The sequence below is a fragment of the Massilia sp. Root335 genome (genome assembly GCF_001425685.1).
In the GTDB taxonomy this organism is placed as follows: Bacteria; Pseudomonadota; Gammaproteobacteria; order Burkholderiales; family Burkholderiaceae_D; genus Telluria; species Telluria luteola.
Window position 1 is genome coordinate 209 of the sequence record NZ_LMCY01000006.1, and the last position, 57,671, is coordinate 57,879.

General features: G+C 67.0%; 44 protein-coding genes and 1 tRNA gene (1 of these 45 cut by a window edge). 25 read left to right on the forward strand and 20 right to left on the reverse strand.

What is annotated here, in order from left to right; translation table 11 throughout:
* Window positions 1-102 precede the first annotated feature (102 nt).
* Entirely contained in the window at window positions 103-879 is a 777-nt protein-coding gene (locus ASC93_RS05085; protein ID WP_056438104.1) for an enoyl-CoA hydratase, read from the reverse strand.
* Window positions 880-997: 118 nt separating this feature from the next.
* On the opposite strand from ASC93_RS05085, the gene ASC93_RS05090 reads away from it, so the two are divergent.
* Complete coding sequence (locus tag ASC93_RS05090) at window positions 998-2,260, forward strand: MFS transporter (protein ID WP_056438107.1); 1,263 nt, start codon at window positions 998-1,000, stop codon at window positions 2,258-2,260.
* Here the strand turns inward: ASC93_RS05090 and ASC93_RS05095 are convergent, their stop codons facing one another.
* Entirely contained in the window at window positions 2,261-3,478 is a 1,218-nt protein-coding gene (locus tag ASC93_RS05095; RefSeq protein WP_056438111.1) for a murein transglycosylase A, read from the reverse strand.
* A gap of 158 nt (window positions 3,479-3,636) precedes the next feature.
* Window positions 3,637-4,011 carry a Co2+/Mg2+ efflux protein ApaG gene (apaG, locus tag ASC93_RS05100; RefSeq protein WP_056438113.1) on the reverse strand — a complete coding sequence of 125 codons (375 nt, stop codon included), beginning with the start codon at window positions 4,009-4,011 and terminating at the stop codon, window positions 3,637-3,639.
* 136 nt (window positions 4,012-4,147) lie between these two features.
* Between apaG and rpe the strand changes: the two genes are divergently transcribed.
* The 10 genes from rpe to ASC93_RS05150 all read left to right on the forward strand — a co-directional run bounded on the left by rpe (window position 4,148) and on the right by ASC93_RS05150 (window position 13,509).
* Complete coding sequence (gene rpe, locus ASC93_RS05105) at window positions 4,148-4,828, forward strand: ribulose-phosphate 3-epimerase (protein ID WP_056438116.1); 681 nt, start codon at window positions 4,148-4,150, stop codon at window positions 4,826-4,828.
* Entirely contained in the window at window positions 4,828-5,538 is a 711-nt protein-coding gene (locus tag ASC93_RS05110; protein WP_056438119.1) for a phosphoglycolate phosphatase, read from the forward strand. The genes rpe and ASC93_RS05110 overlap by 1 nt, the downstream gene beginning before the upstream one ends.
* 205 nt (window positions 5,539-5,743) lie before the next feature.
* On the forward strand, window positions 5,744-7,240 hold the full coding sequence (gene trpE / locus ASC93_RS05115) for an anthranilate synthase component I (RefSeq protein ID WP_056438122.1): 1,497 nt from the start codon (window positions 5,744-5,746) through the stop codon (window positions 7,238-7,240).
* A 1-nt stretch (window position 7,241) separates the two neighbouring features.
* The gene (locus ASC93_RS05120; RefSeq protein ID WP_056438125.1) at window positions 7,242-7,805 is read left to right on the forward strand and encodes an aminodeoxychorismate/anthranilate synthase component II; all 564 of its coding nucleotides are present in this window, start codon (window positions 7,242-7,244) and stop codon (window positions 7,803-7,805) included.
* A gap of 148 nt (window positions 7,806-7,953) precedes the next feature.
* Window positions 7,954-8,988, forward strand: coding sequence for an anthranilate phosphoribosyltransferase (gene trpD, locus ASC93_RS05125; protein ID WP_056438129.1), 1,035 nt, complete (start codon window positions 7,954-7,956; stop codon window positions 8,986-8,988).
* Window position 8,989: 1 nt separating this feature from the next.
* Window positions 8,990-9,652, forward strand: a complete 663-nt coding sequence (locus tag ASC93_RS05130; protein ID WP_307188970.1) for a LysE family translocator — start codon at window positions 8,990-8,992, stop codon at window positions 9,650-9,652.
* A gap of 9 nt (window positions 9,653-9,661) precedes the next feature.
* The gene (trpC, locus tag ASC93_RS05135; RefSeq protein ID WP_056438131.1) at window positions 9,662-10,462 is read left to right on the forward strand and encodes an indole-3-glycerol phosphate synthase TrpC; all 801 of its coding nucleotides are present in this window, start codon (window positions 9,662-9,664) and stop codon (window positions 10,460-10,462) included.
* Window positions 10,463-10,532: 70 nt separating this feature from the next.
* Complete coding sequence (locus ASC93_RS05140) at window positions 10,533-10,964, forward strand: TonB C-terminal domain-containing protein (RefSeq protein WP_162251795.1); 432 nt, start codon at window positions 10,533-10,535, stop codon at window positions 10,962-10,964.
* A gap of 154 nt (window positions 10,965-11,118) precedes the next feature.
* Window positions 11,119-11,925 carry an alpha/beta fold hydrolase gene (locus ASC93_RS05145; RefSeq protein ID WP_056438137.1) on the forward strand — a complete coding sequence of 269 codons (807 nt, stop codon included), beginning with the start codon at window positions 11,119-11,121 and terminating at the stop codon, window positions 11,923-11,925.
* A 6-nt stretch (window positions 11,926-11,931) separates the two neighbouring features.
* Entirely contained in the window at window positions 11,932-13,509 is a 1,578-nt protein-coding gene (locus tag ASC93_RS05150) for an ATP-binding protein (protein WP_056438145.1), read from the forward strand.
* On the opposite strand, the gene ASC93_RS05155 is transcribed toward ASC93_RS05150, so the two are convergent.
* The 6 genes from ASC93_RS05155 to ASC93_RS05180 form a co-directional block, all read right to left on the reverse strand.
* Window positions 13,487-15,307, reverse strand: coding sequence for a M61 family metallopeptidase (locus ASC93_RS05155; protein ID WP_056438149.1), 1,821 nt, complete (start codon window positions 15,305-15,307; stop codon window positions 13,487-13,489). The two genes, ASC93_RS05150 and ASC93_RS05155, sit on opposite strands and share 23 nt — an antisense overlap.
* Window positions 15,308-15,415: 108 nt before the next feature.
* Entirely contained in the window at window positions 15,416-16,027 is a 612-nt protein-coding gene (locus tag ASC93_RS05160; protein ID WP_229412604.1) for an NTP transferase domain-containing protein, read from the reverse strand.
* The gene (locus ASC93_RS05165; RefSeq protein WP_056438152.1) at window positions 16,024-18,243 is read right to left on the reverse strand and encodes a xanthine dehydrogenase family protein molybdopterin-binding subunit; all 2,220 of its coding nucleotides are present in this window, start codon (window positions 18,241-18,243) and stop codon (window positions 16,024-16,026) included. Before ASC93_RS05165 ends, ASC93_RS05160 begins: the two co-directional genes overlap by 4 nt.
* A 10-nt stretch (window positions 18,244-18,253) precedes the next feature.
* Window positions 18,254-18,712, reverse strand: coding sequence for a (2Fe-2S)-binding protein (locus tag ASC93_RS05170; protein WP_056438155.1), 459 nt, complete (start codon window positions 18,710-18,712; stop codon window positions 18,254-18,256).
* Window positions 18,713-18,881: 169 nt separating this feature from the next.
* Window positions 18,882-19,604 (reverse strand): DsbC family protein, encoded by a 723-nt coding sequence (locus ASC93_RS05175; protein WP_056438158.1) that lies wholly within the window; start codon window positions 19,602-19,604, stop codon window positions 18,882-18,884.
* A gap of 29 nt (window positions 19,605-19,633) precedes the next feature.
* Window positions 19,634-20,869: an FAD-dependent monooxygenase gene (locus ASC93_RS05180; protein ID WP_056438161.1), complete on the reverse strand. Its 1,236-nt coding sequence runs from the start codon at window positions 20,867-20,869 to the stop codon at window positions 19,634-19,636.
* Between the two features lie 133 nt (window positions 20,870-21,002).
* Between ASC93_RS05180 and ASC93_RS05185 the strand changes: the two genes are divergently transcribed.
* The 3 genes from ASC93_RS05185 (at window position 21,003) to ASC93_RS05195 (ending at window position 22,561) form a co-directional block, all read left to right on the forward strand.
* Window positions 21,003-21,078, forward strand: a tRNA-Phe gene (locus ASC93_RS05185).
* A 302-nt stretch (window positions 21,079-21,380) separates the two neighbouring features.
* Window positions 21,381-22,151, forward strand: coding sequence for an SDR family oxidoreductase (locus ASC93_RS05190; RefSeq protein WP_056438164.1), 771 nt, complete (start codon window positions 21,381-21,383; stop codon window positions 22,149-22,151).
* Entirely contained in the window at window positions 22,148-22,561 is a 414-nt protein-coding gene (locus ASC93_RS05195; protein ID WP_056438167.1) for a cupin domain-containing protein, read from the forward strand. The genes ASC93_RS05190 and ASC93_RS05195 overlap by 4 nt, the downstream gene beginning before the upstream one ends.
* A 220-nt stretch (window positions 22,562-22,781) precedes the next feature.
* Here the strand turns inward: ASC93_RS05195 and ASC93_RS05200 are convergent, their stop codons facing one another.
* The gene (locus ASC93_RS05200; protein WP_056438171.1) at window positions 22,782-23,729 is read right to left on the reverse strand and encodes an alpha/beta fold hydrolase; all 948 of its coding nucleotides are present in this window, start codon (window positions 23,727-23,729) and stop codon (window positions 22,782-22,784) included.
* A gap of 137 nt (window positions 23,730-23,866) precedes the next feature.
* Between ASC93_RS05200 and ASC93_RS05205 the strand changes: the two genes are divergently transcribed.
* Window positions 23,867-24,718: an AraC family transcriptional regulator gene (locus tag ASC93_RS05205; RefSeq protein WP_056438174.1), complete on the forward strand. Its 852-nt coding sequence runs from the start codon at window positions 23,867-23,869 to the stop codon at window positions 24,716-24,718.
* Between the two features lie 25 nt (window positions 24,719-24,743).
* Here the strand turns inward: ASC93_RS05205 and ASC93_RS05210 are convergent, their stop codons facing one another.
* The 4 genes from ASC93_RS05210 to ASC93_RS05225 all read right to left on the reverse strand — a co-directional run bounded on the left by ASC93_RS05210 (window position 24,744) and on the right by ASC93_RS05225 (window position 35,664).
* Window positions 24,744-29,483 (reverse strand): EAL domain-containing protein, encoded by a 4,740-nt coding sequence (locus ASC93_RS05210; RefSeq protein ID WP_056438177.1) that lies wholly within the window; start codon window positions 29,481-29,483, stop codon window positions 24,744-24,746.
* Between the two features lie 326 nt (window positions 29,484-29,809).
* Window positions 29,810-31,348 carry a polysaccharide lyase family 1 protein gene (locus tag ASC93_RS05215; RefSeq protein WP_200958270.1) on the reverse strand — a complete coding sequence of 513 codons (1,539 nt, stop codon included), beginning with the start codon at window positions 31,346-31,348 and terminating at the stop codon, window positions 29,810-29,812.
* A gap of 284 nt (window positions 31,349-31,632) precedes the next feature.
* On the reverse strand, window positions 31,633-33,957 hold the full coding sequence (locus ASC93_RS05220) for a diguanylate cyclase (RefSeq protein WP_082547783.1): 2,325 nt from the start codon (window positions 33,955-33,957) through the stop codon (window positions 31,633-31,635).
* Between the two features lie 168 nt (window positions 33,958-34,125).
* Complete coding sequence (locus ASC93_RS05225; RefSeq protein ID WP_200958271.1) at window positions 34,126-35,664, reverse strand: carboxylesterase/lipase family protein; 1,539 nt, start codon at window positions 35,662-35,664, stop codon at window positions 34,126-34,128.
* Window positions 35,665-35,873: 209 nt separating this feature from the next.
* Between ASC93_RS05225 and ASC93_RS05230 the strand changes: the two genes are divergently transcribed.
* Both ASC93_RS05230 and ASC93_RS05235 read left to right on the forward strand, forming a co-directional pair.
* Window positions 35,874-36,878, forward strand: coding sequence for an alpha/beta fold hydrolase (locus tag ASC93_RS05230; protein ID WP_200958274.1), 1,005 nt, complete (start codon window positions 35,874-35,876; stop codon window positions 36,876-36,878).
* Window positions 36,879-36,893: 15 nt separating this feature from the next.
* Window positions 36,894-37,310: an organic hydroperoxide resistance protein gene (locus ASC93_RS05235; protein WP_056438192.1), complete on the forward strand. Its 417-nt coding sequence runs from the start codon at window positions 36,894-36,896 to the stop codon at window positions 37,308-37,310.
* 215 nt (window positions 37,311-37,525) lie between these two features.
* On the opposite strand, the gene ASC93_RS05240 is transcribed toward ASC93_RS05235, so the two are convergent.
* On the reverse strand, window positions 37,526-40,801 hold the full coding sequence (locus tag ASC93_RS05240) for a DEAD/DEAH box helicase (RefSeq protein WP_056438195.1): 3,276 nt from the start codon (window positions 40,799-40,801) through the stop codon (window positions 37,526-37,528).
* An 80-nt stretch (window positions 40,802-40,881) separates the two neighbouring features.
* Window positions 40,882-41,397, reverse strand: a complete 516-nt coding sequence (locus ASC93_RS05245; protein ID WP_056438198.1) for a YgjV family protein — start codon at window positions 41,395-41,397, stop codon at window positions 40,882-40,884.
* Window positions 41,398-41,515: 118 nt separating this feature from the next.
* On the opposite strand from ASC93_RS05245, the gene ASC93_RS05250 reads away from it, so the two are divergent.
* The gene (locus ASC93_RS05250; RefSeq protein ID WP_056438201.1) at window positions 41,516-41,899 is read left to right on the forward strand and encodes a hypothetical protein; all 384 of its coding nucleotides are present in this window, start codon (window positions 41,516-41,518) and stop codon (window positions 41,897-41,899) included.
* Between the two features lie 19 nt (window positions 41,900-41,918).
* Here the strand turns inward: ASC93_RS05250 and ASC93_RS05255 are convergent, their stop codons facing one another.
* The 3 genes from ASC93_RS05255 to ASC93_RS05265 all read right to left on the reverse strand — a co-directional run bounded on the left by ASC93_RS05255 (window position 41,919) and on the right by ASC93_RS05265 (window position 46,135).
* Window positions 41,919-43,082 (reverse strand): branched-chain amino acid ABC transporter substrate-binding protein, encoded by a 1,164-nt coding sequence (locus ASC93_RS05255; RefSeq protein WP_056438299.1) that lies wholly within the window; start codon window positions 43,080-43,082, stop codon window positions 41,919-41,921.
* A gap of 70 nt (window positions 43,083-43,152) precedes the next feature.
* Entirely contained in the window at window positions 43,153-44,010 is an 858-nt protein-coding gene (locus tag ASC93_RS05260; RefSeq protein ID WP_056438205.1) for a class I SAM-dependent methyltransferase, read from the reverse strand.
* Window positions 44,011-44,044: 34 nt separating this feature from the next.
* A complete protein-coding gene (locus ASC93_RS05265; protein ID WP_056438209.1) occupies window positions 44,045-46,135 on the reverse strand; it encodes a M13 family metallopeptidase in 2,091 nt (696 codons plus the stop codon).
* Window positions 46,136-46,262: 127 nt separating this feature from the next.
* Here ASC93_RS05265 and ASC93_RS05270 point away from each other — a divergent pair, with 127 nt between their 5' ends.
* The 5 genes from ASC93_RS05270 (at window position 46,263) to ASC93_RS31895 (ending at window position 54,920) form a co-directional block, all read left to right on the forward strand.
* Window positions 46,263-47,111 (forward strand): CAP domain-containing protein, encoded by an 849-nt coding sequence (locus ASC93_RS05270; protein WP_082547785.1) that lies wholly within the window; start codon window positions 46,263-46,265, stop codon window positions 47,109-47,111.
* A gap of 72 nt (window positions 47,112-47,183) precedes the next feature.
* Window positions 47,184-47,636, forward strand: a complete 453-nt coding sequence (locus ASC93_RS05275; RefSeq protein ID WP_056438214.1) for a MarR family winged helix-turn-helix transcriptional regulator — start codon at window positions 47,184-47,186, stop codon at window positions 47,634-47,636.
* A 45-nt stretch (window positions 47,637-47,681) separates the two neighbouring features.
* Entirely contained in the window at window positions 47,682-48,110 is a 429-nt protein-coding gene (locus ASC93_RS05280; RefSeq protein ID WP_056438217.1) for an organic hydroperoxide resistance protein, read from the forward strand.
* Between the two features lie 280 nt (window positions 48,111-48,390).
* Window positions 48,391-49,845: a catalase gene (locus tag ASC93_RS05285; RefSeq protein ID WP_056438220.1), complete on the forward strand. Its 1,455-nt coding sequence runs from the start codon at window positions 48,391-48,393 to the stop codon at window positions 49,843-49,845.
* A 101-nt stretch (window positions 49,846-49,946) separates the two neighbouring features.
* Complete coding sequence (locus ASC93_RS31895; RefSeq protein WP_267874924.1) at window positions 49,947-54,920, forward strand: type I secretion C-terminal target domain-containing protein; 4,974 nt, start codon at window positions 49,947-49,949, stop codon at window positions 54,918-54,920.
* Window positions 54,921-54,929: 9 nt separating this feature from the next.
* Here the strand turns inward: ASC93_RS31895 and ASC93_RS05295 are convergent, their stop codons facing one another.
* On the reverse strand, window positions 54,930-55,625 hold the full coding sequence (locus tag ASC93_RS05295) for an alpha/beta fold hydrolase (protein WP_056438226.1): 696 nt from the start codon (window positions 55,623-55,625) through the stop codon (window positions 54,930-54,932).
* A 162-nt stretch (window positions 55,626-55,787) separates the two neighbouring features.
* Here ASC93_RS05295 and ASC93_RS05300 point away from each other — a divergent pair, with 162 nt between their 5' ends.
* Window positions 55,788-57,533, forward strand: coding sequence for a methyl-accepting chemotaxis protein (locus ASC93_RS05300; protein ID WP_056438229.1), 1,746 nt, complete (start codon window positions 55,788-55,790; stop codon window positions 57,531-57,533).
* Window positions 57,534-57,610: 77 nt separating this feature from the next.
* A protein-coding gene (locus tag ASC93_RS05305) for an acyl-CoA thioesterase (RefSeq protein ID WP_056438232.1) crosses the window boundary here: on the forward strand, window positions 57,611-57,671 show its beginning. It continues 425 nt past the right edge of the window; only the first 61 of its 486 coding nucleotides appear in the window; its start codon is at window positions 57,611-57,613; the stop codon falls past the right edge of the window.

Sequence of the window (57,671 nt, forward strand, 5' to 3'; positions counted from 1 at the left end):
CGCGAACTATAGCAAATCGAAACGGAGGTATGCAAGAGGCATCGAAAGAAACGTGCGTCGCCGGGCCGGGCACCGCCAGCCCTGGCGAAACCGAACTGTCTCTTACATGCCCTCGAAGTTGGGCTTGCGCTTCTCCAGGAACGCGCCCATCCCCTCCTTCTGTGCCGGCGTGCCGAAACCGGCATGGAAGAAGCGGCGCTCATAGCGCACGCCCTCGGTCAGCGTCGTTTCGAACGCACGATTGACGGAATCCTTGATCTGCATCGCCACCGAGACCGGCATCGCCGCGATCGTCTCCGCCACTTCCAGCGCCACCGTCATCACGAGGTCGGCCGGCACCACACGCGACACGAGGCCCGTGCGCTCCGCTTCCGCCGCGTCGATCATGCGCGCCGTCAGCAGCATGTCCATCGCCTTCGATTTGCCGATCGCGCGCGGCAGGCGTTGCGTGCCGCCGGCGCCCGGGGTCACGCCGACCTTGATCTCCGGCTGGCCGAATTTGGCGGTGTCGGCGGCGATCAGGAAGTCGCACATCATCGCCAGTTCGCAGCCGCCGCCCAGCGCATAGCCGGCGACGACGCCGATCACGGGCTTGCGCACGTTCAGGATGTGCTCCCAGTTACGGCCGATGTAATTGCCGGGATAGGTGTCGGCATACGTGTAATTGGCCATCGCGGCGATGTCGGCGCCCGCGGCGAACACCTTGTCGCTGCCGGTCAGGACGATGACGTTGATGGCCGGGTCGGCGTCGAATGCAGATAACGCGTCGCCCAGCTCGTTCATCATGTTGTCGTTGAGGGCGTTCAGCGCCTTCGGACGGTTCAGGCGGATCACGACCACTTTGCCGTGGTGTTCGATCAGCAGGTCAGAATATTCCATGGGACACCCCTTAATAAGATGAACCCGGATTGTAGCGCCTGGACGACGGATGTGACGTATACGGCAATCATGCCTTTGCTATCATCGATAGCCGAACCCATCGCAGACTTCGCCGCCCGTGTCTCCCATCGCCCTCCTCCGCAGCCTCGCCACCGACCGGCAGCTGCGCAACGTCGACTTTCGCCGTTTCTGGTTCAGCAGCGCCCTGACCAATTTCGGTGCCCAGATCACCCTGTTGGCCCTCCCGATCTGCGCGGCCCTGCTGCTGCATGCGACGCCCGGGCAGATGGGGGCCCTGGCCGCCTTCGGCTCGCTGCCCTTCCTGCTGTTCTCGCTGCCGACGGGCGTACTGCTCGACCGCAGCCGGCGCCTGCCCGTCATGCTGGCCAGCGACGCGATGGTCGCGCTGAGCCTCGCCAGCGTGCCGTTCGCGTGGCGGCAGGGGTGGCTCAGCGTGCACTGGCTGTATGCCGTGCAGTTCATGCTGGGGACGGGATTCGTCGTGGGCGGCAGCGCGGAGCAGATCTTCCTGACCTTCCTCGTCGGCCGCGATGGCCTGATCGATGCGCAATCGAAGCTGGGGGCCACGGAATCCGCGTCGCGCCTCCTCGGTCCGGGCATCGCCGGCCTGCTCGTGCAGGCGCTGGGCGCACCGGTCGCGATCCTGTGCAATGTGGCCGGCTTCTCGATCTCGCTGTGGAACCTGCGCCAGGTCCGCACGCGCGAGCCGCAACCGCATCCGGCGCAATCGCATGTGCTGCGCGACGTGGCGGAGGGCCTGCGGTTCGTCTGGAGCCAGCCCGTGCTGCGCCTGCTGGCCTGGACCTCGGCCAGCTGGCACCTGCTGTTCTATGGCTACACGGCGCTGTACGTGCTGTTCGCCACGCGCGTGCTGGGGATGTCGCCCGGCCTGATGGGGACGTCGCAGATGCTGGGCGGCGCCGGCGTCCTATTGAGTTCCCTGCTGTTGAAACCCCTGACGCGGCGCGTCGGCTCCGGCGGCACCATCGCGACGGGCCTGTGCATTTCCTGCCTCGGCTTCATGCTGATGCCGACGATCCCGCGCGACCTGCTGGGCACCCGCGCCGCCACTGCGGCCGCCTACGCCGCCGTCGTGTTCTGCCTCGATTGCGGCGGCACCTTGTTCTTCCTGCCCTATCTCGCGCTGCGCCAGCGCGTCACGCCCGATGCGCTGCTGGGCCGGATGACGTCGACGATGCGTTTCATGACGGTGGCCACGGCCCCCATCGGCGCGGCCGGCGCGGGGGCGCTGGCGGAACGGCTCGGCGTGCGCGGCGGCTTGACCGTCGTGGCGGCGGGCGCCCTGCTGCTGACCCTCACTACTTTGTTCGGCACCCGCCTGCACAGGATACGGCAGTGATCAGCGGGCCGCCACCGCGGCCGGCCGCGGCAGCAGCGCCCAGATCTGGCCCCGCTGCTTCATGCGGCCCGCGTCGTCGGCGGCCTGGGCGCCGAAGCCGAAGAAGAAGTCCGCGCGCACGGCCCCCTTGATCGCGCCGCCCGTGTCCTGCGCCATCACGAGGCGCTGCATCGGCGCGTCGCCGGCCGGCGCCGTCGTCGCGAGGAACAGCGGCGCGCCCAGCGGCAGGAACGACGGGTCGACGGCGACCGAGCGCGCGGGCGTCAGCGGCACGCCCAGCGCACCTTTCGGACCCACGCTCGGATCGGGCAGGCGCTCTTCGCGGAAGAAGACATAGCTCGGATTGACGTCGAGGAGTTCCTGGCGCCGCTCCGGATGCGCGGCGATCCACGCCTTGATGCCCTGCGCCGTCGCTTCGCCCGGCGCCAGTTCGTGCTGGTCGATCAGCCAGCGGCCGATCGCCTTGTACGGATGGCCGTTCTGGTCGGCATAGGCGACGCGCACCGTCTCGCCGTCGTCCAGCTGCACGCGGCCCGAGCCCTGCACTTCGAGGAAGAACGCCTCGACGGGATCGTCGACCCACACCAGTTCCTTGGCGGGGATGCGCGCACGTTCGATCTCGGCGCGCGTGCCGTACGGGACGACGGTCTTGCCGACCAGGCGCCCGCGCAGCCGCATGCCTTTCAGGCTCGGATAGACGCTCGCCAGGTTCACGGTCAGTAAGTCGTCCGGCACTTTATAGAGAGGCGTCTGGTATGCGCCGCCGCGCCGGCGCGCGCCGTGCAGCATCGGTTCGTAGTAACCCGTGATCAGGCCGGCGTCGGCGCCGTCGGGCGCGCGCACGAGGTTCGGCACGAAATACGTCTCGAAATACTGGCGGATGGCCGCGCCGTCGTCCGGGTCGACGAGCTTGCCGGCGGCGCACGGCGCCCGCCAGTCCGCCTTCGACGCCAACGCGCGGCACGATGCCTGGAATGCGGGCCAGGCCTGGCGCAGGTCGTCCTGCTGCCAGCCCGGCAGCGCGTCGAACGTCACGGGAGTGAACAAGGGCGCCGGCGGCGGCGTCACGGTCACGGGTCCGACCGGCGGCGGCAGCTTGATCGGCGGCTGCGGTTGCGGCTGGGGACGCGCCGGCGGTTGCGGCGGCGTCGTGGTACAGGCCGCCAGCAAGGCGACGAGGGTCAATAAAGCGGGTACACTGCGGCGTGTCGAAAACATACTGGAATGCGTGATGTGGATACTGATGTTGGAAGCCGGCGTGGCCTTGTTCCTGCTGGTGTTCATCGTGTGGTGGACGATGTTCTCCGGGCGCAAGCCGGAGCAACCGCCCCCGGCCAGGAAAAACGATACGCCCGACGCTTGATCAGCTCAAGGGATTAATGCAGGGCGTGCGGCAGCGACAGCACGAATTCGGGAATCTTGACCTCGAAGCGGTGCCCATCCTCGGCCACGAAGAAATACTCGCCGACCATCGAGCCCTGCGGCGTTTCCATCTGGGTGCCGCTGGTGTATTCGAACTGTTCGCCCGGCTGCAGCAGCGGCTGGTGGCCGACGACGCCCAGGCCGCGCACTTCCTGCACCTGGTTGTTGGCGTCGGTGATCACCCAGTGGCGCGAGATCAGCTGGGCCGCGACGGTGCCCGTGTTCTTGATCGTGATGGTGTAGGTGAACACATGCTGCGTCCGGTCCGGGTGGGATTGTTCCGGCAGGTACTGGGTCCTGACGGTGATCGCGAAATCGTAGACGGGCATTGGTGTTCCTTGTTGTATTTGCAAAAGACGCGTGGCCAACATGAGCGTGGTCGACATGATACACGCGCCGACCGAAAGCACGGCGTCGGCGTACAATGCTGGCTTTGTCCAAAGCAACCCCGGCAATAGCCCAACCATGACCACCTACCGCATCGCTCCCAGCATCCTGTCCGCAGACTTCGCCCGCCTGGGCGAGGAAGTGCGTAACGTCGTCGCCGCCGGCGCCGACATCATCCACTTCGACGTGATGGACAACCATTATGTTCCCAATCTGACCATCGGCCCGCTGGTCTGCCAGGCCATCCGTCCGCACGTGCAGGTGCCGATCGACGTCCACCTGATGGTCAAGCCGGTCGACCGCATCATTCCCGATTTCGCCAAGGCCGGCGCCGACATCATCACGTTCCACCCGGAAGCGTCGGAGCACATCGACCGCACCCTGCAACTCATCCGCGACAACGGCTGCAAGGCCGGCCTCGTGTTCAACCCGGGCACGCCGCTGCACCACCTGGACCACGTGATGGACAAGATCGACATGATCCTGATCATGTCCGTGAACCCGGGCTTCGGCGGCCAGTCGTTCATTCCGGAAGCGCTCAAGAAGATCGCGCTCGCGCGCCGCATGATCGACGAATCCGGCCGCGACATCCTGCTGGAGGTCGACGGCGGCATCAAGGCCGACAACATCGCCGCCGCGGCGGCAGCCGGCGCCGACACGTTCGTGGCCGGTTCCGCCATCTTCGGCAAGCCGGACTACAAGGCCGTCATCGACGCCATGCGCGCCGAACTGGCCACGGTCGAGAAAAAGGCCGCCTGATGAAGGCCGAAGGGTTAGCAAATGCGGGGGCCATCCGGGCCGTCATCATCGACCTGGACGGCACGATGCTGCACACCGTGCCGGATTTCGAGCTCGCGCTGAACGGCATGCGCGCGGAATACGGCCTGGCGCCGATCACCCAGCAGGTCATCGAACCGATGGTCGGCAAGGGATCGAAAAAGCTGATCCGCGACGTGCTGGCCCTGGACTTCGACACGGCGCGCATCGACGCCGTCGCCGACGCCGCGCTGGAGGCGTACCACCGCCACTACCAGGCGATCGTGGGCGAGCGCGCCGTGCTGTATCCGCACGTGATCGAAGGCCTGCAGGCGCTGAAGGACCTGGGCCTGCGCGTCGCCTGCGTGACGAACAAGCCGGTCGCGCTCACCCAGCCGCTGCTGGCGAAGAAGGGACTCACGCCGTTCTTCGACCTGGTCTACGGCGGCGATTCGTTCCCGCGCCAGAAGCCCGACCCGATGCCGCTGCTGCAGGTGTGCCGCGAGTTCGACCTGGCGCCGGCGCGCGTCGTCGCGATCGGCGACTCCTGCAACGACGCCGAAGCCGCGCGCGCGGCCGGCTGCTTCGTGCTGTCGGTCCCGTATGGCTACAACCACGGAAAACCTGTGCAAAGTATTAATTCCGATGGTATAGTTGGTTCGCTACTTGAAGCGGCTGAACTGATCAGCGCTCATAACAAAGCCAACTCCTAAACCATCGACTCCATGTTTTTCGCCAAAAAACACATCGTCAACCCAACCGGTGCCCATGAGGCCTGGCTGTGGCGACGCTGGCAATCCTGGTCCATCTGACCCAAGCTGATTGCTGCCGGTGCACGCCTCGTGCACATTGATACCGGCAGGTTTTTTGAAGAAATCGCCGCCCGTTCCCCTTCCTGCGGGCGGCCCGGAGAAAAGCATGACCGAACTCGAATTCAAATCGCTCGCCACGCAAGGCTATAACCGTATCCCCCTGATCGCGGAAGCATTTGCCGATCTCGAAACCCCGCTCACGCTGTACCTGAAGCTGGCCCAGAGCCAGGACGCCGGCAAGAATACGTTCCTGCTCGAGTCCGTGGTCGGCGGCGAACGCTTCGGCCGCTATTCCTTCATCGGCCTGCCGGCCAGGACGCTGCTGCGCACGCGCGGCAACGTCACGACGGTCGAGAAGAACGGGGAAGTCATCGAGACGCACGAAGGCAATCCGCTCGACTTCATCGAGGCCTATCAGGCGCGCTTCAAGGTCGCGCTGCGCCCGGGTCTGCCCCGCTTCTGCGGCGGCCTGGCCGGCTACTTCGGCTACGACACCGTGCGCCACATCGAGAAGAAGCTGGCCCATACGGCGCCGCGCGACGAACTCGACCTGCCGGAGATCCAGCTGATGGTGACGGAAGAGCTGGCGGTGATCGACAACCTGTCCGGCAAACTGTACCTGATCGTGTATGCCGACCCGTCCCAGCCCGAAGCCTACAACAAGAGCCGCCAGCGCCTGAAGGACTTGCGCATGATGCTGCGCCGGAGCGTGGACGCGCCGGTGACGTCGAGCTCCGTACGCACCGAGGCCGTGCGCGACTTCAGCAAGGAAGACTACCTGAAGGCGGTCGCCGTCGCGAAGGAATACGTGATGGCGGGCGACCTGATGCAGGTGCAGATCGGCCAGCGCATCCGCAAGCCGTACGTGGATTCGCCGCTGTCGCTGTACCGCTCGCTGCGCTCGCTGAATCCGTCGCCGTACATGTACTACTACAACTTCGGCGACATGCAGATCGTGGGCTCCTCGCCCGAGATCCTGGTGCGCAACGAGACGGACGCCGCCGTCGGCCGCAAGGTCACGCTGCGCCCGATCGCCGGCACCCGCCCGCGCGGCTCGACGCCGGAGCGCGACGCCGAACTGGCGCACGAACTGCTGCACGACCCGAAGGAAGTGGCCGAGCACGTGATGCTGATCGACCTGGCCCGCAACGACATCGGCCGCATCGCCAGGACGGGCAGCGTGAAAGTCACGGACCAGATGGTGATCGAGAAGTACTCGCACGTGCAGCACATCGTCTCCAACGTGGAAGGCACGCTGAAGGAAGGCATGTCGAACCTGGACGTGCTGCGCGCCACCTTCCCGGCCGGCACCTTGACGGGTGCGCCGAAGGTGCGCGCGATGGAAGTCATTGATGAGCTCGAACCCGTGATGCGCGGCATCTACGGCGGCGCCTGCGGCTACCTGTCGTTCGGCGGCGAGATGGACGTGGCGATCGCGATCCGCACGGGCGTCATCAAGGACGGCAACCTGTACGTGCAGGCGTCGGCGGGCATCGTGGCCGATTCCATCCCCGAGATGGAATGGCTGGAAACGGAACACAAGGCGCGCGCCGTGCTGCGCGCGGCCGAGCAAGTGCAAGACGGACTGGATGGGGAGATCTGACATGCTGCTCATGATCGACAACTACGACTCGTTCACCTACAACATCGTGCAGTACTTCGGCGAACTGGGCGAGGATGTGCACACCGTGCGCAACGACGAGATCACCCTCGAGCAGATCGCGGACCTGAACCCGGACCGCATCTGCATCTCGCCGGGGCCGAAGTCGCCGAAGGATGCCGGCGTCTCGGTGGACGTGCTGCGTGAATTCAAGGGCAAGAAGCCGATCCTCGGCGTGTGCCTGGGCCACCAGGCGATCGGCGAAGCGTTCGGCGGCAGGATCGTCCGCGCCAAGCAGGTCATGCACGGCAAGACGTCGAAGATCGCGCACATCGGCGAAGGCGTGTTCAAGGGCCTGCCGAGCCCCTTCACCGTAATCCGCTACCACTCGCTGGCGATCGAGCGCGCGTCGCTGCCGGCGTGCCTGGAGGTGACGGCGTGGACGGACGACGGCGAGATCATGGGCGTGCGCCACAAGGAATTCGACATCGAGGGCGTGCAGTTCCACCCCGAGTCGATCCTGTCGGAGCACGGGCATGCGATGCTGAAGAACTTCCTCGAGCGCTGAACGCAACCGAACGCTTGCCAACGTCGTTCCCGCGGAGGCGGGAATCCAGGTTTATGTGCACGCCGCACAGTAATTGGGCCCCCGCCTGCGCGGGGGCGACGTGCGACGGCCGCGTGGCGACAACCGATTTCCAAGAACTGGACCTGCCATGATCACCCCTCAAGAAGCCCTCCTCCGCTGCATCGAACACCGCGAAATCTTCCACGACGAGATGCTGCATCTCTTCCGGAGAATCATGTCCGGCGAAATCTCGCCGACGATGGTCGCCGCGCTGACCATGGGCCTGCGCGTGAAGAAGGAAACCATCGGCGAGATCACCGCCGCCGCCCAGGTGATGCGCGAATTCTCCACCAAGGTCCCGATGGCCGACACGACGCACCTCGTCGACATCGTCGGCACCGGCGGCGACGGTGCGCACACTTTCAATATCTCGACCGCGTCGATGTTCGTCGCCGCCGCCGCCGGCGCGCGCGTCGCCAAGCACGGCGGACGCAGCGTGTCGTCGTCGTCCGGCAGCGCCGACGTCATCGAATCGCTGGGCGCCCACATCGACCTGAAACCCGAGCAGATCGCCCAGTCGATCGCGCAGACCGGCATCGGCTTCATGTTCGCGCCGAACCACCACGCGGCCATGAAGAACGTCGCGGCGGTCCGGCGCGAGATGGGCGTGCGCAGCATCTTCAACATCCTGGGGCCGCTGACGAATCCGGCCGGCGCGCCGAACATCCTGATGGGCGTGTTCCACCCGGACCTCGTCGGCATCCAGGTGCGCGTGCTGCAGCGCCTCGGCGCCCGGCATGCGCTCGTCGTCTGGGGCCGCGACAACATGGACGAAGTCTCGCTGGGCGCCGGCACGATGGTCGGTGAACTGGTCAACGGCGAGATCCGCGAATACGAGATCCACCCGGAAGACTACGGCCTCGCGATGATCGCCAGCCGCAACCTGAAGGTCGCGGATGCGGCCGAATCGAAGGCCAGGATCATGGAAGCGCTGCGCGGCGAACCGGGTCCGGCGCACGACATCGTCGCGCTGAACGCGGGCACGGCGCTGTACGCGGCCGGCGTGGCAGCATCCATCGAGGACGGCCTGCAGCGCGCGCGCACCGCGATCGCGTCGGGCGCGGCGCTCGCGAAGCTCGACCAGTTCGTGAGCGTCACGCGCCAGCTGGGCGCGGTGAACTGAGATGTTCGGCATCCCGCTGTCAGGTATCCATGACCTGGGGCTGTTCGTCGCCAGCGGCCTGCTGCTGAACATCATGCCGGGCCCGGATTCGCTCCTGGTCATGACGCGCAGCGCGACGCAGGGCTGGCGCGCCGGCAGCGCGGCGGCGCTGGGCATCGGCACGGGCACGTTCGTGCACATCGTCGCCGCGGCCCTCGGCCTGTCGGCGCTCCTCGCGACGTCCGCCGCCGCGTTCACCGTCGTCAAGCTGCTGGGCGCCGCGTACATCCTGTACCTCGCTGTCGGCATGCTGCTCATTAAGCGAGGAAATGAGCGCGGCGCCGGCGTCGCGGCGCCGCTGGCCATCGCGCCGCTGCCCCTGCGCCGCATCTACGCGCAAGGCATCCTGACGAACGTGCTGAATCCGAAGGTGGCGCTGTTCTTCCTCGCCTTCGTCCCGCAATTCATCGATGCGCACGCGCCGCACAAGGCGCTCGCCTTCCTCATCCTCGGCGCCATCTTCAACATCAACGGCATGTTGTGGTGCCATGCGCTGGCGCTGTTCACCGCGCAGGCCAGGGCGCGCATCAAACTGCATCCCGCCGTCACCCAATGGCTCAACCGCGCCACGGGCGGCCTGTTCGTCTGGCTCGGCGTCAAGCTGGCGCTGGCGCAACAACACTGAAGGTCCACCATGTCCGATATCCTGAACAAGATCCTCGACGTCAAAGCGACCGAAGTCGCGCGCGCAAAACAGTACCGTGATTTCAACAGCCTGCGCCGCGACGTCGAAAGCGACGACGCCCTGCGCGCCGACCTGCGCGGCTTCGAAGCGAGCCTGCGCCGCAGCATCGACGCGGGCCGTGCCGGCGTGATCGCCGAAGTGAAAAAGGCGTCGCCGTCGAAGGGCGTGATCCGCGCCGACTTCCGCCCGGCCGAGATCGCCCAAAGCTATGCCGCGGGCGGCGCTTCCTGCCTGTCCGTGCTGACCGACGTACAATTCTTCCAGGGCTCGCCCGAGTACCTGAAGCAGGCGCGCGCCGCGTGCGACCTGCCCGTGATCCGCAAGGATTTCATCGTCGATCCGTACCAGGTCTACGAAGCGCGGGCGATGGGCGCGGACGCGATCCTCTTGATCGTCGCCGCGCTGGATCATGGTTTGATGGCCGACCTGGAAGCCTGTGCCCGGGAACTCGGCATGGATGTGCTGGTCGAAGTCCATGACGGCGACGAACTGGATGCGGCCCTGAAGCTCAAGACGCGCCTCCTGGGCATCAACAACCGCAACCTGCGCACCTTCGAGGTCACGCTCGACACGACCATCAACCTGCTGCCGCGCATTCCGGCGGAGCGCCTGGTCGTCACCGAGTCCGCGATCCTGGCGCCCGCCGACGTCAAGCGCATGCGCGACGCCGACGTGCATGCCTTCCTCGTGGGCGAAGCGTTCATGCGCGCGCCCGACCCCGGCACGGAACTCAAGCGCTTATTCGACTGACATGAACACGATCATCCGCGCAGGCCTCGCTCTCTTCACATTGACCGCAGGCCTGAGCGGATGCTCGAGCGTGCGAACGGCCGCCGATGCCGTCACCTCCTCCGTCGAACACGTCACCGCGCGCATCTTCCATCCCGCCGCACCCACGGCGCCCGCACCTGCGGGGCTGGACGATTACAAGACCCGGGTCGCGCGCCACGTGGTCGAGCGCAATCCCGAGCGCATCTATGCCGGCACGCTGCCGCCGATGCTGCCGGCCATCGTCGTGCTCGAGATCACGGTCGACCGCGACGGCCAGCTGGCCGACGTGGCCGTGCAGCGCTCGCGCAATCCGGATGCCTCCCAGATCGCGCTGGCCTCGGTGCGGCGCAGCTCGCCGCTGCCGCCCCCGCAGCAGCTGGCCCGGGCGACGGGCAGGCTCACCTTTTCCGAGACGTTTTTGTTTGCGGACAGCGAACGGTATCAGCTGCGCAGCCTGGCGGAGCCGCAGGCGAGCGAGTGAACCCCGTCGGCCGCGCTTCGGCCGCCACGACGCGCAGCACGACTGCCGGGCGCAAGCCGAACGGGGCCGCCGCGGGTTTCGGGTGCGACGGGTGCGCGTGCTCAGCGTTAATCGGTCTATAATCCGCCGTTACATTTTTATATATTTCACACACATGTCCAAAGTGCAACTCAGGAATAACGTCCGGCTGGCCGGCAACGGCCCGGCAACGATGGTGTTTGCCCACGGCTTCGGTTGCGACCAGACCATGTGGCGCTTCCTGGCGCCGGCGTACGAAGATCGCTTCCGCACGATCTCGTTCGATCTGGTCGGCAGCGGGGGTTCCGACCTGTCCGCCTACAACCGGACCCGGTACGGCACGTTGCAGGGCTACGCGGACGACCTGCTCGAGCTCATCGACGAATGCGCAACGGGCCCCGTTGTCTTCGTCGGCCATTCCGTCAGCACGATGATCGGCCTGCTGGCCACGATCAAGGCGCCGGAACGATTCGTCGCACAGGTCATGGTCGGCCCGTCCCCCTGCTACATCAACGACGGCGACTACGTCGGCGGGTTCAGCCGGGAAGACATCGACGAACTGCTCGAGACGATGGACGCCAATTACCTTGGCTGGTCGAGCAGCCTGGCGCCCGCGATCATGGGTGTACCCGACCGGCCCGAACTGCGCGCGGAACTGACCGACAGCTTTTGCCGCAACGATCCCGAGATCGCCAAGCATTTCGCCCGCGTCACGTTCCTGTCCGACCATCGCGCGGACGTGCCCCGGTCGACCACGCCGGCCCTGATCCTCCAATGCAGCGACGACATGGTTGCGCCCCGTTCCGTGGGCGATTTCCTGCACCGGAACCTGCCGCACAGCACCTTGCACATCATCGACAATGTCGGCCACTGTCCGCACATGAGCGCCCCGACCGCAAGCTCGCGCGCCATCGATCAGTTCCTCGCGCACGTCCTGCGCTGACGGGCCGTGCCGACACTGCCGACCGGCGACATCCTGTTCGACCACGCGGCGTGCGCCCTGCTGCTGACCGCGGCCGATGGCCTCATCCTGAAAGCCAACCGTACCGCGTGTACATGGCTCGGTTATGCCGAGGATGAACTCGTCGGCAAGCTGCGCATGCGGGACCTGCTGCCGGTGGGCGCCCGGCTGTTCTACCACACGCATTGCCAGCCGATCCTCGAAGCGCAGGGGTCGGTGGCCGAAATCCAGGTCGACCTGCGCAACAAACGCCAGGAGCGCCTGCCCATGCTGATCAACATCAGCCGCCACGGCGAGGCGGACGACATGGTCGACCACTGGGCCCTGTTCATGGCATCCGACCGGCGCGCGTACGAGCGCGAGCTGCTGGCGGCGCGCAAGGCGGCGGAGGCGGCGCTGGAAGCACGCCGCAGCGCCGAGGGCGAGCTGACGAAGCTGAACGCGCAACTGTCGGCGACGGACCGGCGCAAGGACGAATTCCTCGCGACCTTGTCGCACGAGCTGCGCAACCCGCTCGCCCCGATGCGCAGTGCGCTCGACGTCCTCAAGCTCAAGTTCGGCCACGGTACGGACAACCGCCTGCTGCAGGCATTCGACCGCCAGCTGCGCCACCTGACCCGGCTCGTCGACGACCTGATGGAAGTCTCGCGCATCACGCAGGGCCGCATGCAGCTGCGCTGCGCGCCCGTGGAACTGTCGGCGCTCGTGCACGGCGCGGCCCACGATCTCGCCGCCACCATGGACGCGGCAGGCCACACGCTGCGCCTTTCCATCGCCCCGCCGCCCGTGATCGTGGAGGGGGATGCGACGCGGCTGACGCAGGTCGTCATCAACCTGCTGACCAACGCCGCCAAGTACACGCCGGACGGCGGCACGATCGAACTGGGCCTGTCCTGCATGGACGGGATGGCCGAGATCATGGTGCGCGACAACGGCATCGGCCTGCCCGCCGCGGCCCTCTCCACCGTCTTCGACATGTTTTCGCAGCTGGAGCCGGCGCTGGAACGGTCAAAAGGCGGTCTCGGCATCGGCCTCGCGCTCGTGCGCGGCATCGTCGAGCTGCACGATGGCAGCGTCCACGCGGACAGCGCCGGCCCCGGCCTGGGCAGTACATTCACGATCCGCCTGCCGCTCGCGGCGGGCGGCGTGTGCGCACCGTCGCCGGCGGCGCCATCCGCCGGGGCGGCCCGGGCCCAGGTGCGCGTCCTCGTCGTGGACGACAACGAGGACGCCGCCGAGATGCTGGCCATGACGTTGGAACTGCACGGTTGCGAAGTGCGGACGGCGCCGACGGCCACCCGGGCGCTCGAGATGCTGCCCGGCTTTGCCCCCGCCGTGGCGCTGCTCGACATTGGCCTGCCGGACATGAACGGCTATGAACTGGCGCGCAGGCTGCGCCAGCTGCCGGGCGGCGCATCGATGACCTTGATCGCGACGACGGGCTGGGGACAGCAGAAGGACCGCGAACGGGCATTCGAGGCCGGGTTCGACCATCATCTCACCAAACCCATCGACTTCGATTTGTTGCGGTCCTATTTGCCGGTCAGCTCGCGCTCGGCCGCTTGACCAAGGGCCCCTTGCGCGTGCCGGGCGCCACGGTGACCTGGACGCAGGGCACGCGGTCGCCCTGCAAGGTAACGTCGAACGTCATCAGCTCGTCGCGGCGGAAGGCGTGCACGGTCACCGTGTCGTCCACGCGGTAGCGCGCGAACAGCTGGTCGAGGTTGGACGGGTTGGCGTTCACGCGCAGGCCGTCCACGGCGATCAGGACGTCGCCCGCCGACAGGCCCGCCTGGTGCGCGGCGCCGCCCTCGTGCACCTGGGTCAGCTTGACGCCGGCGGCGTCGCGGCCGATGCCGGCGTCCAGCGACGGCTTGGCGTTCTTGCGCTCTTCCGTCACCTTCACGCCGAACGGGGCATACAGCTTGGCCAGCGGGATGTCTTCGGTGCCGCGGATGTAGCGGTCGAAGATCGTTTTCAGGCGCACGCCGCTCACCTCGTCGAACAGGCTTTCCACGTCCTGTTCCGTCACGCCGCGCGCGGCGCCCTTGTAGAAATTGCGGCCGTAGCGGTCCCACAGGGCCAGCATGATGTCGTCCAGCGACTTCGCGCCGCCCGTCCTGGCGCGGATCGTCAGGTCGAGCGCGAGGCCGACGAGCGAACCCTTCGTGTAGTAGCTGATGATCGCGTTCGGCGCGTTCTCGTCCTGGCGGTAGTACTTGCTCCAGGCGTCGAAGCTGGAATCGGCGATGCTCTGCTTGGTGCGGCCCGTGCCGCGCAGGACGCTGGCGGCCGTTTTGCCGAGCAGCTTGAAATACGTCGCCTCGCTGATGATGCCGCTGCGGACGAGCATCAGGTCGTCGTAATAGCTCGTGAAGCCCTCGAACAGCCACAGCAGGGGCGTGTAGTTCTCGACCTGCAGGTCGTACGGCGCGAACACGGCCGGCTTGATGCGCTTGACGTTCCAGGTGTGGAAGTACTCGTGGCTGCACAGGCCCAGGAATTTGATGTAGCCCTCGTTCGGCTCGGCCGTCCTGGGTGCCGCCGTCGTCGGCAGGTCGGTGCGTGCGCAGAGCAGCGCCGTCGACGCGCGGTGTTCCAGGCCGCCGTAGCCGTCGCCCACGACCATCGTCAGGAACACGTAGCGGTCCATCGGCGCCTTTTTCGTCTTCGGCTCGAAGAACGCGATCTGGGTTTCGCAGATGGCTTTCAGGTCTTTTTCCAGGCGCGCCATGTCGAGGTTCGGCACGCGGCCCGTGATCACGATGTCGTGGCGGATGCCGTGCGCCGTGAAGCCGCCCAGCGCGAAGTCGCCCATTTCGACGGGGTGGTCGATCAGTTCATCGTAGTCGGCGGCGGCGTACGTGCCGAAGCCGTAGCGCTTGGCGCCCGCTTCCGGCAGCGACGTGGCGACGCGCCAGCTGCGCGTGCCGGCATCGCCCGGGCGCTGGATGTCGACCAGGTGCGGCCGCGCCTCCTGCCCGACGACGCGCAGGAACACGCTCGTGCCGTTGAAGAAGCCGTGGGTCTGGTCCAGGTGGGCGGCGCGCACGGACAGGTCCCACGCATAGACTTCGTAATGCACCGTCAGCGGCCCGCTGACGGGCGCGGCCTGCCACGAATGCTTGTCCAGCTTCGCGAGCCGCACCGTCGCGCCGCCGGATTCGGCGCGGATGCGCACGATGTTGCGGGCGAATTCGCGGATCATGTAGCTGCCCGGGATCCAGGCCGGCAGCGCGAACACCTGCCCTTCCGGGCTCGGTTCGGCCACGGTGACGGTGACGTTGAACAGGTGCCCGGCCAGGTCCTTGGGGACGATCGTGTACTGGATGGCCGGCGGCTGCTTCTGGGGTGCTTTTTTCATATGGCGTGAACAATCTCTCTCCGATGCGCCGTAGTGTAATCGGATTTTTCAAGAAAGAGCATGTTCACACAACCGGTGTTCACAACATCGCGTGTCCACACGGTTGAGCTACGATCCGGTCAGATCGGCAGGCCTGTCGATATCGCGGAAGATGCCCGGATCATGCACCGGCACCGCCGTCACCGGGCCGGTATGCAGGAGGCGGCGCGCGCCCTCGTCGCCGCGCAGGGCCAGCAGCGCATCCAGGTGAACGGCGCCGAAACCGACCGGATTGCCGCGCCGGCCATCCATGACGGGTGCCGCGATGTCCGCGCCGGCCGCCAGCGCGTCGGCCAACGACCGCAACGTGGCCACCTCGACGTACGGCATGTCGCCCAGCGCCACCAGCCACGCCTGCGGCCTGGGCGCCATGCCCAGCGAATGGCGGATGGCATGCGTGAGCGACGCCGCCATGCCGCTGTCCGCATCCGGGCAAACGGTCACGTCGCAGCCCAGCGCGGCCAGCCGCTCGGCCACGCCGCCGTCATCCGGCGCCACGACGGCGACCACGCGGGGCACGGCGGCCAGCAGCTTGCGCGCGCTGGCCACGACGACGGGGTCGAAATCCGCCAGCGGCTGCAGCAGCTTGTTGCGCCGCCCTTCCGGATCGAACCGGCGCCCCCGGCCGGCCGCCAGCAGAATGCCGACCGGCGCAACCGGCACGGCCGGGGACACGGTCACGCCGTCGCCAGGTCGAACGGCAGCTTGCGCAGGCGCTTGCCGGTCAGCGTGAACACGGCATTGGCCAGCGCGGGCGCCAGCGGCGGCAGGCCCGGTTCGCCGATGCCCGTCGGCGCATCCTGCGACGGGACGATGTGGACGTCGATGTGCGGCATGTCGTTCATGCGCGCCACCGTGTAGTCGTTGAAGTTCTGCTGCTCGACGACGCCATCCTTGAGCGTGATGCGCGCGCCCGGCAACGTCGTGCCGAGGCCCATCAGCGCCGCGCCCTGGATCTGCGCCTCGATGGACATCGGATTGACCGGCAGGTTGCAGTGCACGGCGGCCGTGACCTTGTGCACCCTGGGGCTGCCGTCGACGACGGACGCTTCGACGACGTAGGCGACGACCGTGTTGAACGATTCGTGCAGCGCCACGCCGTAGGCATGCCCTTTCGGCAGCGTCTTCTTGCCGTAGCCGGACTTCGCCACGGCGAGGTCCAGCGCCGCGTGATGGCGCACGTGCTTCGCGTCGATCAGCTTCTTGCGATACGCGACCGGGTCCTGGCCCGCCGCGTGCGCGGCTTCGTCGATCAGCGTCTCCATCACGAACGCCGTGTGCGTGGACCCCACGGAGCGCCACCACAGCACGGGCACGTTGGCCTTGGCCGCATGCGCCGTCAGGTTCAGCGGCACGTCGTAGGGATCGCCCATGCCTTCGACCATCGTGCTGTCGACGCCGTTCTTGACCATGAACGGTTCGAACGTGGTGCCGGTGATGATCGACTGGCCGACGATCGTGTGGTCCCAGGCGACGATGTTGCCGTCGGCATCGAGGCCGATGTCGGCGCGGTGCACGTGCGACGGACGATAGTAGCCGCCGCGGATGTCGTCCTCGCGGCTCCAGATCAGCTTCACCGGACCGGCGTGGCCCGCGGCTTTATAGGCCTTGGCGACGTGGACGGCTTCGACGACGAAGTCCGACGTCGGCGTGGCGCGCCGGCCGAAGCCGCCGCCCGCCATCATCGTGTTGAGCGTGACCTGCCCGGGCTTGAGGCCGGCCACCGCGGCGGCCGCGGCCTGGTCGACACCCTGGAACTGCGAGCCGACCCACAAGGTGCAGGCGTCGTCGCGGAGGTCGACCGTGCAGTTGATCGGTTCCATCGGCGCGTGCGCCAGGTAGGGGAATTCGTAGACGGCCGAGATTTTTTTCGCGGCGCCGGCCAGCTTCGACGTATCGGCCTTGCGCGCGACGGCGCCCGGCGTCCTGGACAGCTCGGCGAACTGCGCCATCTGCTTGCCGCTGTCGACTTTTTCGACGGCGCTCGTGTCCCACTCGATGGCGAGCAGGTCGCGCGCCTGCTTGGCCGGCCAGTAGCCGTCGGCGACGACGGCCACGCCGCTGCCGCCGCGGTCCACCGGCACTTCCAGCACGGCGATCACGCCGCGCAGCGCCCTGGCCTTGGCGGCGTCGAACTTCGCGACCTTCGCGCCGAACACGGGCGGATGCGCGACGACGGCGACCCTGGTGCCGGCCGGTTTGACGTCGAGGCCGAACTGCTGGCGGCCCGTCGACTTGGCGCGGGCGTCCAGGCGCGGCATCGGCTTGCCGATGTAGCGGAACGTCTTCTGGTCTTTCAGCACGATCGTTTCCGGCACCGGCAGCGCCATCGCCGCGTCGGCCAGCGCGCCGTAGGTGGCCTTCTGGCCCGCCGGGCCATAAACGACGCCCTTCGCGGTGCGGCATTGCGCCGGGCTCACGTTCCACTGCCGGGCGGCGGCGCCAATCAGCATCGCGCGGGCGCGGGCGCCCACTTCGCGGTACTGCGTGAACGAGTGGGCGATGGTGCCCGAGCCGCCCGTGATCTGGATGCCGAAGACCGGGTCCTTGTACACGTCGCCGGCGGGCGCCAGTTCGGCGCGCATCTGGCTCCAGTCGGCATCCAGTTCGTCCGCGATCACCATCGGCAGGCCCGTGTGCACGCCCTGGCCGAACTCCAGGCGGTTGACGATCACGGTCACGGTGTTGTCCGGCGCCACGCGCAGGAAGGCGTTCGGGGCGTAGACGGTCGGCTTGGCGGCGTCGGCCGCACGGGCGATGCGCCCGCCGGCCGGCAGCACGAAGCCCAGCACGAGGCCACCGGTGGCGGCGGCGCCGGCTTTCAGGAAGCCGCGGCGGGAGGCCGGGGCAAGGCGGCCGGCCTTGGCCGCCACATTCTTCATCAGGTCGAATCGCATGCGGGTCTCCTTACGCCAGGGTCTTGGCGGCATCCTTGATGGCCGCGCGGATGCGTTGATAGGTGCCGCAGCGGCAGATGTTGCCGCTCATGGCGTTGTCGATGTCGGTGTCCGTCGGCTTTTTGTTCACGCGCAGGAGGGCCGTGGCGCTCATCACCTGGCCGCTCTGGCAATAGCCGCATTGCGGGACGTCGTGCCTGACCCAGGCGTCCTGCACGGCCTTGCCGACCTTGTCGGTTTCCATCGCTTCGATCGTCGTGACCTTGTGGCCGACGGCCGCCGAGATCGGCGTGACGCAGGAACGGATCGCCTGCCCGTCCAGGTGCACGGTGCACGCGCCGCACAGCGCGGCGCCGCAGCCGAACTTGGTGCCGGTCATGTCGAGGTTGTCGCGCAGCGTCCACAGGATGGGCGTGGAGGGATCGGCGTCGACCTGCACGTCGCGCCCGTTGATGTTCAAAGTGATCATGACTTCTCCCTTGTTCTGGTTTGTCGTTGCTTCTTGTATTTGCGTCATGCCTGCGTTTGGTGGGCGGAGGCCGCCCACCCTACGTCTTTTTGGCGTAGGGTGGGCACCCCGTGCCCACCAGGCGTTTGCGTCGTTGCGGCGAAAAAAGCCCGGCGGTGCCGGGCTTGGATTACTGCTTGAGGGAGGCGAGTTTGGCCTCGAGCGTCTTCTGGTCGACGGCGCCCGGAATCCGGCTGCCGTCCGAGAAGAAGATCGCCGGCGTGCCCGTGATATGCAGCTTCTGGCCAAGCGCCAGCACCTTGTCGTTCGGCGACTCGCAGCTCGCTGGCGCGGCCGGCGCCGGCTTGCCGTTGATCATCCAGTCGTCCCAGGCCTTGGCGCGGTCCGGCGCACACCACACGTTCTTCGACTTGTCGAACGAATCCGGCGCCAGGATGTTGTACATGAACGTGTAGATCGTCACGTTGTCCATGTTCTTCAGCGTCGTCTGGCGCAGGCGCTTGCAGTAGCCGCAGTTCGGGTCCTCGAACACGGCGATCACGCGCTTGCCGTCGCCCTTGACCTGCTTGATGGCGTCGCCCAGCGGCAGGTCGGAGAATTTGACCTTGTTGATGTCGTCGATGCGCTCGCGCGTCAGGTCGCGCGTCGACTTGGCATCGTAGACGTGGCCGATGATCAGGTACTCGCCCTTCTTGTCCGTGTACAGGATGTCGCCGGCGACGCGCAATTCATACAGGCCGGCATACGGCGTTTCCTTGATCGATTCGATCTTGGCACCGCCCAGGCGCGGTTCGATCGCCTTCTTGATGTTGGCTTCGACCGAATTCTGCGCGCCGACGCACGACGTCATCAAGCCGGTCGCCAGCAGGACGGCGAGCTTCGTTTTACCCATGAATGATAATTCCTTAAAGATTTGGCACGTTACCTGCCCATTGCATGGGCGATCAGCCGTCGCTTGACCAAGGGCAACTTATCCAGCAAGTTTAATCCCAAATTGCGAACCACGCGCACCGGCTCCAGATTTGCGCCGAACAGACGCTCGAGGCCATCCGTGGCGAGTTGCATCAGCAACACATCTTCCTTACGCGCCCTGGCGTAGCGCGCCAGCACGCGCTCGTCGCCGATCCCTTGATGCGCATCGCGCGCGGCGACCGTGTCGAGCAGGGCAATGATGTCGCCGAAGCCCAGGTTCATGCCGTGTCCGGCCAGCGGATGCACGGCGTGGGCGGCGTCGCCGACGAGCGCCACGCGCGGCGCCGTGACCGCATGCGGGCGCACGAGCGCCAGCGGGATCGCCTTGACGGATTCCGGCTGCAGCGGTTTCAGCAGGCCCAGTTTGCTGTCCGCATACTCGCCCAGGCGGATCGCCAGCTCGCCCAGCGATTCGCCCATGATCGTGTCCGCCAGCGTGTCCGGCGCCGACCATACCAGCGACACCTGGTTGCCCGGCAGCGGCAGCAGCGCGATCACGCCATCCTTGCAGGTGAACCATTGATATGCGACGTTGTGGTGCGGCTTTTCGCACGAGAAATTCGCCACGATGGCGCGCTGGTGGTACGAGCGGTAATCGATGCCGATGTCGCACTGTCCGCGCACCCAGGAATCGCGGCCGTCGGCGCCGACCAGCAGCTGGGCCGCGAGCACCGTGCCGTCTTCCAGCTCGACCTCGACGTCGTCCGCGCTGCTCACGATCCGGCAGGCGCGTCCGGTGACGGTCTCGACGTTCTGGGCGAAGCGCAACGCGGCGTCGAGCGCCTGGTTCAGGTTGCTGTCCTCGACGATCCACGCGAGCGCCCCCGCATGCGCGCCGAACGCATCGAAGCCGAGATGGCCGCCCTGCTCCCCGTCGCCCTGCACGTCCATCGCGTCGACGGGCGCCACGCGCGCCATGTCGAGCGCGCCCCACACCTTGAGCGACGACAACAGCGTATGCGCCGTGTGGTTGAGCGCGTACACGCGCACGTCCCACGGCTTCTCGCCGCCGGACGCCGCCTGCGCATCCGGGCGCGCGGGCGGCACGAGCAGCGTGACGCTGTGCCCGGCCTGCGACAGGCCGAGCGCCGCCGTCTTGGCGATCGCGCCATTGCCGACGATGCAGATGTCGCTGCGGCGGGCGACGTTGCGATGATGTGCGGAGGAAGTGGTTTGTGTGCTCATGACACACATTATAGACGCTTCACCGTGGGCTGCTTCCGGCGAACAGGACGGACATTTCGCCCTCCCGCCGCAGGAAATTTGCTCGACAGGACTTGCGACTTCGCAAACCCGTCGCTATAATCGTGCCTCCTTTGGCCTGGTAGCTCAGTTGGTAGAGCAGAGGATTGAAAATCCTTGTGTCGGTGGTTCGATTCCGCCCCGGGCCACCAAAGAATTCAGCAGCAAACGAAACGCCGACCCATGCAGGTCGGCGTTTTTGTTTCCGAAAACAGAACGTCTCCGTGTCCGGTCCATTGCCGGCCCTTCACCCGCCTCCCCCATCGCGGCACGCCCTGTCCTGACGACTGGTATCGGTTCAACTCCCGGTGCAACTGGCGGGATCCCATCGGCGCGACCTGCGGCCTTCAGGCCGGCTGCACAAAAATATCTGATTGACTGTCACAAATCGCCTGCCTACAACGACTTATAGCCAGGAAGACCGCAAGTGCGTCTTTAACGTGAAGGGTAAATCATGAAAATCGTCGTCATTGGCGGTACCGGGCTGATCGGCTCGAAAACCGTCACCATTCTTCGTCAGGGCGGCCACGAGGTCGTCGCCGCTTCGCCTAAAAGCGGTATCAACAGTGTCACCGGCGAGGGCCTGCAGCAGGCCATGGCCGGCGCGCAAGTCGTGATCGACCTCGCGAATTCGCCCTCATGGGAAGACCAGGCCGTACTGGAATTTTTCCAGACGTCCAGCCGCAATCTCCTTGCGGCGGAAGCCGCAGCCGGCGTTCGCCACCACGTTGCGCTCTCCATCGCCGGGACCGACCGGATGCCTGACAACGGCTATTTCCGCGCCAAGGTCGCACAAGAACAAGCGATCGTGGCTTCCGGCATTCCTTACACCATCGTCCGCGCGACCCAGTTCATGGAATTCCTCGGCGGCATCGCCGATTCAGGCATGGTCGGCAACGTCGTCAAGCTGGCGCCCGGCCAGTTCCAGCCCATCGCATCGGACGACGTCGCGGCGAACGTTGCCGAAGTCGCGCTGGCGGCGCCGCGCATGGGTATTGTCGAGATCGCCGGCCCGGAACGCGCACCGCTCAACGAATTCATCGCCCGCTACCTCAAGGCGGTCGGCGACCCGCGCCAGGTCGTCAGCGATCCCGAGGCCCGCTACTTCGGCGGCAAGGTCGGCGAACACTCGCTGGTGCCTCTGGGCGAAGCGCGCCTCGGCCGCATCGGTCTCGACGAATGGCTGCGCAACGCCAAGTCCGCAAACCAAGTGAGAACGTCATGAAACGCATCATTCTTTCCCTGCTGGTCGCGGGTCTGCCATTTGCCGGTGTCCATGCCGAAGCGCCGAAGGCGAAGAACGCCAAGGTAACGCTGGTCTACCAACACGAACTGCCTAATGTTCCGGGCAAGAGCCTCAAGGGCGTGCTGGTCGAATACGGTCCGGGCGGCTTTTCGCCCGGGCATACCCATCCCAAATCCGCCTTCATCTACGCGACGGTGCTGGAGGGGGCGATCCGCAGCCAGGTCAACAACGGACCCGAGACCATCTACAAAGCGGGGCAGAATTTCTCCGAGATGCCTGGCGACCGGCACGGCGTCAGTGCCAATGCCAGCAAGACGGAGCCGGCCAAGCTGCTCGCGGTGTTCGTCGTGGACACGAACGAGAAAGAACTGACGACGCCACTCGACTGAGATGGAATCGTGCCCTCGTTGCTGAGGTGCACGAGACCTGCGACAGGGGCAGGCAGCAGGCCTGCACAGGCGCAAGGTGCAGGTGCCGCGCGCCCGTCCGCGGCTCGACCTCGCCCAAACTCGAGGTGCGGTTCGCACCGGCGACCTTCCCGTCCATTCCGATGGCGCGTGCAACAACGCCGGCCCATGCAGGTCGGCGTTGTCGTTTTTGGACCGCGGCTCAACCGACGCGCCACAACCGCCTCGCCTCTTCCGCGATCACATCCGGAAACTCCTCCTGAAAAAACAGCTTCCCCTCGGGCACCTGGCGTACCCCCAACGACCGCGCAAACGTCCGGTCCAGATACGCCGCGTCGGCCACGGGAAAGATCCTGTCCGCGGCACCCCACACCATCCGCACCGGCACCGTGCTCCGCTTGAGCGCCGCCTCGATCCCCGCCAGCGAGTTCGGCGCCAGCGCCTTGTGGAATTCGTGGTATTGCCTGCGCCGCAACGGCGTGCTCACCATCGGCGTGACGTAATACTCGATGACGTCGTCCGTGAGAATGGCGGGATCGTGGTACACGGCCGCGCCGAAGGTCGCGCGTGCCAGGTTCTTGTCGGTCAGCCATTTGGCGGTGTCGTTGGCGAGCGTGCCGGCGTTCGCCATGTCGAGTACCGGCTTGATCATCGGCGGCGGGCTGTCGGGTTCGGTGTCGCAGTCGGTCAGGAGCATCGTGCGCACGCGCGCCGGATACCGGACGAGGAACATCTGCGCGACCGCCCCGCCGCTGTCGGACGCGACGATGTCGACCTGGCCGACGTGCAGCGCGTCCAGCAGGGACGCCAGCATCGCCACCTGCGCAGCGGGCGCCACCGACTGGCGTTCCGGGATCTCCGAGTAGCCGAGGCCCATGAAATCCGGGGCGATACAGCGCCGGTAAGGCGCCAGGCGGTCGAGCGCGCCGCGCCATTGAAAGCCGTTCAGCGGGGCGCCGTGCAGGAACAGCGCCGCGCCGCCCGTGCCGCGCTCGACATACGCGATGCGGCCGCACGGCAGGTCGGCGAAGCGCCGCGCCTGGCGATAGGCGTTCACGCCGGTCGGCGCCGGCGGCCGTGCCGCCGCACTCAAGCCGTAGGTCGCGACGGCGGCGGCGCCTGTCAATTGCAAGAAATTCCTGCGTTTCATCTAGCCTCTCCTTGGTTGGGTTGGTGCATGCGAGGATGCTAGCGGCGCCGTCGCGGCCCGGCGAGCATCCTCGGCCGGTCCCGGACACAGGCGGATGATTTCCTGTAAATTAATGCGATGCGTACCCGGAGGATGCGATGATCGACCGACCTTCCTGCTATCCCAGCCCTGCCGGCGGCCCGCTGCCGCTCCTCGACGTGCTGACGTCGCCGGTGCCGCCGGGGCGGTTCGATTCGCCCGTGGATGCGCGCCATGTACTGTGCCTCCACCTGGGTGCGCCGGTGCCCGTGTCCTACCGCGCCGGCAAGGCGGAGCGCCAGGGCGTGCGCTTGCATGGCCAGTTCTGCGTCGTGCCGGGCGGGTCGAGCACGCGCTGGACCATGTCGCAGCCGGCCACCTCGCTGCTGCTGCGGCTGGCCCCCGCGCACGTGCGCGCGACGGCGGAAGACATGGGACTGGGTTCGCGCACCTTCGACCTCGCGCCGGCCATCCACATCCGCGACCCGCAGATCGAACGCATCGGCTGGATGATGCAGGCCGAGGATCATGCCGCCTGTCCGGGCGGCCGGATATTCGCCGACAGCCTGGCCTCGGCACTTGCCGTGCGCCTGATCGCCCTGCAGGCCCCCGCGCGGGCCGCGCCGCCGGCGCGGGCGCTGCCGGCGTGGCGCCTGCGCCGCGTCATCGAGTACGTGGATGCCCATCTGGACCAGGACCTCACCCTCGCCGAACTGGCCGCCGTCGCCGAATTCAGCCCGTCGCATTTCAAGGCCCTGTTCAAGCAGGCGACCGGCACGCCGGTCCACCGGTTCGTGCTCGAGCGGCGCATCGAGCGCGCGCGCCTGCGCCTGCTCGAGGGCCGGCAAAGCATCACGGAGATCGCGCTGGAAGCCGGCTTCGCGCACCCGAGCCACATGGCGCGCTGGATGCGCCGGCTGCTGGGGCTCGGCCCCTCGGAGATTCGCGCCGGTTGCCAGGGCGGCAGGTAGCGCGGGTCGGGCGCCCCGCCCTGGCTTATCCGTTCGCCTCCATCGGCGTCTGTGCAGCGCCGTTGCCATGCATCACCCAGTGGTAACGGAACGCTTCCGCGATACTGTTGCGCAAGACGTCGTCGTCCCAGGGCTTGACGTGGAAGCGGAATACCGCGCCGCTGTTGGTCGCTTCGATGATCGAATCGACCGCCGTATAGCCCGACAACATGATCCGGATCGTGTTCGGGTACATGACCTTCACCCGGGACAGGAACTCGGTGCCGCTCATGCCCGGCATGCGTTCGTCGGACAGCACCACCTGGACGTCGTGCGCGGCCAGCAGCGCCAGTCCCTCGGCGCCCGACTTGCCGCGCAGGATGCGATAACCGTCGCGGCGCAGCAGGCGCGACAGTGACGACGACACCTGCTCCTCGTCATCGATGATCAGGAGGGTCGACTGCCCGGCATCGCCGGGCGCCGGCGCATGCTCGCCGCGGGGTGCCGCCAGCAGGTGCTGGAACTCGCCGGCGGGAAGCGGCCGGCTGAAATAATAGCCCTGGATCTGGTCGCAGCGATGGCGCCGCAGGTAGGCAAACTGCTCCTCGGTTTCCACGCCTTCGGCGATGACCTGCAATTGCAGGCTTTGGCCGAGCGTGATGATCGAGCGCGCGATCACGGCATCGTCGGGATCGGTGGCGAGATTGCGGATGAACGACTTGTCGATCTTGAGCACGTCGATGGGGAAGCGCTTCAGGTACGCCAGGCTGGAATAGCCGGTGCCGAAATCGTCCAGCGACAGCTTCACGCCGAGTGCCTTCAGGCGCTGCATGATGTCCAGCGCCTGCTCGACATCGTCCATCACCTGGCTTTCGGTCAGCTCGATGTCCAGGCACTTGGCATCGAGGCCGCTTTCCCGCAAGGTGCTCTCGACCATGGTCACCAGGTCGGCATGGTAAAGCTGGCCCGCCGCGAGGTTGACGGCCACGCGCAGCGTGCCGCCGCCCAGCCCCTGCCACCGCGCGGCCTGCGCACACGCGGTACGCAGCACCCAGGCGCCGATCGGCACGATCAGCCCGGTCTCCTCGGCGATCCGGATGAAGCGATCCGGCGCCACCAGCCCCAGCTCGGGATGCCGCCAGCGCAGCAGCGCCTCCACGCCGATGATGCGGCAAGTCCGCGCATCGACCTGCGGCTGGTAGTGCAACTCGAGTTCATTGCGCTCCAGCGCGTTGCGCAGGTCGCCCTCGAGGCGCAGCCGGTCGGTCGCGCGGTCGTTCATCGCGCTGGTGAAGAACTCGAGGTGATTGCTGCGCACTTCCCGCGCCCGCCGCATCGCGACATGTGCGTTCTTCATCAGCGTCTCGGGGTTGTCGCCGTCCGCCGGGTAGGCGGCGATGCCGACGCTCGAACTCATGAAGAAGTCGTGGCCGTTGACCGGCATCGAGGCCGCGACCGCGTCCATGATGCGCCGCACCTTGGTCACGACCGTATGCTCGTCGTTGCCCTCGGCGAACGACAACATGATCTCGCTCCCGCCCACCCGGGCCGCCGTGTCGCTGGCGCCGAGGACGCCCTGCACGCGCTGCGCCAGCAGTTGCAACACCATGTCGCCGCCGCGGTGCCCCAGGGTTTCGTTGACGAGTTTGAAGCGGTCGAAGTTGAGGCACGCGATCCAGGTCTGGCGCGCCTGCGCACCCGCGCGGACAATCGCGGCCCCGACGCGGCTGACCAGCAGCTTGCGGCTGGCCAGGCCCGTCACGGCATCGTAATCGGCGCGGTATTCGAGCTCTTCCTGATATTGCCTGGCCGCCGTGATGTCGTACATGCCGTGCAGGAAATGGGTAACGGCGCCACTGTCGTCCCTGACCGGCGAGCAATACGTATCCAGCCACACCAGGCTGCCGTCGCGGCGATAGGCGCGCAGCGCGGCGTGGCCTTCGCGTTGCTGGGCCAGCGCATCGTCGAGCTCGACGAGCGCGTCCTGGGCGACATCCTCGCCGCACAGGAACAACAGCGATCTGCCGACGACTTCGCCGGCCTCGTAGCCGGTGATCCGCTCGAACGCCGGGTTCACGTAGTCGACGGGAAAATCGGGCCCGGTCGCGCTGCGGATGACGATCGGATTGGCGCTCGCTTCGATCGCGCGCTGCAGCAGGCGCACGCGCTCCTCGCTCTGGCGCGCCTTCTGTTCGGCCCGCCCGCGCCCGATCGCGATGCTGATCGTATGCGCACACGAGCCCAGGATCTCGAGCTCGACCTGGGCAGGGTGCGGGTTCGCAGCGGTGTACACGTCGATGGTACCAAATACTTCCCCGTTGCCGGCCTGGATCGGATACGACCAGCAGGCACGGATCGCGGGCGCCGCCGGCTTGCCCACCCGTTCCCACCATGGCTCGGCATCCAGGTCGGCGGCGATCACGGGACGCCGCCCGAACGCGGCGCGGCCGCACGGCAAGGCATCCGGGCCGACCTCGATGCCGTCCAGCGCCGCTTCGAGCGCGGCCGGGAGGCCGACGGCCATGGCATGGCCGAGACGCCGGCCGTCCTCGTCCATCAGCATCACGGCGCAGCCTCCCAGGGGATTGAGTTCCGCGATGATGTGGGTCGCCGCCACCAGGACTTCCCCCAACGGCGCACCTGCCGCGATGTTTTCCAGGATCGCCAGCTGCTCGTCCTTGTACAAACGCAGCCGGCGGCGCTCGGTGATGTCGGCAAAATACACCGTGACCCCGTCGCCCGAGGGGAACACGCGCGTCTCGAACCAGCTGTTCGATGGCGCGTGAAACATCTCGAACGATGCCGGGTCGCCGGTCGCCGCGGCCATGCGGAACTCGCTCTCGGCGATGCCGCCGGCGATTTCCGGATACTCGGCCCACAGGACCTTGCCGATCAGATCGGCGGGCGGCCGTTTGATCAGGCGCTCCGCTTCCTTGTTGACGTAGGTGAAGCGCCATTCGGCATCGAGCGAGTAATACGCATCGGTGATGCTCTCGAGGATGTTCGACAGGCCGCGGGCGAGGCGCCGGATCTCGTCGTTAGCCAGCTTGCTGTCGTGGATGTCGGTCGCCGTGCCATACCATTTGACGATCGCGCCGCTCCCGTCCCGGATCGGCAGGGCCCGTGCCTGGTGCCAGCGGTAGCTGCGGTCGGCGGCCCGGAACAGCCGGTATTCCACCTCCAGCACCCCGCCGGCGTCCACGGCCTGCGTCCAGGCGGCCAGCGTGGGTTCCACGTCGTCCGGGTGCAGGATGGAGGTCCAGCCCTGTCCCGGCCCGAACAGCGCCGCGAAACCCGAATACGCCGTGATGACGTGGTTGGCATAATCGATGCTGCCGTCCGGGTCGGCCGTCCAGACGATCTGCGGCATCGCATCGGCAAGCTGGCGGAAGCGCAGGTCGCTGTGCGCCCGGCTCTCGGCAACCTGGATGTCGCGCACGGCCGCTTCCATCTCCTTGCGTTCGGTAATGTCGGCCAGCGTGCCGATCATGCGCAACGGCCTGCCCTGTCCGTCGACGCTGACGTTGGTGCCGCGGTTGGCGATCCAGCGCCATTCGCCGTCGCCGCCGCGCATCCGGTACTCGACCGCGTAGGCAGCGCAGGCGCCCGTGCGGCAATCGTCCAGCGCCGCCAGCACATGGGCCCTGTCGTCGGGATGGATGCGGCTTTCCCATTCCGCCAGGGTGCGGATCTCGTGCTCGCCATAACCGAGCATCCGCTTGCAGCGGGCGGAAAGAAAGTCGGTGCCGGTGCGGTAGTCGAGGTCCCAGACGTCCTGCCCGGCCCCCTCGACGGCCTGCTTCCAGCGGAACTCGCTCTCTTCCAGCGCCTTGCGCACCGCGGCGCGGTCGCGAATCCCCATGAGCACGATGATGCCGACCCAGACCATGAGCACCGAGAAAATGCCGCAGAAAAAAACCGCCGCGTCCTTCACGTGTTCGTACGACGCCAGCACGTCCTCGATCGAGTGGCCGATCAGGACGGTCAATCCGTATTTTTCGACGGTATGCCAGGCGTACAGGCGATCCACGCCGTCGAGCCGCGCCGCCGCCCGGAGCACGCCGGCGTGCGGCGCGGCTGGATTGACAAATGGAAAATTGCTAAGGGAATATTCCGCGCCGTCGGCAGGCATGGGCGAGCGCGTCAGCACCTGGCCACCCGAGTGCGCCAGTACGACAACCGCTTTCTGACCGAGCATGATATCGTGGGAAAAGCGAACGAAATACTCGGGCGACACCGATAACACGATGATGCCGGCGAAGCGACCGTTCGCATCGAGCAAGGGACGGGCGAACTGGATCGCCTCCCGACCGGAGAGCCGCCCTCGGACCGGACCGTTGATGAACAGCGCGTCCGCCTGGCGTTCGCGCAGCGCAGTGAAGTATTCGCGGTCGCTGTAATCGATGTTTTTTGCGCCGGGCGCAAGGCTGGAAAAGATCAACTTCCCATCAATATCCAGGACGGCGATCCGAAAGCCGGTCATCTGGTTCAGTTGCGAGCGGCGCAGGCGGACCTTGTCGCCAAAGTGCTGCGGTTCCTCCTGCCACCGTTCGCGCAGGTCGACCAGCATGCGGTCGACGGCGAACACCGAGGACTGCGTCTCTTCCGCCAGCACTTTCGCCAGGTTGGCGACGTCCGTGTTGGCGTCCTCCAGGGTATGGTCCCGCACCTGCGCCAGGAACAGCGCGGTGACCAGCCACAACGCCGGAAGCAGGCAAGCGAGAAGCAGGGCCGGCCGGGCGCTCAGGGGCTGACGGAAGCGCAGGCGCGGGCGCGAGCGATCCATCGTGCTGTCGGGGACGTGTACGCCAGGCGCACCCGTGGTTGCGTGAACACGGTGCGTGCCGGGTTGCGTAGCGGTCGTATTCGCGGTGCCTGTGATTTCGGACATTCCTGTCCACCTTCGAAAATATGGCAGCCACGCGGCCACCGCCTGGAAAATTTCCTAGAGCGCTGATGTTACCATAGATCAATATTTGATTCTTATATGCAATAAATATTTGATGGATTGTTGCGCACTTGCGTCAGCCTGCCGCCGCGGGACGGGACGGCCGATCAAGCGAAAACGCCGACCCGTGCCGGTCGGCGTTACTTGTCCGTCGCCGGAGCGGCCTACAGCTTGCCGACGCCCGCGGCGGCCGGCACCGCGGTTGCGAGATTGCTGGTCGCGTCGACCGAGTAGTTATAGTAGCTGGCCGGCGTCGCCGACGGCGTGGCCGCCGGATTGCTCGCCGACGACCACGGCGTGGCAGTGACCGTCACGAGCGAACTGGCGCCGTGGGCGGTCGCGCCCAGGTTCACGGCCGCACCGTTGAGCAGGTTGCCGCTATCGAAGATATACGGCGAGCAGCGCGCCGTGCTCATGCCCGACAGGGCAGCGCACTTGGTCAGCGTGCTGCCGGACGAGACCGAAGCGCCGATCGTGTCGCTGGCCGTCGCGCCGCCGCTGATGTTAAAGACATTGTTCTCGATGTACAGTTTCGAGCCCTGGCCCGAAGTGATCCCCACCAGCCAGTTATACAACGTGACGCTGTTGCTGCCAGTGAAATAGTTGTTGTAAAGGTGGACCATGCCGTAGCGCACACGCGGTTTGCGCTGCACGAGGTTCTGGAAATAATTGTGGTGGAAGGTGGTCTTCAGCACCCCCGGGTTTTCCGCCGTCAGGCTGGCCGTATCGGTGCCGCCCATCAGCATGGACTTGTCGTGGTCGTGCAGGTGGTTGTACGACACGGTGATCAGGTTGGCCGACTTGGTCATGTCGAGCAGGCCGTCGTGGTGCTGGACGTGGTAGAGGTCGCCGTCGTACGGCGCGGCCCACACGGACGGGAACTGGTCGTCGGTACGCGCGCCGTCGGAGAACGTGCAGTGGTCGATCCAGACGTGCGTGGCGTACAGGATCGACACGTTGTCGTAGTTCGAATTCCAGCGCCCGCCGGAATCGGTCGGGTCCCACGCCGTGAAGAAGTCGAACGCATCTTCGAACGCCACGTTGCGGATCACGACATTGTCGACCGGTGCGCTCGAACTCGTACCGCTGATCTTGAGGTTGCCGTGGATGATCTTGGCGGTCGAGCCGTTGCCGATGATCGAGGTGTTCGACGGCACGGTCAGGACGACGTTCTTCTTCATCTGGTTGCTGGCGCAGGCGCGCGCCGCCTCGACCTTGTCGGTCGACGGCGGCACCTTCGCGTACGGCGGCTTGTAGGCGGCCAGGTAGTCGCTCCAGATCTTGTCGAAGGTGGTGTAGCCGTAGCCGGCGCACGTGCTGCTGGCCGCGTTGGCATAGGTCACGTAATTATTGGCCGTCAGCTCGGTGCCGGCCGCGTTCTGGTTCAGGCTGATGGTGCCCGAGATGTAGATGATCTTCTTGCTGTTGTCGAGCGTGCCGCTGAACGACCCATCGGACTTGATGGTCGCGGTGTTGCCGTACAAAGCCTGGATCAGGCCCGCGCGGGTCGAGACGGTGTAGATCTTGGCCGCCGCCGCGCCGTTGCCGCCGGTGGTGCCGGTGCCGCCCAGGTTATTGGTGCCGGTGGCCGCCCAGCCGGTCGCGCCGAGCGAGGAAATTTGCGCATTGACGCTCGCGCTGGCGCCGGCCATCACGACGCCGATGCATAGTGCCTGACATAACTGCTTTTTGGAAATCGTCATTTCTTCTCCGGGAAAATTGGTGAAATTTCTGATGTGCCCAAGAACAGCTGCAGAGCGACCCCATCGCCGGGGCCCGATATTTGGTCAGGCCGGTTTTCACAATTTTGTATGGGAATCGCTGATTTGTTGAAATTTGGTCAGACCAATTCAACTGACGCAGTATGACCACATTTCCAACAAGTAGCAATTTAAATAAACAAAAACGCCAACCCATGCAGGTTGGCGTTTCGGTTGTCCGGCAGCGCGATCGTCACGGCCGGCTCATCGCCGAGCGCGCTCCGTACTCATCCGGTCTTGCCCCCGGCGGCATCGTGTCCGGCTTGCCGGAAGCAGTTCCTGCCGGCGCGCTTGGCATCGTACATCGCCTGGTCGGCCGCCTTGACCAGCTGGTCCGGGGTCATGCCGGCCTCGAAATACGCGACGCCGATACTGGTGCTCACTTGCAGGTGTTCAGATCCGATTTCGAATGCCGGTCCCATGGCCTCGATGAGTTTTTTTGCGATGACGACGGCATCGTGCCTGTCGTTCAACCCTTCCGCAATCAGGACGAATTCGTCGCCGCCGAGCCGCGCCATGAAGTCGGCATCGCGCAGCACCGAGCGGATCCGCTGGGCGAACATGCGGATGACGGCATCGCCCGCGTCGTGCCCGTACGTATCGTTGATGTGCTTGAACCGGTCGATATCGAAGTACATCACCGCCAGGCCGCCGCGACGCTGCGCGCGCCTGACCGCTTCGTCCAGCTGGCTCTGGAAATAGCCCCGGTTCGGCAATCCGGTCAGCGAATCGAAGTTCGCCCGGCGGAACAACGTCTCCTCCATGTACTTGCGTGCCGTGATGTCCTCGGTGACGCCGAGCACGCCCACCACCCTGCCCTGATCGTCCTTCAACGGGATCTTGCTGGTTTCGATCCAGCAGGCCGTGCCGTCCCGGCGTACGTCGGTGGCCTGCATGCGCATGCGTGCCACGCCGGATGTCATGACTTCCAGGTCCACCTTCCGGAACTGCCTGGCCTGGTCCTTCCACCGCAGGTCCACATCCGTTTTGCCGATCAACTCGTCCATGCTTTGCAGGCCGGCCTCCGCCAGCAATGACCGGTTTCCGCCCTCGTACACGCTGTTGATGTCTTTCCAGAATACGTTTTGCGGAATATTGTCGAGTATCAGCTGCAGCATTTGCCGGGACTCGTAAAGCGCGGCCTCGGCCCTTTTCCGGTCGGTGATATTTTCGGCAAAACCCAGCACGTGGGTGACCGTGTCGCCGGCACTCATCGGGATCATCACGATCGAGAGGTCCGAACTGCGTCCGTCGGCGGCGATGATCCGGCTGGTGTAGGCGACCGCGTTCCCGGCCAGGACCTCTTCGAATCGCTGTGCGGCCGCGTCGCGCTGTTCATCCACGATGAACCTGGCGGCCATCATGCCGATCAACGCTTCACGGCTCACCCCGAGCTCCTTGACCATCTGCTGGTTCACCCGGATGAAACGCCGCCGGCGGTCCAATGCATAGACGGCGAATGGATGATTTTCAAAGAAGCCCGGAAAACGTTCATTGAAGTCGAGTATCGCCCGCTTGCGCGACACATAGCGCGGCCAGATCACCGCGGCATAGCTGGCAATCAGGCTCAGCAAAAGTCCGACAGCGAACACCAACGTCGCGGCGTGCGCGGATTTGGGCGCCAGCTCCCCATCTTTCGCATAAAAATAAATCAGCCATTTACGGTTGGCGAACTGCACGTCAGCCCGGTGCGCCAGCAGACCGGCCATCCTCGTCTGCAGGGCGTGGGGCTCGCCGTCGGCGTCGAACACGATATTGTCGGGTGAGACCTGGTCTTCGAATACTTCGAGGTCGAAGCGCCGGGCCAGACGCCCCTCGTCGAAGTCGAGGAACAGGCGGTTCAGGTACAACGTCGAAAAAACGAATCCGCTCAGTTCGCCGCTCCGGTCCGTTGCCTTGCCCGCGGCCCGCTGGAGCTTCCTCACCGGAACGAAAATCTGCACGATGGGACGGTTGCCCGGGTCGCGCAGCGCCGTCTGGTGCCTGGTGGCGACGGGCTCGTCGCGCGCCTGGGCCTCCTGCATCGCAGCCCAGCGGTCGGGGATCGCCGAAAAGTCGAAGCCGCGCAGCTGATCGACACGCTTCGGCTCCGTGCGATGCCGGCCATACAGCAAGGGAAAGTACTCATCGATACCGTCGCGCCGGTTCACGATGCGGCGGCCGGCAAAGCGCCGGCGCGCCTCGGCCTCGAAGCGCCGGACCTGTGCCGCGGGCACTTTGGGCAGATAGCCGAACGAACTGACGCCTGGCAGCTGTTCGAACAGGTGACTGGCTGTCAGGAAGTTGTCGAATTCTTCGGGCTCGATATCGGACGAAGCGCTGAATAAAGCCCCCAGCGACCGGCTTGCGCTCACATACAGATCCAGCCGGTGCCGCAACAGGGATTCGTAGCTCTTGGCGCTCTCATGCAATTCGCCGAGTCGTTCCGCCCTGGTCCGTTTCAAGGCATCCACGCAGGCATAAGCGGAGAGCGCGAGACCGATCGTGAACACCATGGCCGGCACCCCGTACGGGCCGAGTGTTCGTTTCATGCGCTCCACGAGCGACATCATTGATTCACCTGACAGATTTGCTAGACGATTTCCGGCGGCAGGATCTCCCCGCCGAAAATCATCTTAGCAGTCCCCTCCTTGCGCAGTCGCAACGTTGGTGCGAGCTGGCGGTAGTTCAGCGCAAATACAACATGTTGCGTACAACCCGGCCTGACAGCGAGCGCAGCGTCATTGGTTCGTCACAGGCTGCGGAAACAACGAAAAGTCGGGCAGCTTGCCGCGCGCATCCAGGTCGGCCTTGTCGCCGATGCGCAAGATCGACGCGGGCGTCCCGTCGAACGCCGGCCAGGCCGGCAATCCCTTGCCGTTCGGACTGCCCGTGCGCGCGAAGCTGGCCCAGGTATCGGCCAGCCGGGTCGCCAGTTGCCGGTCGTAGGCGGACCACGGCCGCGCGTCCTGGCCGAGATGGTCGAAGACATACTGGATCTCCGCGCCGTGCCCTGCCCCGCAACCGTAGCCGCATGGCGTCACGGGTTCCGCCGGCCGGTGCGCGAAATAATAGACATAGGGCCTGGCCCGGCCGTACCGCGCCTGCAGTCCGGCCCAGTACACGGTGCGCCAGCCCCACCAGTCGTTCGTGAGCCGGTCGATGGAAGCCTTGGCCTGGGCGTCCGTCGCGCCCGGGTACGCCGCCAGCACGGCCGCCGACGGCGCATGGCCCAGCAGCTTCGTCACCAGCGCCCGGTGATGCGCGGCCGTGAACTGGTCGGTGCCGAGGATTTCGGGCGCGAGATCCTTGCCCTCTTCCGCATTCCAGCCGGCGAGCAGCGGCACGTCGTTCTGGCGGTGGTTGCGATAGAGCGTCGTCATGTCTTCGCGCAGCACGTGGCCGTCGACGATCGGGTGCGGCGCCCACGCCAGTTTTTGCAGCGCGTCGACGGGCAGCGCGCGCAAGTCCGCCAGGTGCGCCGCGCCGACGGCCTTGGCGAACGCCAGGCCTTCGTTTTCCGCCGTCCGGCGGTAGAACAGCGCGTTTTCGCTCGCGTCGATGGGAATGGCGTCGTTGCCGCTTTGCGAGATCGCGCGCTGGAACAAGCCTTTCGCCAGCGGCGTCGCGATGAGGAGCGCGACGGATTCGCCGCCCGCGGATTCGCCCATGATGGTGACGCGTCCGGGGTCGCCGCCGAAGGCCGCGATATTCTCCTTCACCCAGCGCAGCGCCGCGATCTGGTCTTCGATGCCCTGGTTCCCCGACGCCTTGTCGGGCGACTCCGCCGTCAGCTCGGGGTGGGCAAAGAAGCCGAAGATGCCGAGGCGGTAATTGATCGTGACGACGACGACGCCGCGCCGCGCCAGCGTGCCGCCGTCGAACATCGGCATGGCGGCCGTGCCGCCGTAGTAACCGCCGCCATGGATCCAGACGATGACCGGCAGCTTCTGCGCCTTGGCGGGCGTCCAGACGTTGAGATAGAGACAGTCTTCACTTTTCCGATTCGGCACCCACGGCGCCGTCTGGGCGCAGGCGGGCGCGAATTCGCGCGCCTGCTTCACGCCCTGCCACGGCGCGACGGCCTGCGGCGCACGCCAGCGCAGCTTGCCCACCGGCGGCGCAGCGAACGGGACGCCGAGATATGCCTTCACGCCGTCGGCGGAGGTGCCGACGATCTGTCCGCCCGTCACTTTCACCGGGTCCGTCACCGGTGCCGCCTGGGCCACGCAGGCCAGCAGGCATCCTGCGACCAGGGCCGTGGTCCGCATAGGTCCCATGGTGTCTCCTCTTTGCTTGTCGAAATGATCATTCTAGCGGCCCCACTTTGCGCCCGGATCGCTGCAGGAAAAATAATTATCGAAATAATGGATTTTGTGCTTGCAAAGCCCGATGTCGTCGGATAAAGTTATCGACATAATGATTATCGCGATAAGCAATTTACAGCAGACCATCTGACCATCACCGGAGAAATCACATGAACCAGCACATGACCCAGCACATGAGCCGCAAGCTTCGCAACGTCCTCGGCGCCGCCGTCCTCGCCGTCACCGCGCTCGGCACGGCCCACGCACAGACGGCCGGCCAGGCCCCGGCCGCGTTCCCGGCCATCAAGCAGATCGATGCCGGCGTGCTGAACGTCGGTTACGTCGACGCCGGTCCGGCCAACGGTCCCGTCGTGATCCTGCTGCACGGCTGGCCCTACGACATCCACAGCTATGACGAGGTCGTGCCGCAGCTGACGAAGGCCGGCTACCGGGTGATCGTGCCCTACCTGCGCGGCTACGGCACGACGCGCTTCCTCGACGCGCACGCCGTGCGCAACGGTGAACCGGCGGCGCTGGCACAGGACGTCATCGACCTGATGGATGCCCTCAAGATCGACAAGGCGACGCTGGCCGGCTACGATTGGGGCGCGCGCAGTGCCGACATCGTCGCCGCGCTGTGGCCCGAGCGGGTCAAGGGCCTGGTGTCCGTCAGCGGTTACCTGATCGGCAGCCAGGAAAGCGGCAAGCAGCCGCTGCCGCCGAAGGCCGAGCTGCAATGGTGGTATCAGTTCTACTTCGCCACCGAGCGCGGCGCGGCCGGCTACGCAAAGAACCACCACGATTTCGCCAAGCTGATCTGGCAAACGGCATCGCCGCAGTGGCATTTCGACGACCGCACCTTCGACCGCAGCGCCGCCGCCCTCGACAATCCGGACCACGCCGCCATCACCGTCTTCAACTACCGCTGGCGCCTCGGCCTGGAAAAAAGCGAAGCGAAATACGAGAAGCTGGAAGCCCGCCTGGCGACGTTCCCGGCCATCACCGTGCCGACGATCACGCTGGAAGGCGACGCCAACGGCGCGCCGCACCCGGAACCGGCCGCGTACGCCAAGCGTTTCACCGGCAAATACAAGCATGAACTCATCAAAGGCGGCGTGGGCCACAACCTGCCGCAGGAAGCGCCGCGCGCCTTTGCCGATGCCGTCATCGCCGTCAACCACCTGTAATCCCAAGGAGATATCATGAGCAAGATCGACAAGGTTCTGTACACCGGTAAAACCCGCACCACCGGCGGTCGCGAAGGCGGCGCGCGCAGTGAAGACGGGCGTCTCGACATCACGTTGTCGCCGCCGGGCAGCGCCGGCACGGGCACCAATCCGGAGCAACTGTTCGCGGCCGGCTGGTCGGCCTGCTTCATCGGCGCCATGGGACTGGCGGCGCGGGAACGGCATGTCGCCCTGCCGGCGGACACGGCGGTCGATGCCGAAGTCGACCTCGGCACCGGCACCGACGGCTATGCGCTGCAGGCCCGCCTGGCCGTGAGCCTGCCCGGCGTGCCGCGCGAGGTCGCCGCGGGGCTGATCGAGGCCGCGCACCAGCGCTGCCCGTATTCGAAAATGTCGCGCGGGAACATCGACGTCGCCATCACGCTGGCCTGATCCCCAAAACGACGACGCCACCGGCTGGTGGCGTCGTGCGTCGTGCTTTGTCGCGAGCTTCCGCGATCAGTGGAAAAACAGGTACAGGATGACCAGCACGATTGCCGGAACGCCCAGGATCCAGGCCAGGAAGTATTTGCCCATGATCGTTCTCCTTTCGTCAGCGAATTGATCATGGGTTCAGGATGCCGGAGGCGGACGCGGGCGTCCGTACGTTAATGCACGGTGTGCGCGAGCAGCACCCGCAAATCGTCCGGTCCGATGGCCGCCGCCAGCCCGCCTTCCGCATCCAGCACGGCATTGGCGAGTTCGCCCTTGCGCCGCTGCATTTCCTGGATTTTTTCCTCGAGCGTGCCGCGCGCGATCAGCTTGTAGACGAACACGGGCTGGTCCTGGCCGATGCGCCAGGCGCGGTCGGTCGCCTGGTTTTCGCTGGCCGGATTCCACCACGGATCGTAGTGGATGACGGTATCGGCCGCGGTCAGGTTCAGGCCGACGCCGCCCGCTTTCAGGCTGATCAGGAATACGTTCACATCGCCCCGCTGGAACGCGGCCACGGGCGCCGCGCGATCGAGCGTGTCGCCGGTCAGCAACGCATAATCGATGGAGCGCGCGCGCAAGGCGTCCTCGATCAATGCGAGCATGCTGGTGAACTGGGAAAACACGAGGACGTTGCGCCCCTCGCTCAGCAAGGTGTCGAGCAGTTCCAGCAGCGCGTCCAGCTTGGCGGAGCCGGCCTTCGCGGCCGCGTCCAGCAGGCGCGGATCGCAACAGACCTGGCGCAGTTTCAGCAAGGCGTCGAGGATCACGATGTGGCTGCGCGCCAGGCCCTTGCTGTCGATCGCGTCGCGGACCTTCTTGTCCATCGCCACGCGCACGGTTTCGTACAGGTCGCGCTGGGCGCCGTCGAGCTCGATGGGCAGCACGATCTCCGTCTTGGGCGGCAGTTCGGTCGCCACCTTGTCCTTCGTACGCCGCAGCATGAAGGGTTTCAGGCGCCGCGCCAGCAAGTCCTTGCGCAGGGCGTCGCCGTCCTTCTCGATCGGCTTGCGGAACACGGCATTGAACTGTTTTTCGTCGCCCAGCAGGCCCGGCATCAGGAAGTGGAACTGCGACCACAATTCGCCGAGGTGGTTCTGCACCGGTGTGCCGGTCAGGCACAGGCGGTGACGCGCGTCGAGCAGGCGCACCGTCTGCGCCGCCTTCGCGCGGCTGTTCTTGATGTACTGCGCTTCGTCGAGAATCAGGAGGTGGTAGCGGTGCTGGCGCAGCGCCGGCTCGTCGCGGCCCAGCAACGCGTAGGTCGTCAGGACGAGATCGGCCTCGCCGACCTGGTCGAATAACGCTTTGCGGTCCTTGCCGTGCAGGAGCAGGACGCGCAAGCCCGGCGCAAAGCGTGCCGCTTCCGCCTGCCAATTGCCCATCAGGCTAGTCGGGGCGACGACGAGCGCCGGCGCGTCGAGCCGGCCCGCCTCCTTTTCGACGAGGATGTGGGCGAGCGTCTGGATTGTCTTGCCGAGGCCCATGTCGTCGGCCAGGATGCCGCCGAAGCCGTATTCGCGCAGGAATTGCATCCAGTCCAGCCCCGTGCGCTGGTAAGGGCGCAGTTGCGCGCACAGGCCGGCCGGCACGTCCACCGGGCGGATGCCGGAGAAATCGTGCAGCTTGCGGCCCAGGTCGCGCAGACGGTCGCCACCGAGCCAGCGCATCCGCGCCGCCCGCTCCAGCTCCGCCAGGCGCGCCGCGTCCAGCGCGGGCAGGCGGATGGTCGCGCCGATGCGGTCGTTGAAATACAGTTCGCCCAGCGTCGCGAGGATGGGTTTCACGCGGCCCCACGGCAGGGCTACGCGCGTCAGGCCGGACAATTCGACCAGGAGTTCGTCGGTATCGGCGCGCGCGGCCAGTGCGGCGGCGTCGAATTTCGTCGGTGCCTCGCGGATCATATCCAGCAGCAGCGGCAGCAGCGGATAGCGCTCGCCGGCCACGATGACGCCGAGTTCGAGGTCGAACCAGCCGCTGCCGTCCTGCCCGCCTTCGTCCAGGTCGGCATACCACGCTTCGACTTCCGCGACGGCGTAGCGGAAGTCGTCATCGATCTCGACCAGCCAGCCGGCCGCGCGCAGGCGCGGCAATTCATCGCGCACGAAGGCCAGCCACGCGGACTCGTCCGGCAATACCAGGGCGTCCCACCAGTCGTCGAGCAAGGGGTCGCCCGGCGGCGGCGAGGCGAAGCCGGACGCGGCCAGCCAGGCGGCAGCGGCGGCTTCGGCCTTCTGATCGCGCACGATCACGTCGATGCCGTCCTCGAGCGCACGACGCACGACGGGTTCGTCGACGCCGTCCGTGGAGAGGCCGTCGTAGTCGAAGGACAGGACGGCCACGTCGCGCCAGACCCAGTCACGGCGCGTCGACATCTGCAGGCTGTCCAGCAGCAGGCACGGCACGGGCGCGACGTCGCGCCGCTCGCGCACCTCGAGCGCTGCCGGTGTGGGCATGAGCCCGTCCAGGCCCAGTTCGACCAGGCGTGCGGCCACCCCGCTGCGCTGTTCCGCCCGCAGCATCGGCGCCTGCGCGACCAGATCCAGCAAGGCCGCCGACGGCATGCCCGCGAATTGCTCGGGCACCGCCAGCACGCCGAGCATGAGATCGTCCAGATAGGTCATCGGATCGGTCGGCAATATCTGCTCGACCGTCCCGCCGTCGTCGAGATGCCAGTCCAGCACGACCGCCTCGCGGTTGGCCGGATGCTGGCGCCACGCGATGTCGATGGCTCGCCGCGGGCCCGGCGCCATCAGCCGCAGGTCGCCCCGCGAGGCCGCATGCTGCGAGCGTGCGCGCCACAGCCGGCCTTCGGCGCTCAGCATGCCCAGCAACCGGGCGCCGAGCACGCCCGTCGGCCTGGGCGCCGCCTGTCCGGTACGCATCGCGGCCAGCAGGAGCAGCGGCTCTTCGTCCTCGAACCGGACGTAGGACGGCCGCATCGTCAGCAGGGACTGTGGGTCGTTCATGATGTCGGCGCCGGCAATGCTGCCGTCCCCGTTCATGCGCGCCACGTACGAATGCAGGCTCAATGCCTTGCCATGACGGTCGGGGACGAGCACGTAGATGATCCGGAAGGCGTTGTCCGCCGATGGTCCCTGGGCTCGGTGCAGGTAGTCCTGCAGCGCCGTCAGCTGCTGCAGCCAGCGCTCGGCCGCCATCGGCACGTCCGGCGCGGCACGGTCCAGCATGGTCAGCAGCACGGCCACGACGTGCTTGCAGTTGAAGTTCATCGGACAGCCGCAGTCGCCCTTGAACTGGATGCCGTGCTTGCCGTTCGTCACGCGGATCTTCTGCTCGTAGACGTTGTTGCCGCTGCCTTCGACTTCGCCGTAGATCTTGTCGCCGTCCAGGTCGATGCCGAGGACCCGGCCTTTCCGCGCATACTCCTCGCCCCGGCCAAACGTGCCGGGATCGAACTGGCGCCTGATGTCGTCGCGGGTGAATTCCATGTGCGGGTGTATCGTAAGCAAATCGAGGCGTTATTATCCCCGATCGCCCCGCCGCCCTCCACGAGCGGCGTTGATGGACCTCAGGCCGGCTGCGCCACCCGCGCCGCGCGGACCATGCGCCAGATGGTCGTCGTGTTCACGACAGCCATCACGATCTCGAGCGCCGTGCCGCCGATCGAACCGGCGATGATGTTGTTCGCGATCCACAGGAACGTCCCGCACAGCATCACGAGACGCATGGGCACGCCGCGCAGCAGGAACAGGGCGAGCGTGCCGATGCAGGATGCGGCCAGCGGCAGCCAGTCCGTCATGCGCGTGGCGAGCGACAAGCCGAGGACGAGGTTCATCGCGACGACGCCGCCCGCCACCCACAGCGAGCGCGTGTACAGCGCCAGCACGGAACGCAGCAGCGACATCGTCGTACTGGCGACAGGGGTCGGGTCGCCGAGCAGGGCGAAGTGGACGATGTAGGCGAGGCATTCGCCGGCCATGAACAGCTTGAAGCGGCGGTCGTCCTTTTGCACGGCGCAGGCAACGCCGAGGACGAACGCGATATAGCCGACGCATTGCGCCGGCGAAAACCAGTCGAGGGACATGGGGAGAATCAGGTTGGGCGGGACGGCCGGAACCGCGCATTATAGCCTGCACTATGGTCTAGAATGGCCGGGCAGTCCTGACAACCGATGTCCGATGTTTTCAACCAGGAGCTTCTCCATGAAAGCCGTGAACCTTGGTATTGCCTGCCTTTCCACCCTGTGCGCCCTGTGCGCCCTGCCCGCCCATGCCGCCGGTCCCGCGCCGGTCAAGAAGGTCGACGGCATCCTTGTCGATGCCCATGGCATGACGGTCTACACCTTCGACAAGGACGTCGCCGGCAGCGGCAAGAGCGCCTGCTCCGGCCCGTGCGAGGAAAACTGGCCCGCCGTGAAAGCGGGCGAATCAGCCCTGCCCGCGCCCTATTCGACCATCGTGCGCGACGACGGCACCAAGCAGCTCGCCTACCACGGCAAGCCGCTGTACACGTTCGTCAAGGACAAGAAGGCGGGCGAGCGCGAAGGCGACAAGAAGATGAACGTCTGGCACGTCGTGACGGATTGAGCGCCCCGGCGGCGGCGCCTCAGCGCGCGCCGGCCGCGCTGCCGCTGCTGTCGCGCACGACCCGCAGCTTCGTCAGCCGGCCACGGCGGTAGGTGTACAGCGTGAGCGCCGCGTCGCGCAGGTCGCCGTTCGCATCGAAGGCGATGGTGCCCGTGATGCCCTGGTACTTGATGTGCGCGAGGGCCGGCAGGAATTTCGCCGGGTCGGACGATCCGGCCGCGCGCATCGCGGCGGCGAACGCCAGCGTGGCGTCGTAAGCGTACGGCGCGTACGTCTGGAACGCCATGCCGTAGCGCTTCTTGTAGCGTGCCGAGAAGGCCGCCATGCCTGCCTCCAGCGGCGCATCGACGCCGCCCGCGACGACGCAGATGACCTTGTCGTCGCCGAGCGCCGTGCCGGCCAGCAGCGGCAGCTTTTCCGAGCACACACCGTCGCCCGACACGAATTTCGCATCGATGCCGAGCGCCTGCATCTGCTTCAGCATGGGGCCGGCCGTGGCGTCCATGCCGCCATAAAAAATCACGTCGGGGCGGCGCGCGCGGATCTGCGTGAGGATGGCGTTGAAATCGGTCGCGCGGTCGTTGGTGAACTGGCGGCTGACGATCTGCGCGCCGCCAATCCTCTTGACGTCCTTCGTGAACTGGTCCGCGAGGCCCTGGCCGAACGCGGTGCGGTCGTCGATGACGGCGATCTTGCTCGCCTTGAGGGTGTTGATCGCGTAATTTGCCAGCACGCGGCCCACGAGGTCGTCGTTGGCGACGACGCGGAACGCCGTCTTGTAGCCCTGGTGCGTGTACAGCGGCGTCGTGGCGGCCGGAGAAATCTGCGGGATGCCCGCGCTCTCATAGATCTTCGAGGCCGGCACCGTCGTGCCGGAATTCAGGTGGCCGACGACGGCCACCACGCCGCCGTCGACGAGCTTTTGCGCGACCGCCGTGCCGAGCTTCGGATCGCTGCCGTCGTCCTCGGCCTGCAGCACCCATTTGACCTTCCTGCCCGCGATGGTCGCGCCCTGCGCGTTCAGGTCGTCGATCGCCAGGCGGGCGCCGTTCTCGATGTCCTTGCCCTGGTGCGCGCTGGGGCCGGACAGCGGCGACGCGCTGCCGATCTTGACTTGCGATTGGGCGTGGGCGGCGGGCACACAGGCCAGCGAGAACAAGGCGGCGAAGCGGATCAGACGCATGGGTAATTCCTTCAGGTTGATGTCCTGATTGTAATCCCCACGGCCGCGCACGCGCTGCGCCACCGAACGGTCACGTCGTCGCGACCAGGAACTCCTCGCCATTGGCGGGCGGGTGGAGGCCGTCGGTCCGGTCCGCGAAATAGCGCCGGGTCAGGTCGACGGCCGACACATGCCGCACGTCCCCGAAGCCGGCCTCGCGCGCGCGCGCGAGGATCTCGGCCGGGGTGAAGAAACTGAGGAAGGGCGTGCCGCTGGCGCGCGCGCCCTCGTCCGCCTGTTGCAGTTCCTTGCGGTCCGCCGGAGCGGGCTTGTCCAGCGGCAGCAGGAACGTCATGGCAAAGGTCGACCCGGGCGCGAGCGCGGCGAGCCGGCGCAGCGTCGCCATGTTGGCATCCCGGGTCAGATACATGCTGACGCCCGTGGACACGACGACGGCCGGCTTGCCCGCGTCGAACCCGGCCGCCGCGAGTCCGTCCCACCACGACGCGCCCCGCTCGAAATCGACCGGCACGAAATGCAGCCAGTCGGGCACGCCGAAACCGAGTTCGACGAGCCGCCGCCGCTTCCACGCCTGCGGGCCCGGCCGGTCGATCTCGAACACCTGGAGGCGCGACGCGATCTCCGGCCGCCGCTGGGCAAAGCTGTCGAGGCCGGCGCCCAGGATCACATACTGGCCGACGCCGCGGCCGGCCTGCTCGACGACCAGGTCCTCGGTAAAACGTGCGCGCGCCACGATGGAGGCACGGAAGGGGCGCGTGAACTGCGGCGCCATGTCGTCACGGCTGCGCCATCCGTCGCCCGGCGCCAGCAGCGCGAGGCCGACGTCGTCCGTGAAGACGTGCGGCGGCGGGTCGGCCTGCACGTGCAGGGCGCGCCACAACGCGACCCGCGCCGCCGTGCTCTCCGGTCCCGATTCTTCGGTGTTCATTCGCTTCCCCTTCCTGAAAAGTGTCGCTCGGCGCTTACCAGAACACGACGCGGTCCCGCGGCGCCAGGTACATCCTGTCGCCCGGCTTGACGCCGAACGCTTCGTAAAAACCCGGGTGGTTGCGCAGGCTGCCGTTGACGCGGAATTCCGCCGGCGAGTGCGGATCGGACTTTACCTGCGCGATGAGCGCCGCGTCGCGCGCCTTGCCGCGCCGCGCCTGCGCGAGGCCCATGAAGATGCGCTGCTCGGCCGTGAAGCCGTCGATCACGGGTGCGGGCTTGCCGTGCAACGAGATCCGGTAGGCGCGGCTGGCCATGACGGCGCCGGCGTTGTCGGCGATGTTCTCGCCCAGCGTCAGCTCGCCGTTCAGGTGATAGCCGTCGACCGGGCTGTAGCCGGCATACTGCGCCACGAGCACCTTGCCCTTCGCGGCGAATTTTGCGCCATCTTCCTTCGTCCACCAGTTGCGCAGGTTGCCGTCGCCGTCGTACTGGGCGCCCTGGTCGTCGAATGCGTGGCTGATCTCGTGGCCGATGGAGATGCCGACGGCGCCGTAGTTGATCGCGGGCTCCGCATCCGGATCGTACAGCGGCGCCTGCAGGCGCGCGGCCGGGAACACGACCTCGTTCATCTCCGGGCTGTAGTAGGCGTTCACGGTCTGCGGCGTCATATGCCATTCGGCGCGGTCGACCGGCTTGCCCAGCTTGGCGACGGCGTAGCGGTGCGCGAATTCGCGCGAGCGCATCACGTTGCCGACGAGGTCGTCGCGCCTGACGGTGAGGCCGGCATAATCGCGCCACTTGTCCGGGTAGCCGACCTTGACGGCGATCTTCGCCAGCTTGGCCTGCGCCTGCTTCTTCGTGGCGGGCGTCATCCAGTCGAGCGTCTCGATACTCTCCTTGTAGGCCAGCAGGAAGTTGTGGACCATCTCCTCGACCTGGCGCTTGCGCTCGGCCGGGAAGTAGTGCTCCACATAGACCTTGCCCACGACCTCGCCCAGGTCGCGGTTGATCTGGGCGATCGCGAGCTTCTCCGTCGGGCGGTTGACCTTCGCGCCGGACAGCACCGTGCCGCGGAACGCGAAACTCTCGTCGACGAACGGCTGCGACAGATACGGCGCGTACGCGCTCAGGACGCGGAACGTGAAGTATGCCTTCCACGTGTCGACCGGCGTGGCGGCGACGATGCCGTCCAGTTGGCGCAGATAGCCCGGCTGGCTGACGTTGACGGCATCCGCCTTGCCGGCGATGTCCTGCGCCTTCATCCACACGCTCCAGTCGAAGCCGGGCGCCAGCGCCTCCAGTTGCGCGACCGTCACCTTGTTGTACGTCTTGACGGGGTCGCGGTTCTCGACGGCGCTCCACTGCGCCTGCGCCAGCGCCGTCTCGAGCGCGACGACGCGCGCGGCCTGGCCGGCGGCGTCCGGCTGCCCGGCCAGCGCCAGCAGCTTTTCCACGTGCGCCCGGTAGCCGGCGCGCGTGTCGGCCAGTTTCGCATCGTCCTGCAGGTAGTAGTCGCGGTCGGGCATGCCGAGGCCGGACTGGGAGATGTCCACGAGGTAGCGCGTCGAATGTCTGCTGTCCTGCTGGACCGACAGCGCGAGCGGACCGCCCGCGCCGATGCGGCTGACGTGGGCGGCCAGCGCGGCCAGTTGCCGCTTGTCCCGCAAGGCCGCGATACGGGCCAGTTCGGGCTTCAGCGGCGCCAGGCCGAGCGCGTCGCGGTGCGCACGGTCGATGAAGCTGGCGTAGTAGTCGCCCATCTTTTGCGCATCCGAGCCGGGCCTGGCGGCCGGGTCCTGCGCGGCCTGTTCGATCAAGGTGCGGATCTGCGTCTCGACCTTTTCTTGCGCCACATTGAACGCGCCCCAGCTGGAACGGTCGGCCGGGATGTCGACGTCGTGCAGCCACTTGCCTTGCGAGTAGCGGAAGAAATCGTCCTGCGGGCGGACGGCCGGATCGACGGCGGCCCGGTCGACGCCGGACGGCGTCGCGGCGGCGGTTGCGGTTGAGGATGCGTTTGCGTTTGCGGTTGCGTTTGCGGATGCGGCGGTGTCGGCCGGGGCCGCGTAGGCCTGGCCTGCGAGCAGGCCCGTGATGAGGGCGCTGCACAGAGTACGCTTCATGGGTGTCTCCACGGTTGGGTGAGCTTGCGATGCTAAAGGAACCATTGCCCGCTGCCAAGCGTCCAGGCCGGCTGGAATTCCGCGCCGCTGCCCCCATCTATGCTCCAGCCTTTCCTGCATCGTTCCCATGCCCGCCTTCGCCCGTCTTGTCCCGTTCGTCGCCATGTTGGCCGCCGCCGCCGCCGTGCCCGCGCGCGCGGACGAACTCGCCGACCTGATCAACGCGTACCGCGCCGCACCCGCCGACTGCGACGGCCGGCCCGCCGCGCCGGCAGGACGCCTGGCCGTCGAGCCGGCCCTGGCGCGCATCCGCATCGGCCCCGGCACCTTCCTCGAACCGGCCCTGCGCGACGCCGGCTACGAGGCCGAGCATGCCGAGGCGATCACGGTCACGGGACCGCCGGATGCGCGCGCGGCGATGGACGTCATCGGACAAAAATATTGCCGCACGCTGCGCGCCGCCGAGTTCGCCGCGGTGGGCACGGCACACGTCGGCGACGACTGGCAGATCGTACTGGCGCAGCCCGTCGTCATTCCGCCGCTGCCGGACTGGTCGAATGCGGGCCAGGACATCCTCGCGCTCGTGAACGCCGCGCGCGCCCGGCCGCGCACGTGCGGGACGCAGGCGTTCGGCCCCGCCGGACCGCTCACGTGGAACCCGCTGCTGGGCCAGGCCGCCCTCGCCCACAGCGCCGACATGGCTCATCAACACTATTTCAACCACAAGCAGCCGGACGGCAGCCTCCCCGCCGACCGCGCGACGAAGGCCGGCTATCGCTGGGTCCGCGTGGGCGAGAACATCGCGTCGGGCCAGCGTACGGTCGACGAAGCCGTCGCGTCCTGGCTGGACAGCCCGGGCCACTGCGCCAACATCATGAACCCGGCCTTCACGGAAATGGGCGCCGCCTACGCGATCGATCCGCGGAACCGCAACCGCACCGCGTACTGGACCCAGGTCTTCGGCGCACCGCGTTAATTGATTCAAGCTATAGCCTGCATAAAAATAAATATATTGTGCGCAATTGAATTGCGCGCTATAGTTCAACCCATGGAAACGAACGACGCAAACGCTGCTCTCCTGCTCGACAACCAGCTGTGCTTCGCACTGCACTCGGCATCGCTGGCGATGACGAAGGTGTACAAGCCGCACCTGGACAGGCTGGGCGTGACGTATCCGCAGTACCTGGTGCTGCTGGTGCTGTGGGAGCGCGACGGCCTGAGCGTGTCGGACATCGGCGAGCGCCTGTACCTGGATTCCGGCACGTTGACCCCGCTGCTGAAGCGGCTCGAGGCCCAGGGCCTGGTCGACCGCTCCCGCGATCCGCAGGACGAGCGCCGCGTCGTGATCCGGCTGACGGCCCAGGCGCGCGCGCTGAAAGATGACGCGGCCGGCATCCCGGCGTGCATCCTGGGCGCCACCGGCTGCGACGTGCAGGAAGTTGTGAGACTCGCCGGCGAGATCAAGGCCATGCGCGACAGGCTCGCCGGCGGTGCGATGTAAAACGATTTATGTGCAGTACGAACCCAACCACTGAAAGGTAATCCGATGACCACCAAACTCGATAAAGTCCTGTACACCGCCAAGGCCCACACCACCGGCGGCCGCGAAGGCCAATCCCGCAGCGACGACGGCCTGCTGGACGTGAAACTGGCTCCGCCGAAAGAAATGGGCGGCAAGGGTGACGCCACCAACCCGGAACAACTGTTCGCCGCCGGCTACTCGGCCTGCTTCATGGGCGCCATCAAGTTCGTCGCCGCACAAAAGAAAGTCGTCGTCCCGGCCGATGCCGCCATCGACGCCAGCGTCTCGATCGGCCCGATCCCCAACGGTTTCGGCCTGGCCGTGGAACTGGCCGTGAGCCTGCCGGGCCTGGACCGCGCCGTCGCGCAGGACCTGGTGGACGCGGCCCACATCGTATGCCCGTACTCGAACGCCACCCGCGGCAACATCGACGTCACGCTGAGCCTGATCTAACACAAACCGGGGTCAGAGCCCCGATTTGGGCAATTGCCCAAAATCGGGCTCTGACCCCGGTCGACTCTGACCCCGGTCGACTGACCCCGGTCGACTGCCCCGGTTCCCGACCGGGTCAATAGCTTTCGCTCACTAAGCAGCTTCATTGGATTAATTTTTCCTATGAGATCCATATAAACAGATAGTTTGCATGGATGCCCGTCGCGCTCTACCATGGTTGCGAATAGATCACAGCTATCGAATAAAAAACATCGATAGCCCAACCATTGAAAGAGCCACCATGACCCAACTCACCACCGCCTCCGGCATCCCCGTCGACGACAACCAGAATTCGATCACGGCCGGCCCGCGCGGCCCCGTGCTGCTGCAGGACTTCCACCTGATCGAAAAACTGCAGCATTTCAACCGCGAGCGCATCCCCGAGCGCGTCGTGCACGCGAAGGGTTCGGGCGCCTACGGCACCTTCACCGTCACGCACGACGTCAGCAAGTACACGAAGGCGGCATTATTCTCAGGCATCGGCAAGCAGACGGAGACGTTCCTGCGCTTCTCGACCGTCGGCGGCGAAAAAGGTTCGGCCGACACGGCACGCGATCCGCGCGGTTTCGCCGTCCGCTTCTACACCGAAGAAGGCAACTGGGACCTGGTGGGCAACAACACGCCGACGTTCTTCCTGAAGGACGGCATCAAGTTCCCCGACTTCATCCACACGCAAAAGCGCGACCCGCTGACGAACCTCAAATCGGCGCAGAACGTGTGGGATTTCTGGAGCCGCGCACCGGAAAGCCTGCACCAGGTGACGATCCTGTTCTCCGACCGCGGCATCCCGGACGGCTACCGCCACATGGACGGCTTCGGCAGCCACACCTATAGCCTCATCAACGACGCGGGCGAACGGGTCTGGGTCAAGTGGCATTTCAAGACGCTGCAGGGCATCAAGAACCTGAGCGCAAGCGAAGCCCAGCGCCTGGCCGGCGTCGACCCGGACTATGCCCAGCGCGACCTGTTCCACGCCATCGCCCAGGGCGACTTCCCGCGCTGGAGCGTGGAGATCCAGGTGATGGACGACGCCCAGCGCGCCGCCTGGGAGGCGAAGACCGGTTGGGACGCATTCGATCTCACCAAGGTGTGGCCGCAGGGCGAGTTCCCGCGCACCCCCGTCGGCATCCTGGAACTGAACCGCAATCCGGACAACTACCACGCCGACGTCGAGCAGGCCGCCCTGTCGCCGTCGAACATCGTGCCGGGCCTGGGCTACAGCCCGGACAAGATGCTGCAGGCACGCCTGTTCGCCTACCACGACGCCCAGCTGTACCGCGTCGGCACGAACCACCAGCACCTGCCGGTGAACCGTCCGCGCTGCCCGTTCCACAACCAGCAACGCGACGGCGCGATGGCGGTCGCCAACGGCGGCGCGGCGGCGAATTACGATCCGGTGCATGCGGACGTCCCGGCGCAAGGGGGCTTCGGCCACGGCGACGCCGGCTGGCCCGTGGAAGGCAACGCGGGGCGCTACGACACCCGCGCCGTCGATGACCATTTCACGCAAGCGGGCGACCTGTTCCGCCTGCTGTCCGACGACGGCAAGCGCAACCTGATCGAGAACATCGCGGGTTCGCTGTCCGGGGCGGATGCCGTCATCCAGGATCGCCAGATCGGCCATTTCCTGAAAGCGGATCCGGCGTATGGGCAGGGGGTGGCGGAGGCGGTTCGCAAGCTGCAGAACCAGGCGTAAATTCTCACAGAAAATCACCCAAGCCCTTCATTTTCAAGGGCTTCTGGACATTATGGACAAGTTCGGTAATAGTTGTTTCTTTAGAATAATAAGATGCAACCATGACCACTTTCATCCTGCGGCAGGGGGCCGTGACCGTTGTTCAGAATGGCGCGATGTCCGGCAGCGCGGCGGAGCCGGACGCCGCCGTCGTCACGATCACCGACTTCCTGACCGGTACGAACGGCGACGTGCTCGACGCGTTCAGTACCGGTAACTGGCAAGGCGTGACGCCGTTCGCCGGCTATTACAAGATCGAGCAGCGCGGCAGCGATGCCGTGCTCGAATTCGATGCCGACGGCACGGGCACCGCCGCGTCGTTCCAGGACGTCGTCATCCTCAAGGACGTCGATGCGGCCAGGCTCGTCGCGGACAACCTGGCCGGCTACCGGCCTGACGGATCGATCACCGGTCAGGCCATCACCGGCACGGCGGCAGCCGAGACGCTCACCGGCACGCCGCTGAACGACACGATCCATGGCGGCGACGGCAACGACGTCATCGATGCCGGCCACGGCGACGACCAGGTCTACGGCGATGGCGGCAACGACGTCATCGGCGCCGGCGACGGCAACGACACGGTGGATGGCGGTACGGGCAACGACACCATCACGATCACCGCCGCGGGCAGCGCGCCGCACACCGTGCTCGTGCGCGGCGGCGACGGCCAGGACGTGCTCGTATTCGGCCACGACAGCAGCGCCAGCGTGAGCGCGAGCGGCGGCGCCGGCGCCGATACTTTCGTGCTGGGCAATGGCCTGACGGGCGGCAGCGTCACCATCACGGACTTTTCCGCCGCGGGCGGCGACAAGCTGGACATCGGCAAGCTGCTGCCGGCCAGCCTGGGCAGCAATCCCTTCGGTGCCGGCTATGTGAAAGCCGAGCAGGACGGCAGCGACGTCAAACTGTACGTCGACCTCGACGGCGCCGCCGGCACCGCCCACGACTGGACACCGCTCGCGACGCTGGCCGGTACGAAGCTGGCGTCCCTGACGGCCTCCGCCTTCGTGGGCGGCTACGATCCTTCCGGCACGGATGCGGGCCACGTGCTCACGGGCACACCGGGCAACGACACGCTGAGCGGCACCGCGCTCGACGACACGATCTCGGGCGGCACCGGCAGCGACAGCATCGCCGGCGGACCCGGCCGGGATGTCATCGACGGCGGCAACGAGCCGGCCGGCGGCGACACTGTCGACGGCGGCTATGGCGACGATGTCGTGCACGGCGGCGCGGGCAACGACGTACTGCGCGGCGACGTGGGCAACGACAGCCTCGACGGCGGCACCGGCAACGACAGCCTGTCCGGCGGCACGGGCAACGACACCCTCGCCGGCGGCGACGGCAACGACACGCTCGTGGACGGCTTCGGCGCCAACGTGCTGGACGGCGGCGCCGGCAACGACACCATCGACGGCTCCAGCGTGCCGACCAATGCGGAGCGCGGCGACTCGACCCTCGATGGCGGCGCCGGCAACGATGTCCTCACGGCCGGCAACGGCAACGACGTCGTGCACGGCGGCACCGGCGACGACACGATCCGAATCGTCCTGAACGACACGACGCCGGGCCGGACGTGGCACTTCACGGTCGACGGTGGCGACGGCAACGACACCATCACCATCGACCGCACCAGCGACGTCGCGCATGCCGTCGTCGACGTCACCGGCGGCGCCGGCATCGACACGTTCGGCTTCACCGTGACCGACACGCCATCCGACACGCTCGTCATCAAGGATTTCCAGGCTGGCAAGGGCGGTGATGTGCTCGATGTCGTCCCGCTGTTTCACGGTTTTGAATTTCTCGGCAATCCGTTTGGCGCGGCTGGCGTGCTGCGCCTCGTCCAGGACGGCAACGATACCCGGCTCGTACAGCTCGCCAACCCATCCGACACGACGGGCAAGACGATGGCCGTGCTGGAAAACGTCGCCGCGGCGTCCCTCACGAGCGACAACTTCCCGATAGGTATCCACCCGGACGGCTCGCCGGCCGGCCTGGACCTGCAGGGCGGCGCCGGCGACGATTCGCTGGTCGGCGACTTCCTCGACGACGTCCTGCACGGCGGCGGCGGCAACGACTATTTGTGGGGCGGGCAAGGCGGCACCGACCTGCTGTACGGCGACGATGGCCAGGACGTGCTGATCGGCAGCGGCAACGACCACCTGTTCGGCGGCAGCGGCAACGACAACCTCGCCGGCATGTACAACGACACGCTGGAAGGCGGCGACGGGAACGACCAGCTGCGAGGAGAACATGGCCACACGACCCTCGACGGCGGTAACGGCGACGACGTGCTCACCGTCTACCATGGCGACGGCGACGTCCTGTTGGGCGGCCTGGGCAACGACACCCTGGACAGCAACAGCTACAACGATACACTCGACGGCGGCAGCGGCGACGACGTGTTGAAGGTAAGTACCGACTTCGGCCTGACGCCGTCGGCAGGCCCGCTCCACCTCGAAGGCGGCGACGGCGACGATACCATGATCCTGGCGCTGGGAGGCTGGGGGGGCCAGGTGATGGCGCACGGCGGCGCCGGCCACGACACCTACGTCATCGAAGTGGCGACGGACACGAGCCTCGTCACCATCACCGATTTCCAGGCCGGCAGCGGCGGCGATCGGATCGACCTGTCGGCGATCGCGCGCGCCACGAACGATTCGGTGTTCGGCCCGCAAGGCAATCTGCGACTCGAACAGCGCGGTGCCGACACCGTGCTGCTGGCCGACCGCGACGGCGGCGGACCGTTGGGCTTCACCGACCTGCTGATCCTGAAGAACGTGGACCACACCGCCCTCGGCGCGGACAATTTCTGGAGCGGTTACGACGTGGTCGGCAGCGGCCACGTGCTGACCGGGACGACCGGCGCGGACTGGCTGATCGGCAGCGCCGGCGACGACACGCTCAGCGGCGGTCTCGGCAACGATACACTCGACGGCGGCATCGGCAACGACACCCTGGACGGCGGCGCCGGTGACGACAACCTGGACGGCGACCGCGTCGGCAACCAGCCCTCGACCATCATGACGGGCAACGACGTGCTGCATGGCGGCGCCGGCAACGACGTGCTGGACAGCTGGTACGGCAGCGACACGCTGGATGGCGGCAGCGGCAACGACGTGCTGGACATCATATTGGCAGGCGGCCACGTGCGCGACGGCGACGTCATCCATGCCAGCGGCGGCGACGGCGACGATACCTTCTACATCGACCTGTTCGGGGACAACGCCGCGGACGTGCAATTGTCGGGCGGCGCCGGCAAGGATACCTACCGCGTCGACCAGAACCGCTTCGATGACCCGATCGCGATCACCATCACCGACTTCCAGGCCGGCGCGGGCGGCGACGTCCTGACGTCCTCCTCGTACTGGACGGGCGCCCCGAGCGGCGCCACCCCGTTCTCGGGCGGCTACTACCGGTTCCTGCAGCGCGGCGCCGACACGGTCCTGCAACTCGACCGGGACGGCGCGAACGGTCCGGACGATTATCACGACATCGTCATCCTGAAGAACGTCGACATGACGAAACTCGTGCCGGAAAACACGGGCGGCTGGCCGACCGACGGTTCGACGAAGGGCTCGCTGCTCGAAGGCACGGCGGGCAAGGACATACTGACCGGCACCAGCGTCGACGACACGATCCACGGCGGCGACGGCAACGACCACATCGACGGCCAGGACGGCAACGACCTCCTCATGGGCGACGCGGGCGACGACATGCTCTTCGGCGGCAACGGCAACGACACGCTCGTCGGCGGCGATGGCGACGACACGCTTCAGACCTCGGGCGGCAACGACCTGCTCCAGGGTGGAGGCGGCAACGACACGCTGTCCGTCAGCGCCAACCGGGAAGCCACGCAGGCCTTTCACGTCGTCCTCGACGGCGGCGCCGGCGACGACACGTTCACCGTCGACCCCGCGTTCGCCGGCGCCAACGAGGCCGTCGCGACGGGCGGCACCGGGCACGATGTGTTCGTGGCCGGCGCGAGCGCCGGGGCGAATTACTTCGTCACCGACTTCCAGGCGGGCAAAGACGGCGACAAGCTCGATCTCTCCACCCTGCTGGAAGCGTACAGCCACGGCGCCAATCCGTTCGGCAGCGGCTACCTGCGCCTCGACCAGAACGGCGCCGACACACTGGTGCAGTTCGACACCGACGGCCCGGGCGGCCCATCCGGCTTCCAGACCGCGCTGACGCTGAAGAACGTGCAGGCATCGACGCTCGTCGCGGACAACATCGTCGGCGGCGTCAATCCGCATCCGGACGTGGCGCCCACGCCCACGCCGCTGCCCTCCCCGGCGCCGACGCCGGAACCCACGCCCACACCCACACCCACGCCACCGGCGCCGACACCCGGCGAAACCCACACCGGCACCACCGGCACCGACCAGCTGGCCGGCACCGCCGGCAACGACACCCTCGACGGCGGCGACGGCGACGACGTCCTGCACGGCGGCGCCGGCAACGACATGCTCGCCGGCGGCACCGGCCGCGATACGGCCAGCTACGACGGCAAGTCAGGCGACTACAAGATCAGCCACGACGCCGCCGGCTGGCATGTGGCCGACCAGAGAACGGGCGGCACCGACGGCACCGACACGCTGCAGGGCGTCGAACGCGTGACCTTCGCCGACGCCACGCTGGCGCTGGACACGGACGGCGGCGCCGGCGCGGCCTACCGCTTCTATCGTGCCGCGTTCGACCGTACGCCGGACCTGCCCGGGTTGGGCTACTGGATCGGTGCGATGGACAAGGGCTCGTCCGTGCAGGACCTGGCGGCCAGCTTTGCGACGTCGAACGAGTTCAAGGACATGTACGGCGGGGCGAGCAATGCCGACCTCGTGAACCGGCTGTATCACAACGTGCTGCACCGGACACCGGAGCAGGCCGGGTACGACTACTGGCTGCACGTCCTCGACGCCAGCCAGGCGAGCCTGCCGGACGTGCTGGCCGCGTTCAGCGAGAGCGGCGAGAACCACGACGCGGTGGCGGACCTGATCGCGAACGGCATCCTGTTCACGCCCTGGCAAGGCTGACGCCGCGCATCAACCGGCCGTGTGCGCCGCCAGCCAGGACACGATCACGTCGAGCAGGCGCCGCGGCGCCTCGATCGGGATCATGTGGCCGGTGTCCTCGATGACGGCGAGCGTGGCGCAGGGGATCGCGGCCGCCATCTCGCGCGCCTCCTCCATGCTGCGCAACTGGTCCTGCGCGGCCGCCACGACGAGCGTCGGGCAGCGGATCTCGCCGGAACGTTCGAGGTCGCCCGGCCGGTCCAGCATCGACTGGCGCCGGAACACCTCGCCGCCGAGACGCGTGCCCATCGCGCGTATCCGTTCGATCAGCGCGTCGTCGTCGCGGCGGTCCGGGTGCAGCGACGTGGCGACGGCCGTGCGGCTCAAGCCGCTGAAGGCGATGGACGGCGCCGCGCTCGCGATCGCGCCCTTGCGCTTCTGCAGCGCGGCCGTGTCGCCGCGGGTGGACGTGGCGATCAGCACGAGCGCGCGCACGCGTGCCGGCGCCTGGCGCGCGATCGCGCGGGCGACGTAGCCGCCCATCGAAAAACCCACGAGCAAAAAGGAAGGTGGTGCCGTCGCGAGGACGCGGCGCGCCATCGCCTCGACCGACGTGTCGTGGCGCAGGTCGGCGTGGACGACGGGGCCGAAGCGCGCCAGCGCCGGCAGCATGTCGTCCCACAGGGTTTCGTCGGCCATGAAGCCGGGGACAAGCAGGAGAGCCATCCCGTCATCCTAGCAGACGGCCGCCGGCCCTGCCGCTCCCGATTTTCACCCGCGCCGGATAGGCGTGCCGACATATAGCGCACTGTCCTGAGTCGCCTCAAGGCGGACCGGCTCCGATGCGACTTTCATTGGTTCTTGTTGTCCGAGAAACCAAGGAGCCCCATGAAACCATCCGCCACCATTCGCATCAGCGTCAGCGTGCGCAACCAGCTCAGGTTCGCGTTCACCATCGTCATCGCCCTGTCGTTCCTCGCGACGGCCATCGCCATCTGGCGCCTGCAAGTCCTGTCGGACGACACCCAGGCCCTCACCCGGCGGCCGCTCGCCAAGGAGCGCCTGATTTCCGGCTGGCTGCTGAACACGTCGGTCGCCGCCAAGCGCACGGGGTCCATCGCGCGCTCCGCCGATCCGGAACTCGCGACGTACTACGCGCCCGAAACGCAAGACTCGACGACGCGCACCACCGCGCTGCAGCAGCAGGTCGGCGCGCTGCTCGACACGCCCGAGGAACATGCCGTGTTCGGGCAGATCGGCACGGCGCGCCAGCGCTACATCGCCACGCGCGACCGCGTCATGGCCCTCAAGGCCGGCGGCAAGGACGCGGAAGCCCGCAAGTACTTCGACGACGAATTCGTGCCCGCCGTGACGGCGTATCTCGGCCGGGTCAAGGCGCTGCTGGAACTGCAGCAGAAAGAGATCGACACGCGCGTCGCCGCGGTGCTCGGCAGCGCGGACCGCAGCAGCAAGGTCCTCTCGGCGCTGTGCCTCGCCACGCTCGCCTTCAGCATCGCGGCCGGCACCGTGTTCGGGCGTGTCCTGTTCCGGCGCCTGGGCGGCGAGCCGGCCGCCGCGGCGCTGGTGGCGGCCGAGATCGCGGACGGCAACCTGTGCGTGGCCGTACCCCTCAGGCCGGGCGACAACGACAGCCTGATGGCCGCCCTCGAACGCATGCGCGCCAGCCTCGCGGGCATCGTCGCCGACGTGCGCGAAGGCACCGGCACGATCGTTGCCGCCGTGGCCGCGATGGCCGGCGAAACGCAGGACCTGTCGCAGCGCACCGAAAGCCAGGCGCAGGCGCTGGAAGAGACGGCGGCGTCGATGGAAGAACTGACGCAGGCGGTCAGCCAGAACTCGACCAACGCCGACGAAGCCAACCGCATGGCGGGCGACGCCGCGCGCGTGGCGCAGCAGGGCGGCGCGATGGTCGGCCAGCTGGTCGACACGATGGGCGCGATCAACGCCTCGTCGGAGCGCATCGTCGACATCATCGCCGTCATCGACGGCATCGCGTTCCAGACCAACATCCTCGCGCTGAACGCCGCCGTGGAAGCGGCGCGCGCCGGCGAACAGGGACGCGGCTTCGCCGTCGTCGCGGCCGAAGTGCGCGCCCTGGCCCAGCGCTCGGCCGCCGCGGCCAGGGAAATCAAGGACCTGATCGACGCGTCGACCCAGCGCGCCGCCGACGGCGCGACCCTGGCCGGCCAGGCCGGGCAGACGATGCACGACATCGTCGACAGCATCAAACGCGTCACCGGCATCATGAACGAGATCGTCGCCTCCAGCCGCGAACAGGCCGGCGGCATCGGCCAGGTCAACCAGGCCATCGTGCAGATGGACGGCGTGACCCAGCAGAACGCGGCCCTCGTCGAGGAATCGGCGGCCGCGACCCAGTCGATGCACGAGCAGGCGCAGGCGCTGGCCGAGCGGGTGGCGCTGTTCCGCGTCGAGGCGAAGGCGCGGCCGGCGCCGACCGCGACGAAGCCCGCGCTGCCGCCGGCCCGCCGCCCCGCGCCGGCGCCCGCGGCGAGGCCCGCGACGGCGAAGCCGGCACGGATGGCGCCCGCCCCGGTGCGCGCGCCCGTCCGCAAGCCGGCCGCCACGGTCGACGCGGACTGGGAAGAGTTCTGAGCAAAAGAAGGGGCGGTTGCCGTCAGTGGGTTTCTCAGGCAACATCGTCCCTATCCTTCCTCTTTACGCACGACGCCATGAACCTGCCCGCCCACCAACTCACCATGACGGTCCTGATGACACCGGATACCGCGAATT

Excerpts from the sequence above, each read along its gene's own strand:
- ASC93_RS05085 (WP_056438104.1), bottom strand. The coding sequence starts at position 879 with ATGGAATATTCTGACCTGCTGATCGAACACCACGGCAAAGTGGTCGTG.
- ASC93_RS05095 (WP_056438111.1), bottom strand. The coding sequence starts at position 3,478 with ATGTTTTCGACACGCCGCAGTGTACCCGCTTTATTGACCCTCGTCGCC.
- apaG (WP_056438113.1), bottom strand. The coding sequence starts at position 4,011 with ATGCCCGTCTACGATTTCGCGATCACCGTCAGGACCCAGTACCTGCCG.
- rpe (WP_056438116.1), top strand. The coding sequence starts at position 4,148 with ATGACCACCTACCGCATCGCTCCCAGCATCCTGTCCGCAGACTTCGCC.
- ASC93_RS05110 (WP_056438119.1), top strand. The coding sequence starts at position 4,828 with ATGAAGGCCGAAGGGTTAGCAAATGCGGGGGCCATCCGGGCCGTCATC.
- trpE (WP_056438122.1), top strand. The coding sequence starts at position 5,744 with ATGACCGAACTCGAATTCAAATCGCTCGCCACGCAAGGCTATAACCGT.
- ASC93_RS05120 (WP_056438125.1), top strand. The coding sequence starts at position 7,242 with ATGCTGCTCATGATCGACAACTACGACTCGTTCACCTACAACATCGTG.
- trpD (WP_056438129.1), top strand. The coding sequence starts at position 7,954 with ATGATCACCCCTCAAGAAGCCCTCCTCCGCTGCATCGAACACCGCGAA.
- ASC93_RS05130 (WP_307188970.1), top strand. The coding sequence starts at position 8,990 with ATGTTCGGCATCCCGCTGTCAGGTATCCATGACCTGGGGCTGTTCGTC.
- trpC (WP_056438131.1), top strand. The coding sequence starts at position 9,662 with ATGTCCGATATCCTGAACAAGATCCTCGACGTCAAAGCGACCGAAGTC.
- ASC93_RS05145 (WP_056438137.1), top strand. The coding sequence starts at position 11,119 with ATGTCCAAAGTGCAACTCAGGAATAACGTCCGGCTGGCCGGCAACGGC.
- ASC93_RS05155 (WP_056438149.1), bottom strand. The coding sequence starts at position 15,307 with ATGAAAAAAGCACCCCAGAAGCAGCCGCCGGCCATCCAGTACACGATC.
- ASC93_RS05165 (WP_056438152.1), bottom strand. The coding sequence starts at position 18,243 with ATGCGATTCGACCTGATGAAGAATGTGGCGGCCAAGGCCGGCCGCCTT.
- ASC93_RS05170 (WP_056438155.1), bottom strand. The coding sequence starts at position 18,712 with ATGATCACTTTGAACATCAACGGGCGCGACGTGCAGGTCGACGCCGAT.
- ASC93_RS05175 (WP_056438158.1), bottom strand. The coding sequence starts at position 19,604 with ATGGGTAAAACGAAGCTCGCCGTCCTGCTGGCGACCGGCTTGATGACG.
- ASC93_RS05180 (WP_056438161.1), bottom strand. The coding sequence starts at position 20,869 with ATGAGCACACAAACCACTTCCTCCGCACATCATCGCAACGTCGCCCGC.
- ASC93_RS05190 (WP_056438164.1), top strand. The coding sequence starts at position 21,381 with ATGAAAATCGTCGTCATTGGCGGTACCGGGCTGATCGGCTCGAAAACC.
- ASC93_RS05195 (WP_056438167.1), top strand. The coding sequence starts at position 22,148 with ATGAAACGCATCATTCTTTCCCTGCTGGTCGCGGGTCTGCCATTTGCC.
- ASC93_RS05200 (WP_056438171.1), bottom strand. The coding sequence starts at position 23,729 with ATGAAACGCAGGAATTTCTTGCAATTGACAGGCGCCGCCGCCGTCGCG.
- ASC93_RS05205 (WP_056438174.1), top strand. The coding sequence starts at position 23,867 with ATGATCGACCGACCTTCCTGCTATCCCAGCCCTGCCGGCGGCCCGCTG.
- ASC93_RS05210 (WP_056438177.1), bottom strand. The coding sequence starts at position 29,483 with ATGGATCGCTCGCGCCCGCGCCTGCGCTTCCGTCAGCCCCTGAGCGCC.
- ASC93_RS05215 (WP_200958270.1), bottom strand. The coding sequence starts at position 31,348 with ATGACGATTTCCAAAAAGCAGTTATGTCAGGCACTATGCATCGGCGTC.
- ASC93_RS05220 (WP_082547783.1), bottom strand. The coding sequence starts at position 33,957 with ATGATGTCGCTCGTGGAGCGCATGAAACGAACACTCGGCCCGTACGGG.
- ASC93_RS05225 (WP_200958271.1), bottom strand. The coding sequence starts at position 35,664 with ATGGGACCTATGCGGACCACGGCCCTGGTCGCAGGATGCCTGCTGGCC.
- ASC93_RS05230 (WP_200958274.1), top strand. The coding sequence starts at position 35,874 with ATGACCCAGCACATGAGCCGCAAGCTTCGCAACGTCCTCGGCGCCGCC.
- ASC93_RS05235 (WP_056438192.1), top strand. The coding sequence starts at position 36,894 with ATGAGCAAGATCGACAAGGTTCTGTACACCGGTAAAACCCGCACCACC.
- ASC93_RS05240 (WP_056438195.1), bottom strand. The coding sequence starts at position 40,801 with ATGGAATTCACCCGCGACGACATCAGGCGCCAGTTCGATCCCGGCACG.
- ASC93_RS05245 (WP_056438198.1), bottom strand. The coding sequence starts at position 41,397 with ATGTCCCTCGACTGGTTTTCGCCGGCGCAATGCGTCGGCTATATCGCG.
- ASC93_RS05250 (WP_056438201.1), top strand. The coding sequence starts at position 41,516 with ATGAAAGCCGTGAACCTTGGTATTGCCTGCCTTTCCACCCTGTGCGCC.
- ASC93_RS05255 (WP_056438299.1), bottom strand. The coding sequence starts at position 43,082 with ATGCGTCTGATCCGCTTCGCCGCCTTGTTCTCGCTGGCCTGTGTGCCC.
- ASC93_RS05260 (WP_056438205.1), bottom strand. The coding sequence starts at position 44,010 with ATGAACACCGAAGAATCGGGACCGGAGAGCACGGCGGCGCGGGTCGCG.
- ASC93_RS05265 (WP_056438209.1), bottom strand. The coding sequence starts at position 46,135 with ATGAAGCGTACTCTGTGCAGCGCCCTCATCACGGGCCTGCTCGCAGGC.
- ASC93_RS05270 (WP_082547785.1), top strand. The coding sequence starts at position 46,263 with ATGCCCGCCTTCGCCCGTCTTGTCCCGTTCGTCGCCATGTTGGCCGCC.
- ASC93_RS05275 (WP_056438214.1), top strand. The coding sequence starts at position 47,184 with ATGGAAACGAACGACGCAAACGCTGCTCTCCTGCTCGACAACCAGCTG.
- ASC93_RS05280 (WP_056438217.1), top strand. The coding sequence starts at position 47,682 with ATGACCACCAAACTCGATAAAGTCCTGTACACCGCCAAGGCCCACACC.
- ASC93_RS05285 (WP_056438220.1), top strand. The coding sequence starts at position 48,391 with ATGACCCAACTCACCACCGCCTCCGGCATCCCCGTCGACGACAACCAG.
- ASC93_RS31895 (WP_267874924.1), top strand. The coding sequence starts at position 49,947 with ATGACCACTTTCATCCTGCGGCAGGGGGCCGTGACCGTTGTTCAGAAT.
- ASC93_RS05295 (WP_056438226.1), bottom strand. The coding sequence starts at position 55,625 with ATGGCTCTCCTGCTTGTCCCCGGCTTCATGGCCGACGAAACCCTGTGG.
- ASC93_RS05300 (WP_056438229.1), top strand. The coding sequence starts at position 55,788 with ATGAAACCATCCGCCACCATTCGCATCAGCGTCAGCGTGCGCAACCAG.